The 57,671-nt window shown below is 36.6% G+C and carries 50 protein-coding genes and 1 other RNA gene (1 of these 51 cut by a window edge); 34 read left to right on the top strand and 17 right to left on the bottom strand.

Annotated features, from left to right (window positions below; all coding sequences use genetic code 11):
- From gpmI to B3D98_RS01120, 3 genes are all read left to right on the top strand, one after another.
- Positions 1-426 carry the 3' end of a 2,3-bisphosphoglycerate-independent phosphoglycerate mutase gene (gpmI, locus tag B3D98_RS01130; RefSeq protein ID WP_288579809.1) on the top strand. Its footprint begins 1,116 nt before the window's first position, so the window shows 426 of its 1,542 coding nt (coding positions 1,117-1,542); its start codon lies beyond the left edge, outside the window; the stop codon is at positions 424-426.
- A 2-nt stretch (positions 427-428) separates the two neighbouring features.
- A complete protein-coding gene (gene eno / locus B3D98_RS01125; RefSeq protein WP_288579807.1) occupies positions 429-1,721 on the top strand; it encodes a phosphopyruvate hydratase in 1,293 nt (430 codons plus the stop codon).
- Between the two features lie 310 nt (positions 1,722-2,031).
- Complete coding sequence (locus B3D98_RS01120) at positions 2,032-2,562, top strand: DUF6241 domain-containing protein (protein WP_048390887.1); 531 nt, start codon at positions 2,032-2,034, stop codon at positions 2,560-2,562.
- A gap of 402 nt (positions 2,563-2,964) precedes the next feature.
- Here B3D98_RS01120 and dltD read toward each other — a convergent pair whose 3' ends face one another.
- The 7 genes from dltD to B3D98_RS01085 all read right to left on the bottom strand — a co-directional run bounded on the left by dltD (position 2,965) and on the right by B3D98_RS01085 (position 10,525).
- A complete protein-coding gene (gene dltD, locus B3D98_RS01115; protein ID WP_288579804.1) occupies positions 2,965-4,140 on the bottom strand; it encodes a D-alanyl-lipoteichoic acid biosynthesis protein DltD in 1,176 nt (391 codons plus the stop codon).
- Positions 4,137-4,370: a D-alanine--poly(phosphoribitol) ligase subunit 2 gene (gene dltC, locus B3D98_RS01110; protein ID WP_016994756.1), complete on the bottom strand. Its 234-nt coding sequence runs from the start codon at positions 4,368-4,370 to the stop codon at positions 4,137-4,139. Before dltC ends, dltD begins: the two co-directional genes overlap by 4 nt.
- Before the next feature lie 42 nt (positions 4,371-4,412).
- Positions 4,413-5,576 (bottom strand): D-alanyl-lipoteichoic acid biosynthesis protein DltB, encoded by a 1,164-nt coding sequence (gene dltB / locus B3D98_RS01105; RefSeq protein WP_288579799.1) that lies wholly within the window; start codon positions 5,574-5,576, stop codon positions 4,413-4,415.
- Positions 5,573-7,048, bottom strand: coding sequence for a D-alanine--poly(phosphoribitol) ligase subunit DltA (gene dltA, locus B3D98_RS01100; RefSeq protein WP_288579797.1), 1,476 nt, complete (start codon positions 7,046-7,048; stop codon positions 5,573-5,575). Before dltA ends, dltB begins: the two co-directional genes overlap by 4 nt.
- Positions 7,049-7,065: 17 nt before the next feature.
- Positions 7,066-7,203 (bottom strand): teichoic acid D-Ala incorporation-associated protein DltX, encoded by a 138-nt coding sequence (locus tag B3D98_RS01095; RefSeq protein ID WP_004228095.1) that lies wholly within the window; start codon positions 7,201-7,203, stop codon positions 7,066-7,068.
- 279 nt (positions 7,204-7,482) lie between these two features.
- Complete coding sequence (locus B3D98_RS01090; RefSeq protein WP_259949792.1) at positions 7,483-9,129, bottom strand: alkaline phosphatase; 1,647 nt, start codon at positions 9,127-9,129, stop codon at positions 7,483-7,485.
- Positions 9,130-9,277: 148 nt separating this feature from the next.
- Positions 9,278-10,525, bottom strand: coding sequence for a DUF5050 domain-containing protein (locus B3D98_RS01085; protein ID WP_288579790.1), 1,248 nt, complete (start codon positions 10,523-10,525; stop codon positions 9,278-9,280).
- Positions 10,526-10,730: 205 nt separating this feature from the next.
- On the opposite strand from B3D98_RS01085, the gene secG reads away from it, so the two are divergent.
- The 17 genes from secG to ssrA all read left to right on the top strand — a co-directional run bounded on the left by secG (position 10,731) and on the right by ssrA (position 27,925).
- Positions 10,731-10,958, top strand: a complete 228-nt coding sequence (gene secG / locus B3D98_RS01080; protein ID WP_004228101.1) for a preprotein translocase subunit SecG — start codon at positions 10,731-10,733, stop codon at positions 10,956-10,958.
- Between the two features lie 187 nt (positions 10,959-11,145).
- Positions 11,146-11,892 carry an alpha/beta hydrolase gene (locus B3D98_RS01075; RefSeq protein ID WP_288579786.1) on the top strand — a complete coding sequence of 249 codons (747 nt, stop codon included), beginning with the start codon at positions 11,146-11,148 and terminating at the stop codon, positions 11,890-11,892.
- 37 nt (positions 11,893-11,929) lie between these two features.
- Positions 11,930-14,401 (top strand): ribonuclease R, encoded by a 2,472-nt coding sequence (gene rnr / locus B3D98_RS01070; protein ID WP_048390899.1) that lies wholly within the window; start codon positions 11,930-11,932, stop codon positions 14,399-14,401.
- A gap of 71 nt (positions 14,402-14,472) precedes the next feature.
- Positions 14,473-14,937: an SsrA-binding protein SmpB gene (gene smpB / locus B3D98_RS01065; protein WP_009373233.1), complete on the top strand. Its 465-nt coding sequence runs from the start codon at positions 14,473-14,475 to the stop codon at positions 14,935-14,937.
- A 229-nt stretch (positions 14,938-15,166) separates the two neighbouring features.
- Positions 15,167-16,582, top strand: coding sequence for an FAD-binding oxidoreductase (locus tag B3D98_RS01060; RefSeq protein WP_288579781.1), 1,416 nt, complete (start codon positions 15,167-15,169; stop codon positions 16,580-16,582).
- The gene (locus B3D98_RS01055) at positions 16,569-17,909 is read left to right on the top strand and encodes a (Fe-S)-binding protein (RefSeq protein WP_259949782.1); all 1,341 of its coding nucleotides are present in this window, start codon (positions 16,569-16,571) and stop codon (positions 17,907-17,909) included. The genes B3D98_RS01060 and B3D98_RS01055 overlap by 14 nt, the downstream gene beginning before the upstream one ends.
- A gap of 45 nt (positions 17,910-17,954) precedes the next feature.
- Positions 17,955-19,055: a CdaR family transcriptional regulator gene (locus B3D98_RS01050; RefSeq protein ID WP_054549536.1), complete on the top strand. Its 1,101-nt coding sequence runs from the start codon at positions 17,955-17,957 to the stop codon at positions 19,053-19,055.
- Between the two features lie 163 nt (positions 19,056-19,218).
- On the top strand, positions 19,219-20,244 hold the full coding sequence (locus tag B3D98_RS01045; RefSeq protein WP_066037103.1) for a DctP family TRAP transporter solute-binding subunit: 1,026 nt from the start codon (positions 19,219-19,221) through the stop codon (positions 20,242-20,244).
- Positions 20,245-20,255: 11 nt separating this feature from the next.
- Entirely contained in the window at positions 20,256-20,753 is a 498-nt protein-coding gene (locus tag B3D98_RS01040; protein WP_054549534.1) for a TRAP transporter small permease, read from the top strand.
- Positions 20,750-22,075, top strand: coding sequence for a TRAP transporter large permease (locus B3D98_RS01035; protein ID WP_054549533.1), 1,326 nt, complete (start codon positions 20,750-20,752; stop codon positions 22,073-22,075). Before B3D98_RS01040 ends, B3D98_RS01035 begins: the two co-directional genes overlap by 4 nt.
- A 14-nt stretch (positions 22,076-22,089) precedes the next feature.
- Positions 22,090-22,839, top strand: coding sequence for an SDR family NAD(P)-dependent oxidoreductase (locus tag B3D98_RS01030; RefSeq protein WP_083225322.1), 750 nt, complete (start codon positions 22,090-22,092; stop codon positions 22,837-22,839).
- Positions 22,832-23,308, top strand: a complete 477-nt coding sequence (locus B3D98_RS01025; protein WP_054549532.1) for a PCC domain-containing protein — start codon at positions 22,832-22,834, stop codon at positions 23,306-23,308. Before B3D98_RS01030 ends, B3D98_RS01025 begins: the two co-directional genes overlap by 8 nt.
- A gap of 11 nt (positions 23,309-23,319) precedes the next feature.
- Positions 23,320-24,801: a class I adenylate-forming enzyme family protein gene (locus B3D98_RS01020; RefSeq protein ID WP_054549531.1), complete on the top strand. Its 1,482-nt coding sequence runs from the start codon at positions 23,320-23,322 to the stop codon at positions 24,799-24,801.
- Entirely contained in the window at positions 24,798-25,931 is a 1,134-nt protein-coding gene (locus tag B3D98_RS01015) for a thiolase C-terminal domain-containing protein (protein WP_009373209.1), read from the top strand. The genes B3D98_RS01020 and B3D98_RS01015 overlap by 4 nt, the downstream gene beginning before the upstream one ends.
- Before the next feature lie 3 nt (positions 25,932-25,934).
- A complete protein-coding gene (locus B3D98_RS01010; RefSeq protein WP_054549530.1) occupies positions 25,935-26,243 on the top strand; it encodes a Zn-ribbon domain-containing OB-fold protein in 309 nt (102 codons plus the stop codon).
- A 208-nt stretch (positions 26,244-26,451) separates the two neighbouring features.
- A complete protein-coding gene (locus B3D98_RS01005; protein ID WP_288579775.1) occupies positions 26,452-27,375 on the top strand; it encodes a DMT family transporter in 924 nt (307 codons plus the stop codon).
- A gap of 194 nt (positions 27,376-27,569) precedes the next feature.
- Positions 27,570-27,925: a transfer-messenger RNA gene (gene ssrA, locus B3D98_RS01000) on the top strand.
- Between the two features lie 132 nt (positions 27,926-28,057).
- On the opposite strand, the gene B3D98_RS00995 is transcribed toward ssrA, so the two are convergent.
- The 4 genes from B3D98_RS00995 to B3D98_RS00980 form a co-directional block, all read right to left on the bottom strand.
- Positions 28,058-29,224, bottom strand: a complete 1,167-nt coding sequence (locus B3D98_RS00995) for a site-specific integrase (protein WP_288579774.1) — start codon at positions 29,222-29,224, stop codon at positions 28,058-28,060.
- Positions 29,225-29,327: 103 nt separating this feature from the next.
- Positions 29,328-29,510: a hypothetical protein gene (locus B3D98_RS00990; RefSeq protein WP_288579773.1), complete on the bottom strand. Its 183-nt coding sequence runs from the start codon at positions 29,508-29,510 to the stop codon at positions 29,328-29,330.
- A gap of 18 nt (positions 29,511-29,528) precedes the next feature.
- Positions 29,529-31,001: a DNA primase family protein gene (locus tag B3D98_RS00985; RefSeq protein ID WP_288579772.1), complete on the bottom strand. Its 1,473-nt coding sequence runs from the start codon at positions 30,999-31,001 to the stop codon at positions 29,529-29,531.
- Positions 30,991-31,560, bottom strand: a complete 570-nt coding sequence (locus B3D98_RS00980; protein WP_288579771.1) for a hypothetical protein — start codon at positions 31,558-31,560, stop codon at positions 30,991-30,993. Before B3D98_RS00980 ends, B3D98_RS00985 begins: the two co-directional genes overlap by 11 nt.
- A 317-nt stretch (positions 31,561-31,877) precedes the next feature.
- On the opposite strand from B3D98_RS00980, the gene B3D98_RS00975 reads away from it, so the two are divergent.
- Positions 31,878-33,161 (top strand): hypothetical protein, encoded by a 1,284-nt coding sequence (locus B3D98_RS00975; protein ID WP_288579770.1) that lies wholly within the window; start codon positions 31,878-31,880, stop codon positions 33,159-33,161.
- Between the two features lie 128 nt (positions 33,162-33,289).
- On the opposite strand, the gene radC is transcribed toward B3D98_RS00975, so the two are convergent.
- Together radC and B3D98_RS00965 are read right to left on the bottom strand one after the other, a co-directional pair.
- Positions 33,290-33,748, bottom strand: coding sequence for a RadC family protein (radC, locus tag B3D98_RS00970; protein WP_288579769.1), 459 nt, complete (start codon positions 33,746-33,748; stop codon positions 33,290-33,292).
- A gap of 269 nt (positions 33,749-34,017) precedes the next feature.
- Positions 34,018-35,835, bottom strand: a complete 1,818-nt coding sequence (locus tag B3D98_RS00965; protein ID WP_288579768.1) for a DNA/RNA helicase domain-containing protein — start codon at positions 35,833-35,835, stop codon at positions 34,018-34,020.
- 172 nt (positions 35,836-36,007) lie between these two features.
- On the opposite strand from B3D98_RS00965, the gene B3D98_RS00960 reads away from it, so the two are divergent.
- Both B3D98_RS00960 and B3D98_RS00955 read left to right on the top strand, forming a co-directional pair.
- Positions 36,008-37,120, top strand: a complete 1,113-nt coding sequence (locus tag B3D98_RS00960) for a protein NO VEIN domain-containing protein (protein ID WP_288579767.1) — start codon at positions 36,008-36,010, stop codon at positions 37,118-37,120.
- A 2-nt stretch (positions 37,121-37,122) separates the two neighbouring features.
- Positions 37,123-38,139, top strand: coding sequence for an HNH endonuclease (locus B3D98_RS00955; protein ID WP_288579766.1), 1,017 nt, complete (start codon positions 37,123-37,125; stop codon positions 38,137-38,139).
- A 156-nt stretch (positions 38,140-38,295) separates the two neighbouring features.
- Here B3D98_RS00955 and B3D98_RS00950 read toward each other — a convergent pair whose 3' ends face one another.
- The 3 genes from B3D98_RS00950 to B3D98_RS00940 form a co-directional block, all read right to left on the bottom strand.
- A complete protein-coding gene (locus B3D98_RS00950) occupies positions 38,296-39,849 on the bottom strand; it encodes a hypothetical protein (RefSeq protein WP_288579765.1) in 1,554 nt (517 codons plus the stop codon).
- A 364-nt stretch (positions 39,850-40,213) separates the two neighbouring features.
- A complete protein-coding gene (locus B3D98_RS00945; protein WP_288579764.1) occupies positions 40,214-41,140 on the bottom strand; it encodes a DUF5655 domain-containing protein in 927 nt (308 codons plus the stop codon).
- 37 nt (positions 41,141-41,177) lie between these two features.
- A complete protein-coding gene (locus B3D98_RS00940) occupies positions 41,178-42,065 on the bottom strand; it encodes a helix-turn-helix domain-containing protein (RefSeq protein ID WP_288579763.1) in 888 nt (295 codons plus the stop codon).
- 115 nt (positions 42,066-42,180) lie between these two features.
- Here B3D98_RS00940 and B3D98_RS00935 point away from each other — a divergent pair, with 115 nt between their 5' ends.
- The 10 genes from B3D98_RS00935 (at position 42,181) to B3D98_RS00890 (ending at position 55,177) form a co-directional block, all read left to right on the top strand.
- Positions 42,181-43,701: a type I restriction-modification system subunit M gene (locus tag B3D98_RS00935; protein ID WP_288579762.1), complete on the top strand. Its 1,521-nt coding sequence runs from the start codon at positions 42,181-42,183 to the stop codon at positions 43,699-43,701.
- Positions 43,691-44,941 (top strand): restriction endonuclease subunit S, encoded by a 1,251-nt coding sequence (locus tag B3D98_RS00930; RefSeq protein ID WP_288579761.1) that lies wholly within the window; start codon positions 43,691-43,693, stop codon positions 44,939-44,941. The genes B3D98_RS00935 and B3D98_RS00930 overlap by 11 nt, the downstream gene beginning before the upstream one ends.
- Positions 44,942-48,040: a type I restriction endonuclease subunit R gene (locus B3D98_RS00925; RefSeq protein WP_288579760.1), complete on the top strand. Its 3,099-nt coding sequence runs from the start codon at positions 44,942-44,944 to the stop codon at positions 48,038-48,040.
- 5 nt (positions 48,041-48,045) lie between these two features.
- Complete coding sequence (locus B3D98_RS00920) at positions 48,046-49,422, top strand: PIN domain-containing protein (protein WP_288579759.1); 1,377 nt, start codon at positions 48,046-48,048, stop codon at positions 49,420-49,422.
- 318 nt (positions 49,423-49,740) lie between these two features.
- Positions 49,741-49,890 (top strand): hypothetical protein, encoded by a 150-nt coding sequence (locus B3D98_RS00915; protein ID WP_054549503.1) that lies wholly within the window; start codon positions 49,741-49,743, stop codon positions 49,888-49,890.
- 632 nt (positions 49,891-50,522) lie between these two features.
- Positions 50,523-51,071 carry a helix-turn-helix domain-containing protein gene (locus B3D98_RS00910; protein WP_066037146.1) on the top strand — a complete coding sequence of 183 codons (549 nt, stop codon included), beginning with the start codon at positions 50,523-50,525 and terminating at the stop codon, positions 51,069-51,071.
- 137 nt (positions 51,072-51,208) lie between these two features.
- Positions 51,209-52,465: a hydroxymethylglutaryl-CoA reductase, degradative gene (locus B3D98_RS00905; RefSeq protein WP_288579758.1), complete on the top strand. Its 1,257-nt coding sequence runs from the start codon at positions 51,209-51,211 to the stop codon at positions 52,463-52,465.
- Positions 52,466-52,468: 3 nt separating this feature from the next.
- Complete coding sequence (locus B3D98_RS00900; RefSeq protein WP_288579757.1) at positions 52,469-52,909, top strand: hypothetical protein; 441 nt, start codon at positions 52,469-52,471, stop codon at positions 52,907-52,909.
- The gene (locus B3D98_RS00895; RefSeq protein ID WP_257961982.1) at positions 52,906-54,261 is read left to right on the top strand and encodes a tripartite tricarboxylate transporter permease; all 1,356 of its coding nucleotides are present in this window, start codon (positions 52,906-52,908) and stop codon (positions 54,259-54,261) included. Before B3D98_RS00900 ends, B3D98_RS00895 begins: the two co-directional genes overlap by 4 nt.
- Positions 54,262-54,280: 19 nt before the next feature.
- A complete protein-coding gene (locus tag B3D98_RS00890; RefSeq protein WP_288579756.1) occupies positions 54,281-55,177 on the top strand; it encodes a hydroxymethylglutaryl-CoA lyase in 897 nt (298 codons plus the stop codon).
- 131 nt (positions 55,178-55,308) lie between these two features.
- On the opposite strand, the gene B3D98_RS00885 is transcribed toward B3D98_RS00890, so the two are convergent.
- Entirely contained in the window at positions 55,309-56,040 is a 732-nt protein-coding gene (locus B3D98_RS00885) for a response regulator transcription factor (protein ID WP_288579755.1), read from the bottom strand.
- Positions 56,041-56,170: 130 nt separating this feature from the next.
- Between B3D98_RS00885 and B3D98_RS00880 the strand changes: the two genes are divergently transcribed.
- The gene (locus B3D98_RS00880) at positions 56,171-57,631 is read left to right on the top strand and encodes an amidase (RefSeq protein ID WP_288579754.1); all 1,461 of its coding nucleotides are present in this window, start codon (positions 56,171-56,173) and stop codon (positions 57,629-57,631) included.
- Positions 57,632-57,671: the final 40 nt, after the last annotated feature.

The raw sequence follows: 57,671 nt of genomic DNA, 5'->3' as shown, positions 1-57,671 counted from the left end.
ATGTCTGCCTATGAGGTGACAGAAGCCTTACTTGCAGAAATTGCGGCTGAAAAATTTGATGGCATTATTCTTAACTTTGCCAACCCTGATATGGTTGGTCATAGTGGAATGCTGGAGCCAACAATTAAAGCCATTGAAGCAGTAGATGAATGCTTAGGGAAAGTAGTAGACGCACTCCTTGCAAAAGGTGGCGCAGCTATTATTACAGCTGACCATGGCAACTCTGATGAAGTGTTAACTTTAGCAGGTGAGCCAATGACAGCTCATACAACAAATCCTGTTCCAGTAATTGTGACAAAACCAAATATAATGTTAAGAAATGGTGGTATTTTAGCCGATTTAGCGCCAACCATGTTAGAATTATTAGAGGTGTCACAGCCTACTGAAATGACAGGACAATCATTAATTGAAAAAGAGGAGAATTAATTATGCCATTTATTACACAAGTTTATGCGCGCGAAGTTTTAGACTCACGTGGGAACCCAACAGTAGAGGTTGAAGTATTTACAGAATCAGGCGCATTTGGCCGCGCAATCGTACCATCAGGTGCATCAACAGGTGAATACGAAGCTGTAGAATTACGCGATGGTGACAACTCTCGTTACCTAGGCAAAGGTGTATTAAAAGCAGTTGAAAATGTAAACACAATTATTGCGGAAGAATTAGAAGGTAACTATTCTGTTCTTGATCAAGTAGTCATCGACAAAGCTTTAATCGAGCTAGATGGCACAGAAAACAAAGGCAAGCTTGGTGCCAACGCAATTCTAGGTGTATCCATGGCAGTTGCACATGCTGCGGCAGATTATTTAGATGTACCTCTTTATCAATATCTTGGTGGGTTCAATTCTAAGCAATTACCAGTACCAATGATGAACATCCTAAACGGTGGTGCTCACGCTGATAACAATGTAGACATTCAGGAATTCATGGTTATGCCTGTTGGTGCAGAATCATTCCGTCATGCATTACGTATTGGCGCTGAGATCTTCCATAGCCTAAAAGCTGTTCTAAAAGCAAAAGGCTACAACACAGCAGTAGGTGATGAAGGTGGTTTTGCACCAAACCTAGGCTCTAACGAAGAAGCAATTACAGTGATCTTAGAAGCGATTGAAAAAGCAGGCTACAAACCAGGTGACGAAGTGAAACTTGCAATGGACGTAGCATCCTCTGAACTATTCAATAAAGAAGATGGCAAATACCACTTAGATGGTGAAGGTGTTGTCAAAACTTCTGAGGAAATGGTAGATTGGTACGAAGAGTTAACAAATAAATACCCAATCATTTCAATTGAAGATGGCTTAGACGAAAACGACTGGGCTGGACACAAGCTATTAACAGACCGTATCGGCAATCGCGTACAATTAGTAGGTGATGACCTATTTGTAACAAATACGAAAAAATTATCAGCAGGTATTGAGCAAGGCGTAGGAAATGCCATCCTTATCAAAGTAAACCAAATCGGTACGTTAACTGAAACATTTGAAGCGATCGAAATGGCGAAACGTGCAGGCTACACAGCGGTTATTTCTCACCGTTCTGGTGAATCAGAAGATGCGACAATTGCTGATATCGCTGTTGCAACAAATGCTGGTCAAATTAAAACAGGTGCTCCATCACGTACAGACCGTGTAGCTAAATACAACCAACTTCTTCGCATCGAAGATCAACTTGGTTCAACAGCAGAGTATCTTGGTTTAAATTCATTCTATAACTTAAAATAAGTATTTGATTGAAGAGAAAATACTTTGAATTTAGTAATACACAGCTTTTATATTTGAACCATGTTGTACATTTAGGCTTATGTATTGCTTCAACCTCTGATTTATAAGTGTGATAAACACTTGTAGATTGGGGGTTTTTTAGTTACTTATCTAATTACAGAGTAAGCCTATTCAATTAGAACAACCGAAAGCGGTGGACATTAAGTATCTATTCATTGAAACCTATTACAACATTCTGTTATTATTTAACCTAATTAACTAATATCAACCATATTTACATAATGATAAAAAATTACTGAGGGGTAATAACATGAAGAGAAAAACCAAATCGGTTATTAGTATCATTGTAATATTAATTATTTTCGGTGGAGCATTTGGTTACATCAAATTCACTGAGCATATGAATAAATCTACTCCCGAGGAAGAAAAAACAATCGCTGGATATGTTGAAGTAACTTCTAAGGATGGAACTGTTCTAAAAAAAGAAAATGAATTATATCCAGATGACTTAATAGAACACAAAATGAACGAAACCATTCATAGTATGTCTCATCAGAAGGTTGAAGCGGAAATAAAATGGGGTCACGAGCAAATAACACAAGAAAAGGTTGACCGATTGTTAGCTATAGCCAAAGAAAGCAATTATAAATATAAAGAGCTTTACATTTCAATATTGGAAAGATGGTCGAAGGGTGATTTTTCAAATGCAGTTGACGACCACAATTCCATATGGGAAATGCAAGGCGGCGATGAAGAAGCTTCAGGGAAAGCAATTCGTCTATTAACTCCATCTGAAGAGCAAGCTTATATTCAACACAATTTAGAATATGACTTATATTGAATACCATTTTGCGAAAGCTAAATAGACGAATTTCAAAAAATGCCTCAAAGTTTGAATTAACTTTGAGGCATTTTAACATATAAAAAAGATTAACGTGAAGCGGCATGGCAGGCCAATACGGTGCAGGTTTCAAAGAGGTAAGGAAGCTTTCTAGTGAGACAGCTACAGCAACAGAACAAATTGAAACCTCTCTAAAACGATTACGAGTAATATTCAAGCACTTATGGAAAGCATGGAGCAAATTGAAGTAGCTTCAAATGATCATACAGAGCAGGTTCAACAATTTAGTGAAGCTATTGAAAAACCTAAATGAGATAAGTGAGCAAATGGCGCTTTACATAAAAGGTCTCTTACGATAATAAGAAAAGACAGTCTACTAATATTAGACTGTCCTGACTATTGTTATGGCTGTGACCAATGCTGATCTAGTTCTTGATCGAGATAGACCCAGCCCTTCCAGGCAATATGAATCGTATCCATAATAAAGTAAGGATCATATTCATGATCTGAAAAATCAACATAGGCAACCTTTGCATCCTTTAATACTTGCTCCATTTTATCGTAATACTTTTGACGACGTTCCTCAGGATAGCCATTATAATCATACCAATAGCCATTAACTGGAATGGAGACGAATAGTGGTTTGGCACCTGCATCCTTTAAAACATCGATAACTAGTTGGAAATCCTCATATTCAGGAGAGTTTGTATAATCCTCTTTTTTTCGTATATCTTTAAACTTTGAAAATTTAGCATTTACAAGTCGCTGATAGGCGCGATCTTCAATCATATAGTCGTTGGATACACGCTTCTCCCCATATGCCTCTGCATGCTGCATTTGTTGCTCAAAGCTTTGATTGGCAATCAGCTTGTCATTACTTTTTAATGCATGACCTTTACGTGGGAAAATGGAATAATATAAATCCTTCTTTTCTAGTAACTCCTTGTGGAAACGCCCCGCGACCATGGCCATACGTCCAGTAATTGGTTTTTCCTTGCCGTTAGACATTTGATATTGGTACATGGTCTTTAAGAGGCGATCTCGTTTGACAGTATCAAATTCAAGTAGGCGCTCCATTGCTCTTTTACGAAGGTTGGCATCCATCTCCTGATTAAAGGCTAAATCATAAGCATGTAACATGGAATAATTCGGTGAAAAGTGAAATTCACCCATGCCCTTCTCTGTAAACCACTGAGGGGAGATGATAAAGACCACTTTTTTATCCTTTAAATTCTTTTCTTGTGCTGCGAAATTCAAGAAGTGAGTAATGGACTGCATGCCTCCACGCCCAATCATAAATGTCGAATACGGAGCATCAGTTGCTCGCGTATAATTGTATGGATGGAACGGATCAAAACGGTTTAATTCCGAGGAGCCATAAAGTGGCATGGAATTAGGCTCCTGCAACATTCGCTCCTGTAAATATGTGCCCTGAAATACAAGTGGAGACATGTTCGTTTTGGCTTGCTCCACATCCTCATTGGATATCCATGCTTTAATCCAAGCATTAGGAAAAAAGACAAAGCCAGTAAAAAGAGCAAATGCAATAAATAAAGAAAGAAAGCCTTTTTTGATCATTGTCTTTCAGCTAATTTCCCTGCTATTCGATTAGGCGTATTCCATTCTTCACGATTGAAATCAGTAATAGGGACAGAAATATTAAAACGGTTTTCAATTTCAACTAATAAATTAATTGTCCCAAACGAATCTAGTAAACCTTCTTCAAATAAATCAATATCTGGATTTTCTACAATAATTTCATCTTCACATAACTCGACTAGCATTTCTAAAACTTGTTGTTGATCCATTAATAATTCTCCTTTAGTGAACAGGCTCTTATAGCCCTTTGTTTAAAATAATGTGCCAGAAAAAATATAAAAGCCGAAGCATACAGCATGAAACGTAATGATTACGCCAATAGCATGCGTCCATTTATTTTTTGGCCAACGCTTATGCTTTTTATTCCAGCGTTCAAATTTATCAAAGCTGATAATCAATAGGGCATGATAGAGTCCATAGACCACAAAGTGCCATTCCAGACCATGCCAAATACCCATTAAAAAGAATAGTAAAAAGAAGCCTATATACGAAATAGCAAATTTATTTTTTAGCCATTTTTTCTTTGTCATCCAAAGGACAAAGCGCATATAGACATAATCCCTAAACCAGAAGGAAAGGCTCATATGCCAACGATTCCAAAAATCTTTAATATTGCGGCTGGCGAAAGGGCGATTAAAGTTAATCGGTGTTTGGATACCCATTATCCGGCTCACACCAACAGCAAATGCACTGTAGCCAGCGAAATCAAAGAATAAGTAAAAGCTATACATATACATATACGCTAGCTGTCCCTGAAAGGGTGTCAAATAGTTATACGTATGGTTAGGCAAATAAATAAGCGTGTAGTTGTAAATTAAATAAGCCAAAATAAACTTATATAAAAAGCCGACAAAAATATAGTTAATGCCACTCAATAGCAGCTTTTGGTAATCCTCCGAGGAAGGTACGGTATGAAAATCCTTTGTAAAACGACGCCAACGATCAATAGGTCCCGATGATACGGTAGGAAAGAATAATAAGAAATAGACTAGCTCTACTACCGAAATTTTCTCTTTCATCAAGCCATCACGAGTTTCTAAAATCATTTGCACCGCTTTAAACGTAATGTAGGATACACCTAGGAAGCCAAATACATGATGTAACCCGAGAATCGGCAAAACCTTCACAAGAATCAGGGGTAATATGGATAAAAGCACTGCTATTATAAAAATGGTTCCGCTATTTTGCTGAAGTCGGTAACGCTGATAAGCCACAATAAGTACTACCTGAAAGACAGTAAATAATACGAGCGAGATGGTCCCATTCAATGAATGTCCGAAGATTAATGCTAAGACAATGACCGATATAAAAAGATTATAACGTTTCGAAGATTTGCCTCGTAACCCTAGGAGGATGGTAGGTAGTAATAAAAGTCCGATGATCACAAAAAATGCTATATTTCCATAAGGCGTCATACTGTCTCCATAACCGCCAATCCTTTACGATCTACCTTACCATTTGGATTTAGTGGTAAAGCGTCCATATATTTAAACGTTTTCGGTATCATATAGGCAGGTAAGTACGCCGATAAAAGTGCCTTCAATTGCTTTGTCGTTTTGAAGGCTGCTCCTGTTAATGGCTCACGTAAAACAATATGGGCACTAAGAGAAATGATTTCCTTCTCTTTATAAACAGGTACAACAACACAACTTGAAACAGGTGGCAGGTTATTGATTTGTTTTTCAATCTCTTCAATCTCTAAACGATAGCCGTGTAATTTCACTTGGAAATCCTTACGACCTGAAAAGAACAAATAACCATCCTGCTCATAGCCTATATCACCAGTTTGATAGATGCGATCGCCATCCACGATCGAGAAAGCCTTCGCTGTTAATTCAGGCGCTCCCAAATACCCTGCGCTAACGGTTGGCCCTGAAATAATAATTTCTCCATCTTCTGCTACAGAAACGTTTGGCTCCGTTATAGGGGCAATTGGTAATTGTTCGAAGTGTGCTGCTAGCTCTTTTGTTACTTTTACATAGGATACAGCGACGGTTGTTTCTGTAGGACCATATAAATTATAAATTGTTGCCTGTGGAAAACGAAGCATTAACTCGTTACATACCGCTATCGGTAAAACCTCTCCGCAAAATAAAAAAGTATCCAATGCAGGCATGAGTTTTTGATCCCATTCTTTGTTCATCAAACACATCTTGGCAAAGGAAGGTGTAGAAGTCCATACACGAGTATTTGACATCGCTAATGAATCAAACAATGCTTTTGGATTAGCAATTTCTTGCTGTGTAATCGCATAAAGCGTGTGTCCACCAACAAGAGCTGGGTAGAGATCCATAACAGATAAATCAAAGGAATAAGGTGCTTGATTTAAAAATACGCCGTCTTGCTGTAAAGGGAAGTGTTCCTGCATCCACCTAACAAAGTGTGTTAGATTACTAGCTGTTATTTGTACCCCTTTTGGTTGACCGGTTGAACCAGAAGTGTAAATAATATAATGGATATCCTCATCTCGAACCCATGTTGCGGATGATAGGATCACGTCCTTTGAGGAGGCATCCAGAATATCATGCACTGCCATAACTGGCAGGTTCAACGGCATCTGTAATAGCTCTGTTGTCAATACTAAACCTGCTCCAGAAGCTTCTGTAATGAGCTGTAATCTTTCTGATGGTGTTGACGAATCAACAGGCACATATGGATGGCCAGCTTTTACAGCTCCGATAAACGCAACAATTTGTAGGGGGGACATATGTCCATAAATGACAATAGGCTGTTGTCTCCGCAACTTAAGCTTCATTAAATAATCGGCAAGACGATCCGATAAATGCCAAAGCTCACTATAAGTTAAGGAGGCATTGTGAGTCTGATAAGCAGTTTTTTGTGGCTGCTGGAGGGCCACACGTTCAATAGCTGCCAAAATACTTAACATATTTTAATCTCCTTTATTTAAAATTCCGTATATATAAATGGTCCAGCGTTCATATCATGGAAGCCATGTATAAGAAACAACAGTACCAAAACAATCAAATAAAACAACGTGAAGCCAATAAAGCGTAGATACTCATTATTTTTGATGGATTGCATTTGTCCACCTCCAATGAAAAAAAGTATAGGATTAAACTTTCAAAAAATAGTAATTTACTAGTTAAAAATCCTTACCTTATGTTTTTAACACTGATTTGACGGAATGTGGAGAAAAATGTTGCTGAATTAAGATGAATTCAGTAAATCATAAGATTAATTTAAGGTAAATTTAAGGTTTTGGGGGGATATGTAGAGTTTACAAATTATTGGCTGGTTTACTTATGTAAAAAAAGCACGAACATAAGGGAATAATCTCAACTTATGTTCGCGCTATTATTTTTATTTCACTTCATTAATAACTTTTTTAGATACATAAAATTCAGAGCCATTGTAGACATTGATTGTATCAAATGTATGAGTCTTTGCCGTGTTTGTTGAAGTTTGTTCATAGATCATCGTGTTTTTATTGACTGGAATTTTCACTGTAACATCTGCTTTTTGTGCAATAAATGTTGGGTTTTCTTTATTCGATAAGTCAATTTTTGTTGTAAATCCTTTTTCCGTAAATGCCTTCGTTGCAGGCACATATAAATCATTTGTTAATGTGTTTAAGTCAAAGCCCATAAAGCGTGCCATTGTATGGGCTAAATCAGTGTTTTCTACTAATCCTGTCAATTTAGAAGGACCAAATGAATATAAGAATACATCTTCACCCGTATGGCCACCTGTTGTATAACCAATGTTTGCACGATTGGCTAGCATTTTTACCATTTCATTGCCTAAGTCTTTAGCAGACTGTAATGTTTTAAGCTCGTCCTCCGTTAATGAATCTAAGCCATAAAGAGCAGCGACCTCAACTAAATTCGAGCGATCTTCTTTTAGTTGGCTTAAAGCTCCTTCAATGGTCATTGTAGCTTTTTTTAACGGGTCGATGTACGCAGAGACTGGAATGTTGGAATAGGTACTAGTTGTGTTAGCGTTCCCCATCGTAATGCCACTATTTCCATGATCAGTTACTGCGATGACTAAAGTATTACCATCTTCCTTCGCAAAATCAACCGCTTCTTTCACTGCATCATCGAATGATAAAATATCGCTAATGATACCAATAGTATCGTTGGCATGTGCAGCCCAGTCAACCTTACTACCTTCTACAAAGAGGAAGAAGCCATCCTCATCCTTTTTCAGCGTATTGATTGCTTTATTTGTCATTTCAGCAAGTGTAGGCTCAGATGCTCTTGTTTTAGCACGATCTAAATCATAAGCAAGTGCACTTGGCGCAAAGCTTCCCCAAATTTTTGAGGATTGACTGTTAAATAGCTCATCGCGCGTTTTAACGAGATCATAATTTTTTTCATTCAAAACTTTGATTAAATCCTCGCCATCTTGACGAGCGTTTTTCGATGTGCCTGGTGATAGTGATTCCAGTCCACCACCTAAGACAACATCAATATTTTGATAAACCTGCTGCTCTGCTATATCCCCATATTGACTTCTATTGTTGACATGTGCAGAAAAACCAGCTGGTGTAGCATGTTGAATTTCGGAAGTAGAAATTAATCCAGTAGCCTTACCTTGCTGTTTAGCTCCTTCTAGCACATTGGCTACAGGTCGGAAGGCATCTTCCTTAGCGATTTGCGTTAATCCAGGGGAGTTGATCACAGAGGGCAGCACACCTATATATTTATCGTTCGATTTATGCCCAGTTGCTAATGCTGTCGCAGCAGGCGCGGAATCGGTAATGGCAGATTCCGCAGAATATGTGCGCATAGCACCCGATAAAATTTCATCCATTGCTAGGCTTTCACCTTTATACCAGCGAGAAAGGGTGACAGCATTATTACTGCTACCATCCATCACAAGCATAATGACATTCGTCGGTTTCTTTACTTCGGCTGCATGTACCTCTTGCTGTGGGATACTAACTGCGGATAAAGTCACTGCACCTGCTAAGAACAATGAAGTCCATTTTTTTGCGTATTTCATGATTTTCCTCCTTTAGGTGAATTCAATTGTAAGTGTAAAGGAATGGTGTAAAGCTAGCGTTAAAGGTTTGTTAATGGAATATGGTAATTATGTAAATATTGGGGAAGGAAAGAATCTGTGTAAAAGTCACACAGATTCTTTTGGGGCATTACAAATTTTCCTGATGTTGTGCGCCATCAATTGTTTCATAATATAAAATGTCTTCTTCAATGTACAAGTTGAGGACTTCATCTTCAAATAAGACTTCTTCGGAGCCGTCCTGGACATTAATTTTTGTTAAATAACCGGCATTGTCATAGTCACTGCAATAAATGAAATCATCATAAGTAGCTAAATAATAGCATGCCGTTTCTGTAATTTGATTGTTTTCATTTGTGTCTAAATTATAGGAATAGACCATATTATCATTGATACTATTATAATAAATCACATCATCCACAGTACTGGCATACCACATATCATGCATAAAATCATAATTGTTATTTGTAGCAGTAAAATAATTTTCATTTACCCATAAATGATCTTGGCTTAGTTTTTCATCACTGACTAAAAAGTATTCATAGGAAATCGCATAAGGCTCCGCTGAATCCACATCATTCCACGTTGTATCAAGATGATACCAATTGCCATCGATACTGACTAAATTCCAAGCATGCAGCTGATCCTCACTATAGCCATATACGTATTTAGCTTCTACATTCGATGCTAATAGTAGGCGATAAGCTAGTAGAGCATAGGCTTGACATACCGCAGTTTCCTCGTCTATCAGCTCAAAAACCGTTTGTCCCTCAGTAGAGCCTTGTTCTGTATAAGTGGCTAACTGTACAACCGTATCATTAATGATTTTAGCACGTTCAAAATCTGTCATATCTGTCGTAATATACTGGTCAGCAAAAGCCTCTACATATTGATCGACCTTTTGTTCCTTTTTGGCATCTGTTAAGTAATCAATCGACAACTCTACCAAATAGCCATCCTCGGTTTCCCAAGCCGTCCATTCATAAGTAAGAAAATAACCAGCTGTATAGGGATCAACGAAAGAAAGCAGGCTATTTAAGTCATTCAGCTGCACCTCAAAATCTTCGAAGTTTAGCTTCCCTGTATAAGGGACTTCAAAGTGCTGTTCAAACTTTGCTACTTGTTTTTCGACTTTTTTAGTGAATTGTAGTAAGGCAGGATCATCCTTAAATAATGAGGTTGAAAAAAGATCATTAGGTGAAAAAGAGGCAGATAACGCTTTACTTTCTGGCTTCTTCATATCATTCTCTGTTTCTTCTGCTAAGGTCGTAGTTGTTACATCCTCTTCCTCAAGAAGTAGGTCAATGGCCTTTGAGCATGCAGTAAGAAACGGAATCATGCAGCATAGCACAAGCAGCGCTGCTATTTTTTTATTCATTTTCCCACCCTCCAAAAAAATTCATTTTTGCCATTATAGTTTAAATTATAGGGAGTGACATCCACAAATAGTAGCATAAGTCGACAAGGATGGAAGCCTGAGGCGGAAAATTTCCAGCAAAACATAAAGCGAAGTTTGTCATCGTAACCTTTTTTTGTTATAATGTAGTCTGTTGTGATGTTTCAAAGTTCGGGAGGTGCAGTGAATGCATACAGTAGTATTAGTTTCATTAGTTATCGTATCATTAGCGTTAATCGTTGTGGTATTACTTCAATCTAGTAAAAGTGCAGGCTTATCAGGTGCCATCTCGGGTGGAGCTGAGCAACTATTTGGAAAGCAAAAAGCACGTGGTATGGATTTAATCCTTCACCGTGCAACAATTGTGTTAGCTATAGTGTTCTTTTTATTAGCAATCGCTATTACAAAAATCTAATAGTTGAAGATATATCGCCTAACCGAATTGGTTGGGCGTTTTCTTTTATCATTGTTAAATGGTAAATTCTCTCTCTGGAGTAAAAAATGAATGGTAATGCAATAACCAATGCCATCCGCTGGGCATCATTGGATGACGAGAATGGGTATAGTATGTATAAGTGTTTTAGAATGAAGGAGTGCTTACAGTGAACAAATCATTATCACAGCCATTTTTCTTTCAGGCAGGACCACGTGCTGTTTTATTATTACACGGCTTCACAGGAAGCTCTGCAGACGTACGAATGCTTGGTAGATTTTTAGAGAAAAAAGGGTATACTACATTAGCACCTCACTATAAAGGTCACGGTGTGGAACCAGAAGAACTAATCACAACAGGTCCAGCAGACTGGTGGCAGGATGTTATTGCCGCCTACAAACAGTTACAGGATGCTGGCTATCAGGAAATAGCTGTTGCTGGCCTTTCATTAGGCGGTGTTATGGCATTAAACGTTGCATTAAATAATCCTGTTAAAGGAATTGTGACAATGTGTGCCCCTATGACAATGCGTACAACCGACGTTATGTTTGAGGGTGTCTTGAAATATGCAAGGGACTATAAAAAGTTCCAAGGGAAACAGGAAGAGCAAATTGAAGCTGAAGTTGCAAGCATTGCTGAAAAAGGCATGCCATCTCTACAGCAGCTACGAGAATTTATAGCTCGCACTCGTCAAGAAATTGACATGATATACGCGCCTATTTTCGTCGTACAAGCTACAAATGATGAAGTAATAGAGACAGAATCTGCCAACATTATATATAATCAAACTGAGTCACTTGAAAAGCACATCAAGTGGTATGAAAACTCAAAACATGTTATTACATTAGATCAAGAAAAAGATCAATTACATGAGGACATTTATCGCTTTTTAGAAAGCCTAAATTGGGCACAATAATTATAAATAGGATTTTCTCATGAAGGAGGGAATATGTATGAAAGATCAAAAAGATACACTACAAAGTCGTTTACTCGATTTTTTCAGCAAAGATGATTATAAACCACTAACCGTCGGTGAAATCGAGGATGAATTCGGCTTTGAGGATGCGGAGGAGTTCAAGGAGCTTGTGAAAACACTTGTCCGCATGGAAGGGCAAGGCTTAGTTGTACGCTCTCGCTCCAATCGCTATGGCCTACCAGAGCGTATGAATTTGCTAAGAGGTAAATTTATCGGACATGCGAAGGGCTTTGGCTTCGTGACACCTGATGTCGAGGGCATGGATGATGTGTTCATTCCGCCGCATGAAATTAACGGTGCCATTAACGGAGACATCGTTCTGATTCGTGTTTTAAAGGAATCATTTGGTGATCGACGTGAGGGTACGGTTACAAAGGTCGTCGAGCGTGGGCAAACAAGCTTTGTCGGCACATTTCAGGCTAACCGTGGCTTCGGCTTTGTTGTCCTAGACGATAAAAAGCTACCAATGGATATCTTTATTGCCAAAGGAGATACATTAGGAGCTGTCGATGGACATAAGGTTGTTGTTGAGGTAGCAACATGGCCAGAGGATTTAAAATCCGCTACAGGCTATATTACAAAAATTTTAGGGCATAAAAATGATCCAGGTGTGGACATTTTATCCATTTTATATAAGCATGACATTCCACCTGAATTCCCAGATGAAGTCATTGCTGCTGCACAGCGTGTACCAGATGAAATTACCGAGGCCGATTTAGTAGGTCGTCGTGATTTACGTCATGAAACGATTGTGACAATTGATGGTGCAGATGCAAAGGATTTAGATGATGCTGTAACCGTAACAAAAAATGTAGATGGTACGTATAAGCTTGGCGTACATATTGCAGACGTAAGTTATTATGTAACGCAAGGCTCAGTCATTGACATTGAAGCTTACGATCGTGCGACAAGTGTTTATTTAACAGACCGTGTCATTCCAATGATTCCACATCGTTTATCAAACGGCATTTGTTCATTAAATCCACAGGTTGACCGTTTAACACTATCCTGTGAAATGATTATTGATGCGAATGGTAATGTGGTTGCACACGAAATTTTCCAAAGCGTCATTAAAACTACTGAGCGTATGACGTATAAGGACGTTTACAAGATTTTAGAGGAGCAGGATGAGGCATTAATTGAACGCTATGAGCCACTTGTTCCAATGTTTAAAAACATGGCTGAGCTATCTGGTATTTTACGCCGTAAACGCGAAATGCGAGGAGCTATTGACTTTGACTTCAAAGAATCCAAGGTGATCGTAAACGAAGAAGGATGGCCCGTTGATATTGAATTACGTGAACGAACAGTAGCGGAGAAATTAATTGAAGATTTCATGCTAGCTGCCAATGAAACAGTGGCAGAGCACTTCCACTGGATGAATGTACCGTTTCTATACCGTATTCACGAAGATCCAAAGCCTGAAAAGCTTCAACGCTTCTTTGAATTTGTCACGAATTTCGGGATTTTAATTAAAGGTACTGGTAATACCGTTCATCCTAAGGCATTACAGGATGTTTTGAAGGCAATTGAAGGTATGCCAGAGGAGCCTGTTATCTCAACGATGCTCCTACGTTCAATGCAGCAGGCGAAGTACTACCCAGAAAGTCTTGGACACTTTGGCTTATCAACGGATTTCTATACACACTTCACATCACCAATTCGTCGTTATCCTGACTTAGTTGTACACCGTTTAATTCGTACGTATTTAATTAACAAGGATACATCGAGAGAAACCATTGCACAGTGGAGTATGGCAATGGATGAAATTGCTGACCACACATCTGAGCGTGAACGTCGTGCTGTTGATGCAGAACGTGATACAGACGCACTGAAAAAAGCACAATATATGTCCGACAAAATTGGCGAAGAATTCGAAGGAATTGTTTCATCCATTACAAACTTCGGTATTTTCGTGGAGCTACCAAACACCATCGAAGGACTTGTCCATATTAGTAATATGACTGATGATTACTACCGCTTCGATGATCGTCAAATGATTATGATCGGGGAACGAACGAATCGCCAATTCCGTATTGGGGATGAAGTGACAGTTCGTGTGGCAAATGTCATTATTGAGGAGTCATCCATTGACTTTGAAATCGTTGGAATGGTAACTTCATATGGACGAACACGCAAAGCAGCACCAACTGTTATTCATGCACGTAAAAATTATAGCGATAACAAAGGTGGACGCAGTCGCCGAAGCACACGCAGTGATGAGGAAAAAGGCGGACGTGGTGGCAATCGTAGAGGCGGTCGTCAAGAGGATGACCGTGGAACTCGTAGCTCATCAAAGCAAGGTGAACGACGCGAAAGTGACCGTGATCCACGTGGACGCCGCAAAGATGACTCAAGCCCAGGTCCAAAAAAACGCGTGAAGCAAAAGCAAAAGTTCTATGAGGGCATTGCCAAAAAAGGCAAAAAGAAAAAAACAAAACGTAAATAAGCCTAAGCGAAAGTATCCATTGAAAGGGTGCTTTCGCTTAAGCTCAACCTTTTAAGTAGAGGGTGAAAGATATGGCAAAAGGTTCTGGTAAAGTATTAGCACAAAACAAAAAAGCAGGCCATGATTACTTCATCGAAGAAACAATCGAAGCAGGCATGGTCCTAACAGGTACAGAAATCAAATCAATCCGTGCAGGGAAAGTCCAACTGAAAGACTCCTTTGTCCGCGTCCGTAATGGTGAGGCATGGATCAACAATATGCACGTTAGCGCATTCGAACAAGGCAACCGCTTCAACCACGATCCACTACGCACCCGCAAGCTGCTGCTCCACAAAAAGCAAATCGGCGAGCTAGTCGGTGCCGTAAAACGTGACGGCTACACAATCGTTCCATTGAAAATGTACATCAAGGATGGCTATGCCAAGCTCCTTATTGGCATCGGTAAAGGGAAAAAAGACTACGACAAGCGCAGCGACATGCGCAAAAAAGAAGCCAAACGCGAGATGGAACGTGCCTTCAAGGAACGCCAGCGTTAAAAAGGCTGATGAGAAAGCTGGCAAGTGCCGAACTTTCTCATCTGTTTTTTTCTATATTGAAGCAAATTTGTTAGAAGCTGTTTGGATCTATCCAACAGCTTCTTTTTTTGGTCCTATAACACAAAAAAATTAAAATATAATCCCCTTTTTTATCTTCCAAGACATATGTTTAGAAAATTCAAACAATTAAAATTGTAGTAACTACATAATTCATTTCGAGGTGAGTCTTATGAATAAAACAGTTATCGAAAAAATTACGCACATTGTTGGTGAAAAATACATTAAAAACTCAACTGCACAGCTTTTAGCATATTCCTATGATGCAACGGCAAATTTTCAGCGCTTACCTGATCTTGTCATTTCACCAGGGAATGCAGAGGAAATTGCAGAGGTAATTAAAGTATGTAATGAATATAGAATTTCAATTATTCCGCGAGGTTCTGGAACAAATCTTGCAGCAGGAACGGTGCCTTACGATGGGGGCGTAGTGATTTTATTTAATAGAATGGATCAAATTTTAAATTTCGATAAGGAAAATTTAACGATTACAGTCCAGCCTGGCATTATATCTGAGAATCTTTGTACATTCGTCGAAGCACATGGTTTATTTTACCCTCCTGATCCAAGCTCCATGAGAATTTCTACGATTGGTGGCAATGTTAGTGAAAACTCAGGTGGCTTGCGTGGCTTAAAATATGGTGTAACAAAGGATTATGTCAAAGGTCTACAAGTTGTTTTACCAAACGGGGATATTATAGAAACAGGTGGCAAACTAGCAAAGGACGTAGCGGGCTATGACCTCACATCATTATTTGTTGGAGCAGAGGGAACATTGGGTGTCGTAACAGCGATTACTTTAAAGCTTATTCCGTTGCCACAATATAAAATGACGAGTATCGCATACTTTGAATCCTTAGAGGATGCAGCGAGAACAGTCTCTAGTATTATTGCCAATAAAATCATTCCTGTAACGCTAGAATTTCTTGATAAAAAAACAATTAGCGCCGTCGAGCAATATATGAAAATTGGACTCTCAACAGATGTAGAAGCAATGCTATTACTTGAGCAGGATGGTGAAATGCATCAAGTAGAACAAGATGTCAAAGAAATGGTACGAATCGCTGAAGAAAATGGAGCTCTCTTTACGCAAATTGCAAAAGATGCACAGGAAGCGGAGCAAATTAAAACAGCAAGACGTGTCGCATTATCAGCATTAGCAAAATTAAAACCGACAGTTATTTTAGAGGATGCCACAGTACCACGATCAGAGCTGGCCAAAATGGTGATGAGAATTAATGATATATCCGAAAAGTACAATGTCAATATTGCCACATTTGGTCATGCAGGGGATGGAAATTTGCATCCTACATGTTTAACAGACTTGCGAGATGAAGAGGAGATGCACCGTGTGGAAGCGGCATTTTCGGAAATTTTTGAGGCAGCACTGTCGCTAGGTGGCACGATTACAGGGGAGCACGGTGTAGGTGAAATGAAAGCACCTTATTTAGAATGGAAAATTGGTCCTATCGGTATTAATGTAATGAAAAACATTAAGCAAACTTTCGATCCTAACCATATTATGAATCCTGGCAAAGTCTTTGCTAAAGAAACGAAGAAAAGAGTGGTGGTACATGGTGGTAACTAACGTACAACAGCAAATGCAGCAATCCTTCCAGACACATGTCGATGAAAATCTATTGCTCGACTGTATGAGATGTGGCTTCTGTTTGCCAAGCTGTCCGACCTATCTTCACATGGAGCAGGATGAGGCACAATCACCACGTGGACGCATTGCCTTGATGAAGGCAGTACGTGACGGGATTGTACCTTTCGATGCATCTGTAGAACAATCATTCGATTTATGTTTAGGATGTCGCGCATGTGAGCCGGCATGTCCAGCTGGTGTACAGTATGGTGCTTTAATCGAGCAAACCCGTGAAGCCGTACAAGAAGTGAAGCAATCTTCCTTCGTAGAAAAAACAACAAGAAAAATTGTTTTCAATCATCTTTTCGTCAAGCAAAAAAATATGGAGCATGCAGTTAGTCTAGTGCATCTTTATCAAAAAACAGGTCTACAAAAAGCTGTACGGAAAATTGGCTTTTTAAATTTATTCCCAAAGCATTTAAAAACAATGGAGGCATCTTTACCTCCCGTAGCTAAAAAGGTACAGCCATTAAAGAAGGTAAAAACAGCTTCGATGAAGGTGGCCTTTTTTACAGGCTGTCTAATGGATACACTTTATAAGGAAACAAATGAAAAAACGGTGTCCTTGCTACAATTGCTTGGTGTTGATGTCGTTATTCCAGATAATCAAAGTTGCTGCGGAGCACTCCATGGACATAGTGGTGAACTAAAGCGTGGTAAGCAAAACTTAATTCGTAATGTAGAGTTATTTGATTCAGATGATTATACCTATATTGTTAATAACGCAGGTGGTTGTGGTGCTTTCTTAAAGGAATATGAGAAGCACTTACATAGTGATGAACGCTATCGTGAAAAAGCAGTTCGATTTTCAAAGAAGACAATTGATATTTCAAGTCTGCTTGTCAAAGCTGGGCTACTGGATTATTTAGCAACCTTGCCACAACAAGTAAACAAGACTCTTGTAACCTATCAGGATTCCTGCCATTTACGCAATGTTAATAAAATCTTCAATGAGCCAAGAATGATTTTACAGGCCCTACCGAATGTGCACTTTAAAGAGCTGCCAAATGCCAATACATGTTGTGGTTCAGCAGGAATATATAATTTATTGCAGCCTGCATCAGCAGATAATATTTTAACTACAAAAATGGCTACGATTAAGGCGCTACAGCCTACAGTGATTGTCACAGCCAATCCTGGTTGCTTGCTGCAAATTCAATCTGGTATCCATAAAGAAAATCTAGAAGCAAGCATGCAAGCCGCACATATTGTTGATTTTATCTACAAGAGCATAGAAAACTGTAGTAAAATAGCTAAAATATACTAAATTTTCGGCATAATCAGTATATTAATCTTTATGGGGGGTGGCACAATGTTTGATTTGCAAATAATTGGCACAAAAATTGTAAGAGAGCTTGGTGAGTTGATTGATCAAAATGTTGTTGTAATCGATCATAATGGATTTATTATTGCCAGCACAGACATGTCGAGGATGAATCAATTTCATGAGGGTGCTTTAATAGCCATGAAAAACAAAGAAGTCATGCATATGACGAAGGAACTGTCGGTTCAATTGAAGGGTGTGCGTGAGGGTCTTGTCATGCCATTAGTTATTGAAGATACATCAATCGGAGTAATTGGTGTTACTGGACAACCTGTGGAAATAGAAAAATACGGGAAGCTTGTTCAGAAAATTACACAGTTTTTTGTGGAAGATTTTTTAATGCACCGTAAAAAAGAACGAGAGACTAAAATGTTTGAGCTCTTCCTGCTAGATTTATTAAATGGTCAGGTAAATCAATTGTTGCTAGAGCAACGAGCAGAAATGTTAAATATTGATACAGAGCTCTACAATCGAATTATTATAATTCAATTGAATAGGAGAATCGATGAGAAGGGGGTGGATTATTTGCGTGCAATTCAAATAATCCATCCTCAATTACATATTTTTCAATGGAGCTTTGATAAGCTAGTGCTGCTTGTCCCCAAAATAACGCGTATTCATTTAGAGCAAACACTTCATTCATTTAACCGTAAACTGATAAAGCTATATGATGACGATATATTTATAGGCGTCGGCAACTCACATTCCTTCTTTGAGCTAAATGCATCCTATAATGAAGCAAATATAGCGTTAACAGTTGCTATAGAAAATAGACAAATAGTATTTGAAGAGGATTTGAAATTAGAGTTACTATTGTCCGACCTTGATGAACAAAAGGTTGGCCATTTCATCGGCAGAACAATTGGTTCTTTAATAGAGGAAGAAGAACTAATATACAATCTAGAAATGTGGCTTAAAAGTAAAGGGGGCTTACAGGAAATTGCTGATGCCCTTCATATTCATAAAAATACATTAAAATATCGCTTAAAAAAAATAGAAAAGCTTTTAAAGATTGATATTAATAATAATGAAAACAAACTGGAATTAATGATTGCTATTTTGCTGTTTCGAAAAAGAAAAAGCATCTAATTAAATACTTAAAAATGCTGTTATTTGTATGTTTTTTATTTATTAGAGACAAAAATCACTCAATTATCATGTGACTTTTTATCCCCTAAGAATATATATTTAGATTTTTCGGAATTATAAAATAATTATAGAATCTAATATAAAAAGAGTAGGGGGATATTTTATGAGGAAATTTTTAAAAGGGAGAAATCTTCTCTTGGCTATGCTCTTGATCGTATCAGCAATACTAGCTGCCTGTGGTGGTAGCAGTAGCGGGGATGCTGATGATAAAGAAAAGTCATATAAATTAAAAATGTCTGTCACAGTATCAGATTCATCAACATGGTATGAGGCAGCAAAAAAACTGGCAGATGATATGGATAAAGAAACAGATGGTCGCATTAAAATTGAAGTATTTACGAATGAACAATTATCTGGGGGAGATTCTGGTAAGGCTGTTGAAGGCTTAGCAAAGGGTTCAATTGATTTAACATTTAACTCTACGATTATTTATTCGATTTTAGATCAACGTTTTGGTGTGACAAGTGCACCTTTTTTACTTAAGGATCATTCAGAGGTAGATAAAGTGTTTAATGGAGAAGGGGGAGAAAAGCTTAAAGGACTTTTAGCTGAAAAGGGAGTACAAGCTTTAGGCTATGGAGAAAATGGTTTCCGTCAAATAACGAATAGTAAGCGTGAAATTAAGCTACCAGAAGATTTAAATGGATTAAAGATTCGTATACCTGGTATTACCATGTACACAGATTTATACCGTTCATTAGGAACAGATCCTGCAACAATGACATTCTCAGAAGTGTTTACAGCATTGCAGCAAGGAACGATTGATGGGCAAGAAAATCCTATTGATGTTATTGCTTCGTCAAAGCTAGACGAAGTTCAGGATTACTTAACATTGTGGAACTATTCATATGATCCATTAGTGTTAGGTATGAATAAAAAGCTCTATGATTCTTTAAGTGATGCAGACCGTGAATTATTTGATCGACTAGGTAAAGAGGCAGCTGCATATCAAGTGAAAATTGCACGTGAAAAAGAAGCATCACAAATTGAAGATTTAAAAGCTAAAGGAATGAATGTTTATACGCCAACAGATGCAGAATTGGAAGCGTTTAAAAAAGCTGTTCAGCCTATTTATGATAAATACACAGATATTTGGGGAGAAGATTTACTGAAAGCGTTTACGCCATAAGGGGGAAACATATGAAATTCTTAGACTACTTTGAAGAGATTATATTAAGCGTTACATTTGCAGCGATTACATTTATAACATTTGTAAACATTGTTTCTCGTAATTTAGTCAACTTATCCCTTTCTTTTACAGAAGAAATCACAGTTAATTTGTTAGTATTGCTTACATTTGTTGGGACAGCATTAGGTGTGCGGAGATACGCACACCTTGGTTTTACCTTATTGTTCGATAAAGGGAACAAGCTGACAAAAAAGGCGATTGTCATTATTTCATCAGTAGCGAGTGGTGTATTGTTTGCAGTATTACTTTATTACGGCATTGATATGGTATTGTTCCAAATGCAGATTAATCAAACAACACCAGCCTTAGGGATGCCGCAGTGGATTTTATCTTCGGCATTACCACTAGGTGCATTACTGTGCTTAATTCGTACAGTTCAAGCAATGTTAGAAGAGTATAAAGCAGTGAGTAATGAAGGGAATGGAGCGAAAGGGGATGAGCTCGTATGATAGCATTATTACTTTTTGGCTCCTTTATATTGCTCGTATTTTTAAGGGTACCAATCGCTGCTTCCTTAGCGGTAGCCTCAATGGTAGTCCTATTTACATCACAAGGACTATCTGGTTTTGAGGCATTAACAGATATTATGTATACGAGCGTGGCAAAGTTTACGCTATTAGCGATTCCATTCTTTATTTTAGCTGGTGTCATTATGGACCATATCGGAATTTCTAAGCGTTTAATCGACTTTGCACAAACATTAGTAGGACATCGTAAAGGTGGGATTGTACTTGTAACGGTATTAGTAGCGATTTTCTTCGCTGCTATTTCAGGGTCTGGTCCAGCCACAGTTGCTGCAATTGGAGGTATTCTCATTCCAGCAATGGTGAAAAACGGCTACCGTAAAGAAACTGCTGGTGGATTAGTGGCGAGTGCGGGTGCGATAGGTATTATTATTCCCCCATCGATTGCATTCATTATTTTTGCAGTAGTAGCAGGAGATCAAATCCCAATTACAATTAACCGTCTTTTTATGGCAGGGGTTATACCAGGTATTTTAGTAGGTATCGGTTTATTTATTGCTGGGATGTATGTCCGCAAACGTGATATTCAAAAGGGTATTTTTAATGACTCTGTGGAAGCAACTAAGCAAAAAAGTACAGGAAAAGAACGTTGGGATGCATTTATAAAGGCACTACCAGGATTAATGATTCCTGTCATTATCTTAGGTGGTATCTATGGAGGGTTTTTCACACCAACAGAAGCGGCAGTTATTGCGGTTGTATATGGACTAATTGTCGGACTGTTCATTCATCGAAAAGGCTACATAAAAATGATGTATCGTATTTTTATTGAGTCGGCGTTACAAACAGCTGTTGTAATGATTATCGTAAGTGCCGCCTCTGTCTTTGCCTATATTGTCACAACAGAGCAAATCGCCTCTACTATTTCAAATACGGTTTTAGGTTTAACAGATAATAAAATCATTATTTTACTACTAGTAAATATTATTTTATTAATTGCGGGTGCATTTATTGATGCCATTTCTGCGTTTTATATATTCGTCCCGATATTACTTCCAATTATGTTAATGCTCGATGTAGACCCAGCTGTATTTGGCGTGTTTATGACAATTAACTTAGCAATCGGCTTATTTACACCACCTGTTGGCTTGAATTTATATGTTGCAGCAAGTATGTCAAAGGCTAATATCATTCAAATTTCCAAAGGAGTGGTCCCGTTTATTGTTGCTTCGGTTATCGTTTTATTACTTGTAACCTATATACCTTCTCTATCAACATTTTTACCAGATTTATTAAATATTAAATAGCAAAGGGGAAAACTATGATGACATTAAAAGATGATGTAGCGATTGTTACAGGAGCAGCAAGTGGGATTGGACAAGCAGTTGCGGTCCAGCTTTCAAAGCAAGGGGTACATGTTGTTTTAGTTGACTTAAATTCATGTGAGAAGACAATTGAAAAACTAGCACATGATAGCTATTTAGAATGCTTAGGAGATATTCGTGATGCAGAGTTTGTGAAAGCAACAGTCAATCGCACAGTTGAAAAGTATGGAGAGATTCATATTTTGGTGAACAATGCTGGGACATGTAGTCGCAAAAATATTGAAACAATGACTTTTGAGGAATGGTCGCGTGATCTTGATACGAACTTAAAAGCAACATTTATGTTTACCCAGGCATGTGTGTACCCACATATGAAGGATTCTCAATATGGTCGGATTATTAATATTAGCTCAGTTTCAGGTTTAAACGGTGGTGTTACATCTGGTGAAGATGGTACAGGTCGATCAGGTCCAGCTTATGCTGCATCAAAAGGAGGGGTAATTGCCCTTACGAAATGGGTAGCAAAAGAGCTTGGCCCACTTAATATTACTTGTAACTCCGTGGCACCAGGCGCAACCTTAACAGGTATTACAACAGGGGTTCCATACAATTTAGATCAGCAGGTTATTAAGCGTATCGGCACACCTGATGATATTGCAAGTGCTGTCTTATACTTTGCATCGAGGGAGGCTAGCTATGCAACTGCTCAGGTGTTAAAGGTAGATGGAGGGATTAGTATTGGATAATTCTCGTTGGCAAGCTTTGTATGACCGACCTACGGATAGAATTATCGGAAGATTGAAAGCAGGAACGGATTTATTTACTGGGATGAAAGAGGTTTGCAATCACTTTGGGGTAAAGGGAGGGCAATTTCAATGCATGGGATCCCTAAAGCAGGCTACCTATGTCCAAGTTCAAAGAGGTGAAAAGCAAGGGACCATTGTTTATTCACCAAAACGGCAAACTACCTCTCCGGTCGAACTTATTTCTGGTTTAGGGTTTATTGGGATAGATATGGAGACGAATGATTTAGATATTCATTTCCATGGATCTTTTGTCGATTGTGATCAACATTTTACTGGTGGTCATTTTCTTGAAGGAGAAAATGAAATCGCTATCACAGTCGAATTCATCCTCTATCCATTAAGAGAGGCGATACCGAAAAGACGGAAGGATCAACAATTTGGGGTTCTAATTTTTCATTTTGATGAATAGGGGGAAGATAAATGAGTACAATTGGCCAATTAGCACTGAAATCGGCTCGAGCATATCCAGATAAAATAGCAGTTAAATTCAAAGATCGTGCGATTTCCTATGCCGATTTGATGGAACGGGCCTATGCTCTAACAGCTTATTTTAAAAGCCTTAACTTACAAAAAGGAGAGCGCGTAGGTATTTTAATGTCAAATCGATTAGAGCATATAGAGCTTGATGTAGCTGTTTCTTTATATGGTCTTATTAAAGTCCCACTTAATTACCGCTTGCATCCGAAAGAACATGAGTATCAGGTGAAGGATTCAGGTATGAGTCTGATGATTGGTGAAAAATCATTAATTGATCCGCTACAAATTGACTTTCCTATTCTTTATTGTGGAGAACCGTATGAGCTAGTAGTAAAACAGTTTAAAGGGCAGTCCCATGAAAATGAAGTGGAAGAAAATGATACGATGGCCATTATGTATACTTCAGGAACGACAGGTAATCCGAAAGGTGTTATGCTGTCACATCGCAATATGGTTAGTGGAGCCCTATCCTTAGCAATAGCGTGTGAAGTTGACTATACGGATATGCTCGGTCACGTCGCACCACTGACACACGGGGCAAATTTTTTAAGTCATGTGGCATGGCTCTATGGCTTAACACAAGTTATTTACGATAAATTTGAGCCAGAGCAATTTGTTCATTTATTAGAGCAGGATCGTATTTCAATCATTTTCCTAGTCCCAACGATGGTCAACCTTATGATTCAGCACGATCAGTTCGACCCGCAGAAGCTTCGTACCATTAAATCGATTAATATGGCAGGCTCACCGATCGCTGCTGCTAAGTTGCAAGAGGCACTAGATAAAGTAGGAACAAAATTTGTAGAAACCTATGGTCAAGTAGAGGGACCGATGTGCATTTCGATGATGCCACGCGAGGATTTACCATCCCGCCTTGATTCATGTGGTAGAATTGGACCTTTTGTTGATGTGAAAATCGTGGATGCTGAGGGCAATGAATGTCCAGTAGGAGAAATAGGCGAAATTACAGCAAAGGGCCCGCTTATTATGCAGGGCTATTGGAATAACGAAAAGGCGACAGCAGAAACATTGCGTGATGGCTGGCTTCATACAGGCGATTTAGGCAAGCTAGATGAGCATGGCTACCTATCGATCGTGGACCGTAAAAAGGAGGTCATTATTTCAGGTGGTGTAAATATCTATCCGCGAGAAGTAGAGGAAGTGTTGAACAAGCATGAATTCGTCAAGGAAACATGTGTGATTGGTATTCCAGATGACAAATGGGGCGAATCCATTGTCGCCTATGTCGTGCCAAACGGCCGTGGGGAAATTGAGAAGGCTGCCTTAATCGAGCTTTGCCAGCAACATTTAGCAAGCTTTAAAAAGCCAAAAGAAATTTTCGTAGTTGAAGCCCTACCAAAAAGCTCCTACGGGAAAATATTAAAGCGTGAGCTAGTAAAACAGCATATGGAGGTGACGCAATGACGGTATATGTTCATAGTGTAAGTATGACGAAGTTCGGTAACAATGAAAATGCTTCATTGAAGGATTTAATGCTCACTGCTAGTAAAGAGGCGCTAGATGAGGCAAGAGACTTAAAAATCGATGCGGTTTTTGTTGGTAACTATATGGGAGGTAGCTTAGCCAATCAAGAAATTCTAGGTGCGATCGTAGCAAATGACCTAGGGCTCGGACCCATCCCTACAGCCAAATTAGAGGGTGCCTGTGCATCAGGTGGTATTGCATTACGACAAGGTATTTTAGGTATATTAAGTGGCGAATATGAAAGCGTTTTAGTTGTTGGTGTAGAAAAAATGAAGCATGCCCCAACCGCCACTGTCACGCAATTTATTAACTCTGCAATGGATCAGACGACAAACGAACGTTATGCGGGTCTAACTTTCCCAGGATTTTTTGGCGTAGTCGCAAACCGCTACTTCCATGAGACAGGTGCAAATAAATCCCATTTAGCAAAATTAGCGTTGAAAAACCGTGAAAATGCATTGCAAAATCCATTAGCCCAATTCCAAAAACCAGCAACACTCGAAGAAATAATGAACGCACGCATGATTACAGATCCACTTGGCTTATTCGATTGTTCACCGATTACAGATGGAGCAGCAGCAGTTGTGTTATCTCGTAAGCCATCGGATATTAAAATAGTAGCATCTGCACAGGCTTCAGGACCGACAATGATGCAGGATGCCATTGATTTACTATCATTACCAGCGATCCGCATTTCAGGTCAGCAAGCCTATGAAAAAGCAGGGGTTGGTCCTGAGGATATTGATGTTGTGGAAATTCACGATTGCTTCTCTATGACAGAAATGCTGGCTATTGAAGAGCTTGGTTTTTTCCCGAAATTAGAAGGCTGGCTGGCTATTGAGCAAGGAAAAACGCGCGTGAACGGAGAAAAGCCTGTCAATACAAGCGGAGGGCTTTTATCAAGAGGACATCCTATTGGCGCAACAGGTGTGGCGCAGTTTTACCAATTAGTACTACAATTACGCGGACACGCACCAAACCAGCTAGAAAAACGACCGCGATTAGCACTTGCACAAAATTTAGGTGGCACTGGTTCTTATTCGGTTGTCCACATATTAGAAAGGGTGTAGCAGATGAAGGTTTATGAATGCTGTGGTGTAGAATCAGTAACGAAAAAAGTGTATTGCAGCACCTGCCGCCAAGAAATTAAAAATGAACGAGAAGTCCCAGATGAGGGAACCGTGTACAGCTTTACGGTCATTCATATTGCACCAGCAGAATATGCCCATTTGGCACCGTATACTGTGGCACTAGTACAGCTAAAGGATTCCACAGCCAAGCTAACAGTGCGCATTCAAGAAAATGTCCAAATTGGTGACCCCGTACAGCTTGATGAAATGAAAGATGGAACATACATTTATCAAAAGGTGAGAACTGCTTAAGGATGAGTATGAAGTATGGTAGGCTGTTTGGAAGGCGATGTCTTTCCTGGCGGCCTACTTTCCTATGAATAGTCTACTAGACTTATTATAAAAGCCCCTTTATTGAGGCAAATTTCAATTTGGGTCCTGCTGCAGGTGTTAGCCTGTTGTCTCATAGAACATAGAGAGGCTTCTTATCTTGCGATCGAATAAAACAGGAGGTGATGACTTGGCAAATGCAAAGGTTTATTCCATTTTAGTTTTCGTTATGTTTCTTTGGGGCATGAACGTTACATGGCTAAAAGTGATTGTTTCCAATGGCGATCCATTAACGATACAAACGGCGCGTATTTTTCTTGCAGCTATTACGATTTTTATTATTTTAAAGCTAACGAAGCAGCCGCTTTATACAAAGGGGATGCCATTTAAGTACATATTCATTGGTTGTTTTTTTGGCGTCATTTGTCACCATGTCTTTTTAGCATATGGCATCGTTCAAACAACAGCCATGAAAACAGCCATTATTAGTGGCTTAAGTCCACTTTTTACGGCACTCATTGCCGTACTATTTAAAGACACGGTTATGACAAAATCTAAATTAATTGGCTTTGCCCTTGGTGGAGTTGGCGTGCTATTCGCAGTGGTGGACGACATTACCGAGCTAACGAATTTACAGCTAGGTGATTTTCTCGTCTTTATGTCATTCTTTTTGCAGGCCTTTAGCTTTATTGCCATTCGCCGTGCCACGGAAGTCATCTCTCCCATGCTGATGACAGGCTGGATGCTTCTCATAGGCTCATCACTCTTATTAATTTTCACATTCGCTACAAGCTTCCGAAGCTACGGGGCATTTTTATCATTCAGTCCGTTCATATGGCTCTTATTTTTCATGTCTGCTATTTTAGCTACTTCCATCGGACATACACTATATAATTTATGTATAAAACACATTGGTGCAGCGGAATCCGCTATTTTTGTGAATTTCAATACCATATTCGCACTCATTGGAGCGGCCTTATTTTTGCATGAAATCATTACACTGCAACAATTTATCGGCAGTTTAATTATTATTTCAGGCGTTATAATCGGCACAAGCAATTTAGAGGAAAGACTTCTTCAAAGGAAAAAAAATCGCGATAAACTAGAATGTTAGAAAAGTAGAGATGCTCAACTTTTCCTAGGCTTCTATAAGAACGCTGATCCAACTTATAAAGTGTCTCTACTTGATGTTTTAAGCTATTTATTTTATAATAGTAACACATGCCAGTGAGCATCTACTCATACGATGTTCATTTACAACCTGCACTATGCAGCGTTGTCCGAACGGTTTATAACCGGATTATATCCGGGGACGTTACGGATTCGACAGGGATGGTTCAAGCTTTGGTCGCGCGTCGGAGGGCTCGGCTCCGTCATCAACGACAGTTATATAATAACTGGCAAACAACAAAACTTAGCTTTCGCAGCGTAAGCTCGTAAGCGCTCTGCCTCTCTATCGCCCATGTAGAGAACGTGGGGCCCAACTTTAGTGGGATACGGTCGATGGTGCCACCTGAGTCATCGGCAAGAGATTTCCAGGTTAGCGTACAGGACGCCTGTTTGTCGGCATAATGTTACGTGAATCGTAAATAGGCAAACTACACGCGTAGAAGCTGAAGTATTGGAGTTTCTGGACGCGGGTTCGACTCCCGCCGTCTCCATTTTATGGAATCAAATGATTTCAATGAGTGTCAAAATCCTTGATATATAAGGGTTTTGGCACTTTTTTTATTCATCTGATTTCAATGGATTTCATTAAAATCTAGTCAATTTCTAGTCAAAACTAAGTCGGAAACTTAACCTTCTAAATAGCTTACAAACTTCTGTATAGCGCCTTCTTTCGCCTTTTTTGTGACGTGCGTATAAATGTCTAAAGTAGTTTTTACGTCAGAATGGCCAAGTCGATCCTGTACTTCTTTAATACTTGCACCAGCTTCGAATAAAAGTGAGCAGTGAGTGTGGCGTAAACCATGAGGAGATACTCTTTTTAAAGCGTATTTATTATGAACACTGTACATCCACTTTTGAACTTGTCCAGGTTGTATATATTCATTTTTAGTATTACTAAACATAAGCTGATTTTTCTTTAATGTATTAATACCAAGCTGAATATACTGCTGCTTTTGAAGCTTATTCCATTCTTTCAAGATAGATAAGGTTGTTTCATCTAATTTAACTGTACGTGGCTTACCAGTCTTAGTCGTTTTCAAATAAAGCTGTGTTTGTTTGCCTCGCCCAATCGCTTTATTGATAGTAAGCTCACTTTCTACAAAGTCTACATCATTCCACGATAATGCTAAAGCTTCACTTTTACGCATGCCAGTATATGCGATTAAGCGCAGTAGAGCATATGCTTTATAATTGAGATGCTCTTTTGCCTTCTCTAAGAATGAAACTAACTCATCACGTGTATAAAAGTTTTCAATGGCTTCTTCTGGAGGTTCGGTAAAGGTTTTCTTTACTTTTGTTTCAACATGAGTGAATGGGTTCGTTTGAATAAACCCATGTACAATAGCAAAATCTAATATTTTTTTTGCGTAAGACTTAATTGTACGTGCTTTTTGTACTTTAGCAGCCCATTCATTGTAGTGTTTTTGGCAAATAGCGATCGTAATTTTTTCGATACGGTAACTTCCCATAGAAGGTAGTATATGGTTTTTAAAGTAGCCGACTGTTTTAACAAATGTGCTGTCTTCTACAGTTTTTTCATATTGCGTGATCCAAAGATCGTAAACTTCCTGGTATGTCTCTGCACTTTTTTGTTTGTAGGTGCCTTCAGAAACTTGAAGTTTAATACGTGCTAAAGCAAGTTCCGCTTCTTTTTTCGTTTTAAAGCCTCTACGAGTAGTGCTGCGAGTTTTACCTGTTAACTCATCTACACCTAAATAGACTTGAAACATATATAAGGTTTTATCATCTTTGTTTTGGTAACTTTTGATGGGTGAAGTATTGTTTTTAGTCATAGTGATCCTCCTAATATCGTTGCGGGGGCAAGATAAAAAAGAGAGGACTAATCCTCACAGGTATAATATATAATTTAACCGGGGAAAAATCCTCTCTAAGCAATTAAAAGCTGTATTCTTCTAAAAAGCGATCGATTTCTTTTTTGGAAACTCTTTTAATGCCATCAATTTCGCATACTTTTAAGCCCATATGTCGGAATTTGATAAAAGTGTTGTAGGAAACACTGGCATATTTAGCGGCTTCTTTTAAAGAGATCCATTCTCTTATTTCAATTGTACTGTTCATTTTAATAATCCTCCGTAGTTATAATTTTACTGTAAGTCCGTAATAGCCATTTTTATTTTCACCATGTAATCTAAATCTTTTGCTGCTTACTGGATAATGTAGCTTGATATAATTATGAAGCTCTTTGAATGTACTTGGCATCAGATTTTTAGTATGGATAAATTTAATAAAAGCATTTTCTAATTCGGAATAATGTATTTTATGGCTTGGATCAAAAATACAGCATGAATCTAAAAATAGCTGAATGGAATTTGACTCCGTTATATATTCGCTTTCAATTTGTAAAATTTCAGAAGATGTTGTGAATGTATAATTATTTTGTTGGAGCCTTTTTAAGCCTTCAATTGCCCATAAAGTAATATAATCAGCTTCATTTTTAAGTTTTTCCAACAATGTGATATCTTGTTGATGTTTTTCGATTTTATTAAAAAATGGAACAATTATAAGTCTGTCAACAAAAGCATTACTTTTGTCTAAATTTTTTATATTAGGAAGATCGTTTCCTGCAAATAGTAGAGCAGCACTATTTATAAACTCTACTGGATTTTCAAAAATGCCTCTTACGGTAATTTTGTCTCCACCAGAAAGTTTTTTTAGTGTATCGAGTTTATTTAATGGGATTTCTGGTACTTCTGCACATGTATTGAGTCTTTTCCCGATTATTTTTATTAGATAATCAGGTTTATTGAGTTGATCTAAGCTTAAGTTTGATGTGTTTTCTTCGCCAACTAAGTATTCAACGAGCTTCAAAAATACTGATTTTCCAGAATCTTTAGGCCCTATTAAAAAAGGAATGCATTTTATATTACGAATTTCTGAAATAATATATCCAAGGACTTCCTGGATTCTGTTATAGACATTTTCGTTTCCATCGGTGATGTCTTCCATAAAACGTTCGAAATAATTTAAAGAAACTATTTCATATTCATCAGGAAATTCTACATTTAAAAGTGAAGTGAAATAACTATCAGGGCTATGTTGAATAACATAGTCATTATTAAAATCATAAATCACGTTTTTAAATGCAATCAAGTTTTGGGTGTTTTTAATATTTTCGCAATGTTCAATAGTAGGTGAGGCCTTTACCCACTGAATTATTTCACGAATAGAATGGGAATTAATTTTATTTTTATACTTATTTGGTATTACTCGACGCATGAATCTATCGGAGTACTCTCCTTGAAATAGAACATAATGTTTTTTAATTGTGTCATATATATATAATGCATTACTTAATAAAATAAAATGATCACGTTCAATAAATAATTCAGCAAGTTGAGAATTTGAGAGACTTTTTTCTTTGTCTGATCTATCACCGGATTTTATTACTGGTTCAATGGAATTAACCGTACTTTTTTTATATAGTTGATCATTATTTTCGAAGAGAGCTGTTTTATTATCATTAAAAGGTTGGATGGCATTTAAAATGCCATCCATTTCAACTTCAACTGGTTGATGAAATTTAAAACCCATACGTATATTACTTTTCATGAAGATCACCGGAATCTTGGAATATAGGTTGAAGAATTTCAGAAAATCTATTTGAAATGTTGTTTTCAAGGAGCTTCTCTACAATTAGGCGACTAAAGGCCATTGAAGATTTATTTTTACTTGAAATACATTCGACAATAAATCTATTTGAAGAAATATCAGTGAATCCAATAACAAAAATTGAATTATTGTCGTATTCGAAATATAAGACAATTTTTAAATCTTCATCCAATGTCAAACCGTTACTGAAAATTGCATATGAATCGTCTAAATGTAAATAAAACTCAGTGCTTAAGTTATTTTGACTATTAATAGCAACAGTTAATACATCTTTTGAATAATTTGAATGGGTTTTTCCATTGACTATACAATGGAAAATGGGAAGTTGTTTCCCTCTTTCAACATAGAATAATGCTGTGTCGGGAGTAATTGCAACATTACTAAAGCCATTTAGTATTACATCGTTTTTGTTGAATAAAGCTGAACAAATTCCTGGTTGTCCTTCCTGGCTTAGTAATAAAAGTTTGGCTAATTTTTTTGATGCTTTTTTTGTTTTCATAATTATCCACTCCTAAATTTTATTAGTTCTGCAATAAGAAATTTATCAAATTTGAAGATTAAATTTTAGGGGGTGTCACTTTTATGAAATGGAAAAAGTACAAGTGTTAGTCTATTGACAATATTTGTTTTATTTGGTATTAGATAAAAACGTTATTTTTTTAAGTTTGATTTTTTATAGAATGTGTAGAAACGGGTTTGATTGAGGTTCATGTTGTTCGTTTAGATATATCAACCTTAAATGTATTTAATTGTATAACTTTCTTTTTTAAATTATAATTTTCTTATAATTTTAGATTAAAAAAGGGGATGAACAAGGTGAACAATAAGAACAAAATGAAAAGGGGAAAAAGAAATTTTATATCAAGACAAAAAAAAGAGGAACTTAGTTATTTTGCTTCTGAAGTTTTAGAAAATTATTTCTATGAGTCTGAAAAATTTAAAATAAATTACTTACATAAAAAAATTAAATTAAAGAAGGAAGGATTAATTTTCCTAACGGTACATAATAATCAATTAGAGTGGAAGTTATCAACAAATGCTGAGGAATACATAGACTCAATTCTGATATTTAAAGAAGAAGAGGATAAAAGAAATTTTATAACGGCACTTATCAATGATGTTATCTTAAATAGTTTTAAAAAAACTTACATAAACTTGGTTAATACAGTAGAGGAGAATTCAAGTAGTGATTTTGAAAAATACAAAAGTGAGTTATTTTATTTAGGTTTAGAAGGAATCGGCAAAGTTAGAAATATCATAGAAAATATAGACTTAACTACCTTTGTTAAAATGAATGAGTTTAATGGGAAGCACGAAAAAAACTTTAAATTAAATAAATCAATTTTGCCTATTTATTTATATAAGTTTTTAAAAATGGATGAAAATAAACGTATCTTAAAAGTTATTAATCATCCAAAAGAAGTTGAAAAAGATTTTAAATTGAAATATATAGGAAATCCAAATTATACAAAATCAAAAGTGGATTTTGAAAACAAAATAGAGGAATTTTTAGATTTTCTAGAGTTGTTAAAAGATGAGGGTGAAATTATTAATTTAAATGATCATGCTATTAATCCTTCATTAAATTTAAATATATTTAATGAAACTACTAATATTTATGATTTATATTTTTTAACAAATGCAATTAATAAAAGCAGTGTAACTAAAATATTATCTGAACTGAATGAATTCACAGGAGACAATTTTGATATTTCTGATGAGGCTTTATTATATTATCAGAAATTTGGAGAGTTAGGAATTTCGATGAAAGATTTCTTATTAAATCATCCAGCGTATCTTGTTAGTCTAGAGTATAAAGTAATAAAAAAAATAAATAAACTAACAAAAAAAATCGAAAGTGAAGTTGTGGATAATTTATATCAAGAAATCGATTCGGAGTTAGAGATACCAGATTTAATTAGGAAGGATTATATCGTTTATAGCTATTTAAAAAACTTTAATGTACTTGAGAATCAAATTAAGGTAATAGAAGAAGAGCTGAAAATTTTATTGGATACAAAAGATAATATAGATAAAAAGGTGCTTACTAATTATCTTACAGCCTATAAATCAATATATAAGGTACAAAAACAGAAATGAATTATTACTGCTTGCAATTAAATTGCAAGCAGTAGTTTACTACTTATTTTTGTAGTCATCCTTTAAAACTTCCTTCAAAACCGCTACAACGATCGGTATTAATACTTTAATCACATTTATCATCTCCTTTAATCGAAGTATCCTCGCTCTTTTAAAGATAAAAATGAATCTTCGCAGATTATCAAATGATCGATTAGATCGATTCCTAAAATTGAACCAGATTCTTTTAAACGTTTCGTTACTTCAATGTCTTCTGAGCTTGGAGTTGTTACATTGCTTGGATGATTATGCCCAACAATTATTGAAGCTGAGTTACTTAAGATTGCAGATTTAAACACCTCGCGAGGATGGACTATGCTAGAGTTTAAGCTGCCAATATGAACAGTTTGAATACAAGTTGGTTGATTTTTAGTATCTAAGCAGAGTACTAAAAAATGTTCGCGATCTACTTGGCCTAGAAAAGTGAACAGTAGATCATATGCATCTTGAGGTGAGCGAATTTTTCTGTTTTGATAATTAATCGTTTTTTCGCGAATAAGCTTGATTTGGACGATATTAACGCGTTTTGCACTTTGGATTTTTGACATAAATATTACCTCCATAAGGAAATTAAGAGCAGCCGTTTTAAACTCATCGTTTAAAACGGCTGCTCTATTTGTATAATATATATTTGAAATTATAGTATTTACTTTTTAATGAGATGTAAAATTAATAAAATGCCTTTATAAATTTTGATATTTTAAATAATAGTATTCATTTGTTTCCTCCGGTAGAAGCTCATCCACATTTCTAATTCGTTATATGCTTTTTCTATAGAATCGATTGTGTAGTTTATATTTATTTCCCTTTATAATATTTATAAAATAGGTAAATGTAATTTATTCACAAGTATATCCCAAGTATTTTGTAATGCATGTTTTGGGGGAACATAAATAATCGTCGCATCACGGCCGCGCGTTAGAAGCACACGATAGGCATTGAGTTTCATTTGGTATGGATTTTTTGCGCCTGATTTTGTGTGCTTACATTGCCATCGTCCGTTATGCCAGTATAAATCCTCATCCCAATGTACAATAGCTGTATCTAGCTCAAGCCCTTGTGTTTGAAATTCAGTTGCAGCATAGCGTAAATTTTTACAGTAATAATCGCTATTCTGATAATTAAAATAAGCTGTCGCAGGTTTTGGTAGTACATTACGTCCACCGAATGGAACTACTGGAACATGTTTTGAACGATCTGCACCAGAAGCACATAAGATTCCAAATGTTTTATGATCGCCTGTATATAATTTTCGGAGTTGATCTTTTGCACGCTGCAAGTCGTTAGTAACGAAAATGGGATAACGTTGTTGTTCAAATGGTTGTTTTAAAACGTGTGCCTTCGTAATATCACCATCTAGTAGTGCATTCACAAATTCATAATATTTGAGCGCAGCATGTGAACGTAATGAACAGTTTAAATGTAAGTGTTCATGTTGTTCATAATGTTCAGCATTACAGAATAAACGGTTTTCATGTTTCGCATGAACGGTAATACCTTGATTTTGAATCGCTGTATTCCACAAACTTAATCCGCTTTCCTCACCTAGATGGATTTCTTGTCCATCGCCAATTAATCCAATTACAACACTCCAAGGTTTATTCGCTCTAGCTATTTGAATAATAACATCAGGTTCGCTTAAATGGCCATTCATTTTTTGTGCATCCCAGGCGCGTTGAGCTTCATCGAAAATGATAATTTGCTCATGAGGCGTTTTATCGTGTTGCAAATAATCGCGCTTATAACCATAAAGTGATTGAACAAACGTTTTATTGTTGAGCGTATCTTGTAATACTTCAACTAATGGACCGTTGCCTGAGAGATAAACAGAATTTGGCGTTGCATGTGCGATTTTTAAGCCTAAAAAGGTTTTCCCGGCACCAGGTTCACCCGAAACTAATATAAGATGGTGCGTGTTTGTTTGCTGCGCTTCCTCAATAATAGATTGAATGGTGTTATATACATCATCAAAGTTGCTGCTATCAATTGCTTTAATGCGCGGCAAATCTTCATTGTTTAAAATGGAGCGTGCCGCCTCCAGCATAGAAGGGGAGGGTTGATATGTACCTTCTAAAAATTGATCGGCTGTAATTCTATTGTTCGGGATTTGTTTAATAAGCCCATTGATTAATTTATGGAGGCTATTTTGAGACGCTAAGTATACTTGGAACTCATTTTTGGGTAACAATGTATCACTTGTATGGTTTGTCAGTAATAAAACACCTGTTACCTTTAGCGAATGCTTCTGCACTATGGAATGATAATGTTCGATATCACGAACATAAAGGGAAGTTTGTAAATATTCTGCAGCACTAACGGCGTTATAGCTTTTACACTCAATGACAAGTACGTGGCCAGGAAGTAGCAAAAGTACATCTGGACGACGCCCGCTACCACGTAAAATTGTATATTCGAAAATGAGAGAGCCATCAAGATCATTGTAGTTGGGGAAAATTTGCTGCAGCTTTTCGAAGCAGTCTTTCCACGCTCTTTGTTGCGATTGAATTTTTTCTTGTTCATCATGCCATTGCTGTGAACTGAGTGAACCATATACATAAGAAGTTAATGTTTGAGTAAAGTCGTGTAAAGAAAGTTGTAGGAATTCTATGATTGTTCCTTTCCAACCGTAGTTCATAAGATCCCCTCCTATTATAAATTGATGAGATTGTTGGCTTTAAAGAAATAATGGTTGCTGAAAATATGCTGAGTCTATTTCATTATAATTAATATTTCTAGACTTTACAATTTTTTCATGTTATCTTAAAGGGATAATTTGAAACGTATGATGAAACAAAAAGGATGGTAAAATGAAACGTAAATTTATCGTAATGCAGAATGCTTCACACAAAGAAGAAATCGAAAATGGATATATGTGGTCTCCACAAAAAAATAAAGTGGGGAAGATTAATCACTCATACGAGCGTATGAAAGAAATTAAAGCAGGAGATATAATAATTAGTTGTTTCGGTAAAGCTATTCGAGCTTTTGGAATTGCTACTTCAGATTGCTATGAATCTATGCGCCCAACTGAGTTAAGTAAATTTGGACAATGGGATGAAACAGGTTATAAAGTTGATGTTCAATATACGATATTAGCTAATCCAATTATGGTTGATGATATTTGGAATGAAATGGCTGACTATCGTCCAGTTAAATACTCGGCTTTTCAAGAGAACGGAAAAGGGAATCAGGCATATCTGTTTGAATGTCCGGATGCATGGTATGAAATTTTTGTTCGAGAAGCGGGAATTGATACTCTAGAAGCAGAAGCAGAAGCAGAAGCAGAAGCAGAAGCAGAAGCAGAAGCAGAAGCAGAAGCAGAAGCAGAAGTTGATGGTGAAATTACAGAAGAATGTTACATGACCTCTACTTTTACGGCAGGCGAGCATAAGCTTTCTTCAAGGTTGAATCGTAAAGAAAAACGTAGCAGAGTCGTATCTCCTGAAGATATTCAACGTGACAATATCAATAGAAAAAACATAGGGGATATCGCGGAACAAAAAGTTTTTGAGTATGTAAAAAAGAAAGTATATGAGGTTTTTGGTGATGAATTTGCTGCGAAAGTAAAGCATGTGGCCAAAACAAAAGATGGCCTTGGTTATGATATAGAGGCGTTTGATTATCGCAACCCAACATTCCCACCTAAACCAGTCAAAATTGAAGTAAAAGGTACTACATCAATCGATAGAAATAGCACCTATTTTATTTCTTATCCTGAGTTAGAAAAATTCATTCTACACAAAGATGAATTGTGGGTCGTTCGAGTATTTGGGGTAACAAGGCAAAGTAACTTAGTGATGGAAATCGACGATGAATTTAGTCAATATAATAGCGCGGCCGAATTACTATTAAACAAGTATAACTATCTTCCTCAAATAATAGAGGTATTTGGTACAAAAACTGACTATGAAGGAGAATAATGATGGAATATAAAACTTCGAGTGAAATCCAGGGATTGTTAGGTATTTCCAGAACGACGTTACATCGATTAGAAAAAGAAGGTTTACCTTTCGAGAAGCTAGGACGTTCTAAACGATATGAATTGTCTACTGTTGAGTACTGGCTTAGCAGTAGACAGCACGGAATTGAAAGTCTAGTAGTGGGGAAGCATTATTCAAATGATGAAATAACTAAATATTTTAAAGTGGGCAATATGGGTGGAATGCGTCGCAGCCATACTACGAATGCCCTTGTCATTATTTCTGATCATACTAAAATGTACGACGATCGCTTTGAAGTGAATTCTGAAGGTGAAGAAATTATTCACTATACGGGCATGGGAAAGAAAGGGGACCAAGATTTAAACTTTGCTCAAAACAGAACCTTATATGAATCAAATAAAAATGGAATAAAAGTGTATTTATTCGAAAAGTTTTCGGACGAACTAGGTTTTGTATATAGGGGACAAGTGAGATTAATTGGTGAGCCGTACGAAGAACAGCAATACGGCGAAGATAATATCTTGAGAAAAGTATATATGTTCCCCTTAATGATATTAAATACAAATGTTGTCATCGAAGAAGAAGAAATTAGACAATCTATTGAAGACCAATTTGCGATAGCAGAAAAAGAAGCAAAATTTTTATCTTTAGAAGAATTGGCTGAAAAGTCGCGTCAAAAGCCTGCAAGAAGTAAAAGAAAGACATCTACTATATCTTATTTTAGAAATCCTTATGTAAGTGCCTATGTAAAGAAAAGAGCAAATGGTGTTTGCGAACTGTGTGAACAGCCTGCACATTTTAATGATAAAAATGGTAAACCATATTTAGAATGTCATCATATCGAATTTTTATCTCAAGGTGGCCCGGATACTATTGAAAACTGCGTTGCATTATGTGTTGTGTGTCATAAAAAAGCGCATATTGTAGATGATCCAAAAGATCGCCAAAAGATGATGGAGAAGGCTGGCTTTGATAATCCATTACAAGAAGTTTGGTGATAAAATATATGGACTGTGTATTTTGAAAATTAGAATATAAGCCCTTTATTGTATTCGAGAATATAGATTAGATTCAAAGATAAAAATTAAATTGAGGTATCTATTCCAGTGATAGCAAAATGGAATAGATACCTTTTTAACAGAAGCGCAAGATTATTATCTATCTAAAATATCTACGAAATTTTCAAATAATAATGTATACGCAGCTATGAGTTGGACTATAAATTTTTTTATAATTAAAGCTTCAGTAATGTCATCTACTTTCACGTTTGTCAAAACAGAGTTTTTACGTAACTCATGTATTTCTTTTAAGACTTTAGAATATGAGGACTCATGATTTAATTTTCGGACAACTACATAATCCCAAGAATTTGAATTAATATTTATTGTGTTCTTATAAAATTCAACATATGCATTATAAATTTCGTCAGTCGAGAAGAGATTTTCAGCTAAGTGACTATATAAAGCTTCGTAGCCCTGCATCGTTCGGAAGCTAGGGTCTTCTAAATGATAACCTCTAACTATCATAGTGTAACTTCCAGTTAGAGCGAAAGTTAAGTAACTGAACATATATTCTAATTCTTTTAAAGCATCATAGTTTAAGCCTTCTTTTTCGAAATCTTTAATTACGTTTGCCATTATAAGATATAAACGATCTTTAAAAACTTGTTCAGCTGTATCTACATTCTCAGCCATATTATAGCCATCTTTTGAAATGGTACGCCACATTTTACGAGTACCGATTAATGCATCTATTTTTGATTTTGTAAGATAAAGCTCGTTATTAAAATCATATGTAGATAATAATTTCTTTACTATTTCTAATGTGAATTTTTCAAATAATTTTTGGGTTTCCAAATCCTCTTTTATTAAATTTTGAACTTTTCGAATTACTTTTTCTTTATCAAGTTTATCTAAAAGTATTGATTTTAGTTGATCAGAAAACAATTTTAAGGGTATATCGTCCGTTAAAAATTCTTTAGTTATTTTCTTGTTTCGTGACAGTGAAGGGTACATTATTACGTTATTGTGTAATTTGAAAATTGATGATAGAGATATAAGGGTTTTGTCTTCTATGATATTATTAAAAATTTTTTCATAATCAACAATTGCTGACTTTAATTCTTCTTGTGCTTCATAATATTCAGCATCATCATCAATACGTGAACCATCACGATATAGATATACAACATCGGAGCCCACAAGTAAGTGTTTGATTTTCCTTAAAGAATCGATAAGTTCATTTTCATTTGCATCATCAAGAATTACAAAATATAAATCAACCGGAGGAATATTTACTAAAGAGTTTTCTCCAGATAAGCCGCGAGTGTCTATTAATCTTAAAAAGTTACATTTATCAGGTAAAACTTTTAATGCAAATGGACTAAACTCATCATAAACTGAAATTCCTAGAATTCCATATTTCGCATGAATTACATCAATCTTTCTGGATAATTCTTTTACATTGTCTTTTGTTAAATCGATATCTAAATGTTGATATTTTCCTTCACCCTCCTTATATCTGATAGTTACTTTTGGAGAAACTTTGTTGTCCTCTTTTCGCAAAGAATACTCAACTTTATAATCAGTAGTATCTTTCCCGCTTCTAGAAAAAACCATTTCTAATAATCCACAACTTTTAGCAAACATGCCTGCGAATTTACTTTTTCCAACTTTTGTTCTTCCTACTAAAGCAGCATTTACATACATTAAATCACCTCATAATTTTTTTTAGATAAAAGAAGTTGATTTGAAAACTATATAGCTCAATTTTACATTTAATTATAAAAATTACAATAAGTAGATATTTTGTGTTTTTGATATAAGTAAGGTGCCAGATACTCTCATTTTTAAGCGAAAAGCAGCATATGCAAAAGCAGAAATAAAAGATATGTTATATGGGTAGCCAGATTACTGTTTAGTAAATATAAGAAAACATAGCCGAAGTATTTCTTGAATTTGAGAAATACTATAGTTTTTATATTTTACAAACTGGCAGATGAAAGTAATCATGTTGAATTTAATTTTTTAATCGAGAGCTGATCGTACAAATTATATAATCAGCTCTAACTTTCTAACTCAAATCATAAGATTGCTCAATATAAACTTTAGCTTTTTCTAGTCCTTCATTATCGCTAATACGTACTTCCAAGTCACCAGTTCCGTAGTGCCCAATATTGGTAACGTCTCTTGTAAATCCAGGCTCTAGGGTAATAGTTGATGGATTTACTTTTAAGTAAAGTAAAATTACATTTGATTGCGGATGAATTTCAACACATGCGAAATTTTTAATGCGTTTGAACGCAATATAGTATTTTAATATCTTAACTTGCACATCGTCACCTAAAGCTAACATGAATGCTTTTAAATTTTCGTAGAGATCTGTTAAATTATCGTTCGCTTGTACTAAATAGTCGGAAACAGTTTTCCACTGCTTACCGTGAGTAGATTTTGGAACTTTGATAGGCGAATCATCCTCAATATAAGTCGTTTGTGCAGTCGTCGCATTCACTAAATCGAGCATTAAAAAGCCTTCTTCGTAATGCTTGTATTGGTAAAGCTCAATATTACGATTAATTTGCTGAACAGCATGCTCGTCATATTTAGTAAAACTACCAGCGATACATAATAGTCTCGGACTACTCCAATCTATATTTTCTGCAAAATCTTCCCCATATTGTCTTAAAGTCATCAATTCAAATTCAGCTTTATGGTCAAGCAACCAGTCTAAATAAAATAGCCCTTGGTTAATAACGTTTTCATTCATTGAACGTTTGTACTCGATGATAACAGGTGAATTATTTTCATCAATACCAAGTGTATCTATCCTTCCGCCATGACGCTTCCCTGTTGAGTATTCAGAAGCTAAAAAGCGGATACCTAGAAATGATTCGAGATGCTGCTCAATTAATTTTTGTAACGATTTTTCTAAAGCAACCGATTGCCCATGTAGTTCTTGAATTGTGTTACTATTTATTTTGAAAAATTTAATGTCTCCCATTACGAACTCCTTTAAATTTAATAGAAAAAAGTAAATGTTATTTGTTAAGTCGTACTTTCCAAAGGAAATCACCTTTTACGAGAATAAATGTATTTGAATAAGTTGCATGATATTCTTTATCGTTGGCATCAATAAATACAACTCTATACTCTAATTTTTTATCAGTAACGCCATCTTTATCAAATCCTAATGATATACACTGTGAGGACGAAAAGCCAAACTCGAAGTGATCTACGATTTCATCTTTAGAAGGCACCTTTAATTGATAATCCGCGCCTACAATATTCCCATCTGTACCATACAAACGATGAGAAGTAAGAGGTTGATTGTTTTCGTATATTTCTAAGCAGCCCCATGTAATAGTAATGGGCTTATTAGAATAATTACTAAGCTTACATCTTAATTGAGCACAGCCAGTTGATGGTTTAGTGGCATAAAGCGCTCCATCTAGAATCTTTAATTCAATTAAATCTGTCTCATACATTTTGTCTAGATCCACACGAGTTATAAAATCGTTTGTAGCCCCTCTCCGAATCCTTATAAATCCTTTTTCTAGTCCACTTTTATATTTCTTTTTCATTAGGTATGGTCTATTACTAGGTATGATCTCCAATACATGAAATTTTTTTTCGTTATAAATAACCGCATGTAATTTAACATTTAGAAGCGGGTCTATATTTTCAAAAATTAATTGTTCAATTGAAGATTGATCAATAAATGTTTCAATGCCAAATAGTTCTTTGCCAGTTTCTTTTTCTTTAACACCACAAATAATATATTTACTACCCTTTGCATGACTATTTGCGAAACTAATAAGATCTTTCAATAAATCAGCATAGTTATTTGGGTGATAAAAAGTCGCTTTGAAATCGAGTGTTTCACTTTCAGATAACGATAATAATTGCTTAAATTGTTCATTATTCAATACCTATCACATACCTTCTGATTTTTAGTTAGATATAATATGATTTTCCTCTATAATATTGAGTATAATAAAAATTAATAGTATATGTAAGTATCAGGTAATTAGGAGTGGTTAAATGATAACGGCAAATTTAGGGTTTGAAGAAAATCTTTGGCAAATGGCAGACAAATTACGTGGCTCGATGGATTCAGGGGAGTATAAAAACGTTGTATTAGGTTTACTGTTTTTAAAATATGTTTCCGATGCATTTGAGGAACTATATGAACAATTAAAAGCGGATGAATGGGCGGATGAGGAAGACCGCGACGAATACGCAGCAGAAAATATATTCTTCGTCCCAAAAGAAGCACGCTGGACATTCATTAAAGACAACGCAAAGAAGCCAGAGATTGGGCAGTTAATTGACCAAGCAATGATTGCGATTGAAAAAGAGAATGCTTCATTAACGGGGGTATTACCTAAAAATTTTGCGCGTCCAGAATTAGATAAAACACGCCTAGGTGAAACGATTGATTTATTCTCTTTCAGTGTAGGTCATAAGGAAAGCCGTTCGAAAGATATTTTAGGGCGAGTGTATGAATACTTCTTAACGAAATTCGCAGCATCAGAAGGTAAGAACGGTGGCGAGTTCTATACACCGGCGTCTGTTGTACGTTTAATTGTAGAGATGCTACAGCCTTACAAGGGACGTATTTATGACCCAGCGTGTGGCTCGGGAGGTATGTTTGTTCAAAGCGAGAAGTTTGTTGAGGAGCATCAAGGGAAACTTGGCGATATTTCTGTTTATGGTCAAGAATCAAATCCAACGACATGGAAGCTTTGTAAAATGAACCTAGCAATACGTGGGATTGACGGTAACTTAGGTTCACACAATGCAGATACATTCCATAATGACCTACATAAAGGTTTAAAAGCTGATTACATTATGGCAAATCCACCGTTCAATATTAAACAGTGGGGAGCAAATAGTTTAACAGATGATGTACGTTGGCAATACGGAATGCCACCAGAAGGTAATGCGAATTATGCATGGATTCAACATATAGTATCTAAGCTCGCACCGGCAGGAACAGCAGGCTTCGTATTAGCAAATGGCTCGATGTCATCAAACACGAATAATGAAGGCGAAATTCGTAAAAGCTTAATAGAAGCAGATTTAGTGGAGTGTATTGTTACATTACCGGGGCAACTGTTCTATTCAACACAAATTCCAGTTTGTATTTGGTTTATGTCTAAAGATAAATCAAAAACAGGCAAGCGTGACCGTAAAAATGAAATTCTATTTATTGATGCACGTAAGCTAGGCTTTATGGCTGATAGAACACATAAAGAATTCGCTACAGAGGATATTCAAAAAATTGTACATGCCTTCCATACATGGAGAGGAACAGCAGAAGGGGAATTTACTGATGAGCTAGGTTTCTGTAAAGCCGCAACACTTGAAGAAGTACGTAACAAAGATTATATTTTAACGCCGGGTCGTTATGTAGGATTAGAAGAAGTAGAAGATGATGGTGAACCATTTGAAGAAAAAATGACACGTTTAACAACAGAACTATCGGAGCAATTTGAGAAATCAAAAGAGCTAGAAGACCAAATTCGCCAAGCACTTGGGGGGATTGGGTATGGGTTATAAAATAAAAGATATTGCTGAATTAAATTCAAGTTCACTTAGTGATAAAGAAAAAATAGATGTTATTCAATATTTAGATACAGGAAATATAACTCGTGGTTTTATTGCTGAAATTGCTACATTGATTAAGGGTGCGGATAAAATTCCTAGTCGTGCTAAAAGAAAAGTTAAAGAAGGAGATATAATTTATTCAACTGTTAGACCTAATCAAGAGCATTTTGGTTTTATTGACAAGGATAGCGCGAATTTAATTGTCTCAACTGGATTTACTGTGATTTCTGTAAAAAAAGAGATTGTTAATCCATATTTTCTTTACTGTTATTTAACCCAAAAAAAAATTACTGAATATTTACAGGGGATAGCTGAAAATAGCACAACTACTTATCCTTCAATAAAAGCACAAGATATTGGAGATTTAGATATAGAGTTACCAAGTAGGGAAGTGCAAAATTTTATTGCGCAATTCATCTTGAATATTAACAACAAAATTTCATTGAATATTGATATAATAAATAATTTAGAAGAGACATCTAATTTATTGTTTAAAAACTGGTTCATCGACTTCGAATTCCCAAATGAACAAGGCTTACCATATCGTTCAAGTGGTGGGGGAATGGTTGAAAGTGAATTAGGAGAGGTTCCAATTGGATGGGAATCAGTCCATTTATCATCTATTTCTGAATTCTTAAGTGGTGGAACACCTAAAACAAAAGAAGAATCTTATTGGAATGGTGATATCCCGTTTTTTACGCCAAAAGATGTAGGGAGTTCATTATATTGTAGCGATACTGAAAAACACATTACAGAACTTGGTTTGAATAAATGTAACAGTAGATTATATCCTAAAAACACTATTTTTATTACAGCACGAGGAACTGTAGGGAAAATGGCATTAGCAAATCGTGATATGGCAATGAATCAATCTTGTTTTGCCCTTAAGCATAAACAAGATAAACAATTTTATTTACTTGGAGTTATATCGAAGTTATTGAGAGAAATTGTTCAAGGTGCAAATGGTGCCGTATTTAATGCAATTAATTTAGGGGATTTGAATTGTTTGAAAATAACTAAAGCTCCGGATTCTATTGTAATGAAGTACGAAGAAATAGTATTGCCGTTATTTGAAAAAATGAGTCAACTTGAGTTTGAAAATATTAAACTAACAAAGTTACGCGACACCCTACTCCCAAAACTCCTATCAGGTGAAATCGAAATCCCAGATGAAAGTGTGGTTGAGTCGTAAATGAGTGAATTTAAATATTTAGAATCAGATTTAGAGCAGGCAACACTTGAATGGCTAGCTGAGATGGATTATTCCATCTTGGCTGGACCTGATATTGCATCTGATGGTGATTATCCAGAACGAGAGAGCTACCAGGATGTTGTTCTAACAGAACGCTTACGTGAGGCGCTTATTCGTATTAATAAAGATGTACCTCATGAAGCGATTGATTTAGCGGTGCAGCGTATTGAGGCAAATGAATCGCCAGACATGGTTGTAAACAATCAAAAGTTTCATCAAATGGTGACGGATGGCGTAGATATTCAGCTGCAAGGCAAGGATGGCTACAATCCAACAGTTAAAGTATGGCTTTTTGATTTTGAAAATTTCAAAAATAATGATTTTGCAACTGTAAATCAGTTTACGGTCATTGAAGGAAATCAAAACAAACGTCCTGATGTGCTAGTTTTCGTGAACGGCTTACCTTTAGTTGTGATTGAACTTAAGAATGCTACAAATGAATCGACAGGCATTTCAGAAGGCTATAATCAGCTGCAAACCTACAAACAAACGATTCCAACATTGTTCCGCTACAATGCGTTTTTAGTGACGAGTGATGGTGTGAATGCACGTGTCGGTTCTCTAACTGCTAATGAAGAACGCTTTATGGCATGGCGTACCATTGATGGTACAGAACTAGCACCAACTAATTTATCTCAGCTAGATGTTTTGTTAAAAGGAATGCTGGACCCCCAGCGTATTTTAGATATTTTACGTAACTTTATTTTGTTCCAAACAGATGGAGAGCGTACATATAAAATTCTTGCTGCATATCACCAATATTATGCTGTGAATAAAGCAGTTGAGAAAGCAGAAATTGCTGTCAATGGTGACCATCGAATTGGCGTTGTCTGGCATACGCAAGGTTCAGGAAAAAGCCTTTCAATGGTGTTCTATGCAGCGAAGTTAATTCAAGCCATGAACAACCCGACAATCATTGTATTAACGGACCGAAATGATTTAGATGACCAATTATATACAACATTCACAATGTCTCGCGCTATTCTGCGTCAAACACCTTCGCAAGCTGAGGGGCGAGATGATTTACGTAAATTACTTTCTGTAGAAGCTGGTGGTGTGATTTTCACAACGCTACAAAAATTCGCACCAGATGAAGAGACAGGTATCATGCCATGCTTAACGGGCCGTTCGAATGTCATCGTAATGGCAGACGAAGCTCACCGTTCCCAGTATGGTTTCGATGCGAAAGTAAGCAAGAAGGATGCAGAAACGAAATACGGCTATGCGAAGTACGTTCGAGATGCGTTGCCAAATGCTTCATTTGTTGGCTTCACAGGTACGCCAGTAGAAGCGTCAGATAAAAATACGCCGGCAGTTTTCGGTGATTACATTGATATTTATGATATGACACAAGCTGTAGAAGATGGAGCAACGGTAAAAATCTTCTATGAAAGTCGCATTATCCCACTAGAGCTACCAGAGGGACTTAACATAGATGGTGAATATGAAGAAATCACTGAGGACCAAGAGCAAAATTTAAAGGAAAGCTTGAAGTCGAAATGGTCTCGCTTAGAAGCTGTAGCAGGTGCAAATTCACGTGTGAAACGACTTGCGGCAGATATTGTAAAGCACTACGAGGAACGTCAGGAAGCAGTATTTGGTAAGTCTATGGCTGTTGTCATGTCTCGCCGTATTGCAATTGATTTATATAAAGAAATTGTAGCGCTTCGTCCAGAGTGGCATTCAGATGCTGACGATAAAGGAGTTATTAAAATTGTTATGACCGGTTCTTCAAGTGATCCAGCCGAATGGCAGCCGTTCATCGGGAACAAGCGTCGTCGTGAATACTTAGCCAAGCGTATGAAGGATAATAATGACCCACTTCAAATTGTTATTGTCCGTGATATGTGGCTAACAGGCTTTGATGTGCCTGCTATGAACACAATGTATATTGATAAGCCGATGAAGGGGCATAACTTAATGCAAGCAATCGCTCGAGTAAACCGCGTTTTCCGTGATAAACCAGGTGGATTAATCGTTGATTATATTGGCATTGCAGAAAGCTTGAAAGAGGCACTTCATCAGTATACAGAGAGCGATAAACGTACCGCTGGTATAGATACGAACGTCGCGGTAGATATTATGTTAGAGAAGCACGAAATCATTACAGAAATGCTATACGAGCACGATTATAGTAACTTCAAATCGGAAAAATCAACAGAACGTATGACTGCGATTATTGCAACAATGGATTTCATTCTTGGTCTTGGTGACGATGAAAAACGTCGCTTCTTAAATACAGTGACTGAGTTAGCGAAAGCATTTGCCTTATGTGCTACAACGGAAGAAGCGCAGGAACTGAACGCTGAGATTGGTTTCTTTAAGGCTGTAAAGGCGAGCCTAATGAAAAGTATTGTGGATGGCAGCAAACGTAGAACACCAGCACAGATGGAAGCACAGCTAAATCAATTGATTTCGAAATCGGTTATTTCAGAAGAAATCGTGGATATTTATAAAACATTGGGTATTGAGAACCCTGATATTTCAATTCTTTCGGACAAGTTCCTAGAGGATGTGAAAGCAATGCCACATAAGAACCTTGCTGTCGAGCTACTAAATCGTTTGCTAAATGGTAAGGTAAAGGCTGTTCAACGAACAAATCTTATTCAAGCTCGTAAGTTCTCGGAGATGCTGGAGAATGCTCTAAACAAATACAACAAACGTGCAATAGAGACATCGAAGGTTATTGAAGAACTGATTGAATTAGCAAAAGAAATGGATGCCGCGCATAAACGTGGTGAAGCGGCTGGTTTATTTAAAGAGGAAGTTGCTTTCTATGATGCCTTAGCGTCGCATGAAACAGCAGAGCAGGTTCTTGGTGATGAGACACTTAAACTGATTGCACACGAGCTTACGAAATCGATTAAAGAAAACATGTCGATTGATTGGAACCTTCGTGAATCTGCACGTGCAAAAATGCGTGTTACTGTTAAAAGGCTGTTAAAGAAATACGGATATCCGCCTGATGTACAAAAAGAAGCTGTTGATACAGTTATTAAGCAGGCAGAACTAATGGCACAAAATAATGGAAATAGGTGAGGATATTGAAAACTTATATTATCTTTGATACCAATATATTATTTAATAGATTTTATGAAGATTTTTCTCGGTTTACAATAAATTCTTTTTATGATGAAATTCAAGGCAAAATAGAGAGACAGGATGTAATTGATAGATTTGAACTCTTAATTCCGGAAATTACTATTAAGGAACTTTTTAAACAACAAATATCTGCATTTAATGAAGATCTTGAGCAAATAATTAATTCGAAATCCAAATTTGATAATATTTATGAAATAGATATTAATATAGATGAAACATTGGATTATGAAATTTATTTAAACGAAAAACAAGATCAATATATTGCTAGTAAGGGAATACAGTTGATCGCTACATGTAGTGATAATCAATTTTCTAATATAGTGGATAGAGCGTTAAATAAAAAAGCTCCGTTTGAAGGAAAAGATAAAAAATCTGATAAAGGCTTTAAAGATGTTCTAATATGGGAATCCATATTAGAACATGCCGAAAATAATGATGGGGAATATATTTTTTTTACTGCAGATAAAGGGTTTAAAGATGAATTAGCTGATGAGTTTGAAGTAAGGACTGGAAAGAAGATTGAAATATTTGGAAGGGACGATAGAAATAAATTAGATAGATTGATCGAAAAATATTCGGACGAAAAGAACTTGAGAGACCTATTTGACTTTATACAGAGCTCTATTTCAGAAGTAGTTGATGTTTTAATTGATGATTTAAACTATTGTTTAAAAAAAGATTTTATAAAAATAAATGGTATGAAATGTAAGGTTAATGGTTTAAGTCTAGAAGATAAAATAGTTGACTTAAATGAAATTGGAGATACAACATACAAATTTGGTATAAAAGGCATTTTAGATGCTGGTAAAAAAGGTATTTCATACGATTTGAAGATCTCAATGTACTTCGTTGTTGAGATAGTTGATTTGAAAAATTTACATATTGAAAAAATTGTTCTAGATAGTATTGAAGCCCTTACATTTGATGATGATGCAGTCAGTATAGAAAAAATTAAGTATTCTTTCTTAATAAAGGAAGAAGAGGTAGAGGAAGAAGAAGAAGAAGAAGAGGGAGCGGCAGAAGAGGAAGCAAAACATAACTCAATTGAAATACCTATAGATGAAATAAAAATAGAATTAAAAAGGTCTTTCTTAGGAACGCATTATGAAAATGATGAAAATATGTTAAATGAGTTATGTAGAGTTATAGTTGAAAATTACACTCTTGATTGGTATAAATTCGACAGCAAGAAAGCTAAATTAAGGCTAGCAATAAAAAAGTTTCTTAAATTGAAAAAAATCACAGGAGATGAGATGGAGTTAATTCAAAGTACTTTTGAAATATTTATAGGGAATTTTCATGTGAGCTATCAGGAATGAATGTAGTCAAAACCATAGTCAATAAAATGACTTACCCCCGCAGCCATTGATTTAACAACATTTTGAGACGGTTGGTTCGACTCCCGCCGTCTCTATACATCAAAGTGAGCAATAATTGGTGGTAAAGATAAAGCATTGTCATCTGAAAAGAGGATACAGATATTTTAAATACATTTGTCAAAGTTATTTACTAAGCTTTTACTGAATTTAAAGTTAAGCAGTACACCAATATAGGAAAAAGGTTTACATCAGCAAAATAAGGTATACTATATTTGTTGAATAGATTTCTTTAAAGGCAGGAAAAGTAGGTGAACCAAAGTGGGGAAATATCAATTAGATACTAAAGGTAAGGTGGCTGTGGCCAAGTATCATGAAAAACACAAGCCAGCCCAATTTGATAAAAAGCAGCAACTTGAGAAAATACGTGCGGCGTATTTAAAAAAGAAGCAAGAACAAACAGATCAATAATTTGAATGAAAACATAGGAAGACTAAAATCTCCCTATGTTTTTCTTTAAAATAAAATTGTGGTATATTTTATTATTCTCCTAAATGGCAGATTCGATGACAGAAAACTTATTATCAGATATCCATTCCTCTTAACATTTCATGTACCGTACCACCCTAGAATTTTTATTTGTTCATACTCCGTGCATTTGTTGTCATAGGGAACACACTCTCTTTTGAAAAACAAATGAAATCGTTGAGAGTTACAGAGAATTTATCCATTTCATTTTCATTTTTTTGAACGCTTTTATGACAAGGTCGGAAATGTCACCGATTCTATCAAGAACTTTTGAATTAGTGTTCTTTCTTCAGTTCAACTTAAGCTAATTTTGGCCTCTCAAAGTATTTATTGTGGAGCATAATGCAACAATTCCAAAAAAATACGATTCGCGGGATTCAGCCTAAGAAGATGTGAATGTCATCACTATAATGTTTAAGGGTGTGCTAAAAGTCGAGAAACTTTCAGCACACCCTTTTGAATTTAATTGAACAGAGGAAAATGAAGAGTATTATACCTCCGTATTTTTCTATCCATCATTTAAAAATATAGTATAGTTATTGTAAAAACCGAAATGATCGAGGGGACTGGAATAGATGAACTTACTAGAAGTTGGAGTAAAAATAAAGCAGATGCGGAAGAAAAATAAAATGTCTCAGGATGATTTAGCTTCGCAGATTAATTTAACGAAAAGTCATATTTCAAAAATAGAAAATGGCAAAGCGACACCGAGTCTGGTGACATTGTCCAAGATTGCGGAAATATTTGATGTGCCAATGGCTTGGTTTGTTATTCAGGATCAATTTGATGGCATTTCGATTGTTTCGAAAAAAGAACGCAATGAGACTGTTGAGACGAATGAACTTGGCTATCAATATGAGCTGTTAGCGAATAAGAGCTATATGAGCAATATCAATCCTTCTATTGTTACTGTACATAATGGGGCGGAAAATTTAGCTCCTTATACACACGATAATGATGAATTTATTTATGTCATTTCTGGTAGTATCGTCTTGAAATACGATCATAAATTTTACCATTTAGAAGAGGGGGACTCTGCGTATTTTTCTGGGAAAAAGGAACATATCTTTATTAATAATTCTGCAGAAAACTCAAAGGTATTAACGATTTATGTTGAGGATTAAATCTTTCTTTTAAACGTAAATATTATCGAAAATACAAATTTCTTGTTTACAATACTATTCAGACAATTTACAATTGGTGTAATGTTATTCAACTAAGTTGAATTATATTACACTTTTTTAATTTTGGGGGTATGGGGATGACTTCACGTATTAAGGGATTTTATTTACTTTCAGTAGAAGAGCGAATTAAGTTAATCGCTGAAAAATCAAATTTAACCAACGAGGAAGTTGAAGCTTTAAAAAGTGGAATTTCATTAGAGCTTGCTGATGCAATGGTTGAAAATGTTATTGGACATATTTCAGTGCCTCTAGGGGTAGCGGCCAACTTTAAGGTGAATGGCAAAGAGGTATTTATTCCGATGGCTACTGAAGAGCCGTCAGTAATTGCTGCGGCTAGTAATGCTGCCCGTGCAGCATATGAGTTAGGGGGTATTTTTACTTCCAGCTCGGGAACAGTTATGCGCGGACAGATTCAGGTATTAAATATTGAGGACCCTCATGCAGCGAGGGCGAAAATTTTTGAACATAAAAATGAGATCATCGAGCATTGTAATGAAAAGGATCCAACGTTAGTCAAGTTAGGCGGTGGAGTGAAGGATATAGAAGTGCACTTAATCGACACAGCAAAAGAAACAATGGTTGTCGTTCATTTAATCGTAGATACGAAGGATGCAATGGGGGCAAACGCAGTCAATACGATGGCGGAATCTGTGTCACCATTAATCGAACGTATTACAAATGGACGAGTTGTGCTACGGATTATTTCAAATTTAGCAGATAAGCGTATTGTTCGTGCGCGTGGAGAATTCTCGACAGAAATGCTCGGGGGGATAGAGATTGCGAAAAATATTGTAAGTGCTTACGAATTTGCAGATGCTGATCCGTATCGGGCTGCCACACATAATAAAGGGGTTATGAATGGTATTACTGCTGCAGTATTAGCATCGGGTAATGATACACGTGCTGTTGAGGCTGGTGCTCATGCCTATGCTGCTCGTTCTGGTAGATATCGTTCTTTAACAACGTGGGAGCTGAATAAAGCAGGCAATCTTGTTGGGACGTTGGAATTGCCATTAGCTGTTGGTATTGTGGGAGGGGCTACGAAGACTCATCCTGTTGCAAAAGCAGCGCTAAAAATTATGGATGTGCAATCTGCAGAGGAGCTAGCTAGCTACATTGTAGCAGTAGGATTAGTAGAAAATCTAGCAAGCTTACGCGCACTTTCAGCAGAGGGTATTCAATCTGGTCATATGCGTCTGCATGCGAAAAACTTGGCTGTAATGGCTGGGGCAACAGGCGATATTATTGATCGTGTTGTGCAGCAGGCGGTAGAAGAGAAGGATTTCCGTTATGATCGTGTTTTAGAGATTACAAACTCTCTGCGAGGTGAATAATACATGGCGAATACTCCATACAATGAGCAAAAAAATGTAGAGGAAAAGAAGTTTATTGAAATTTTAGGAGACACGGTTTCTGGCAATCAGTTAATTATTTCAATTATTTTAAGCGTTGCCGCAAGCTTTTTAGGCTATCAGTTTGGTCAGTGGGTTTTTCCGAAGTTTGTAGACCCTCAGATGATTAACTCTTATTCACTGTTAACAGGAATCACGGGTATTCTGATTGTTGTTGCTATTAATACGATTCTTTTTAAACCAAAGCGTATTTTAGTAGAAGATGAAGCATCTAGTCATTCTTTAAAGGAAGCATTTGAGGATTTACAAATTGATATAGACGAGGAAATACGCTTAATCGAGGAAGATCCGGTGACAAAAAAAGAGCTTGAGGATTTTGGCATTCTTTCTAGCTTACAAGGCTTGAAAGGAGCGGATAAAAAATGAGTATTTATTTAATAGCTCTTTTATTTGCACTTCTTGGTGCAGCAATCTTTACTATAATTGGACTTATTTCAGGTACAGATGAAACAGCAATTATGGTACCAATTACATTGTTAGTTATTTTGCTGGGAGCGCCTCCTGAAGGGGTATTCGCCTTTTTCATGGCGGGCGTGTTAGCTAAGCATTTAACACATGCTGTCCCAACTGCGTTATTAGGCATTCCAGGGGATACAACGGCTGTACCGTTAATCGATCATGCCAATACATTACGCCGTTTAGGCATGCCGCACGTTGCACTACGTAAAATGATTTCTGGCGGTGTTATCGGTGCATTTATCGCCCTACCAACCGCTGTATTGTTAGGTCAGTTTTTAGGTCAATTTGCCGACTTTTTTAAATCTTCATCAGGCATCATTTTTACACTTGCCGCAATTTTAATCGCATTCTTTTCAAAAGGAAAATGGGCAAGTATTTTAATCATTGTTCCATTTGCATTTTTCATTAAAGCTTTAGATAGCGTTAGCTTTGCGATGCTGGATAAACATTTAAGTATTACATTCTTTTTAGGAATTGCGATTGGACCGATGTTTTGTAATATTTTAATGGCGGCTTCTTCTGTTGCTAAAAATGATCTAGCACGCAGTAAGCCAAATCAATATAATCTTGCTCCCGAAACGAAATCATGGAAAGGCTATTTCCCGAATCCATTTAAAATTTTATCGAAAAGGCAGACCATTTTTACGAGTATTACAACGTTTCTTTCCTCCCTTACATTTGTCTTCAGTCCTGTTGGGATGACGTCATTGATGGGAGAAATTGTAGGCTCTCGTACAAAAGGTGCCTATAAAAAATCAACAACGAGTCTTACTGTTATGAATGGTGTAACGGAATCGACATATATTGCTGAAGCGATTATTCCATTAATTGCATTCGGTATTCCGTTAAGTCCAGTAGCACTTGGACCAGCATCACCTTTATTTAATGCACCACCGATTTTTACAGTAGATCCAGTTAACAACTTACACACGCTAATGTCTTCATGGGACTTTTTCATTTTTGGGTTAATCGGTATTAGTGTAGCCGCTTTAATTGCTTATCCATTTGCGATGAATTATGCACGTAAAGCATCTGTATTAGTATTGAAATATATTAGCCAGGAAGCAATCGTAGCGATGTTCATCGGTTTAGCATTTTTGCTTGCCTATAACGAGGCACAATTGCTAGGAGTAGTGTTAACATTTACAGTCGCAACTGTTGGTGGTTTATTAAATCGTATTTTAGGTGTAGGGGCCGGTGTGCAATTCATGGTATTCTACGCATCAAGCTGGATTATGCTACAGCTGTTCGGCATTTAATTAAAGGAAGTGTATCTTTATGACTTTACCAAAACAAGTGGAAATAAGAGAAGTTGGTCCTCGTGACGGCTTACAAAATGAGAAAATTTTTATTCCAACTGATTTGAAAGTGCAATGGATTAATTTAATAAGTGAAACAGGTGTCCGTCATATCGAAGTATCCTCTTTTGTTAGTCCCAAGTGGATACCAGCTTTAGCCGATCATCATGAAGTGTTTGAGCAAATCGCACGTGATGAAAAAATAACGTATGCAGCGCTTGTGCCTAATTTGAAAGGGGTAGAAGGAGCCATTCAACAAAAGGTTGATGAAATTGCGTTATTTATCTCCGCCTCTGAGGAGCATAATCAAAGTAATGTAAACGCTTCAATTAACCAATCTTTACAGAACTTAAAAGCTGTAGCTGAAGCAGCAAATCGTGAAGGTATATCGTTAAGAGGCTATATTTCAACTGTATTTGGCAGTCCGTTTGGTGATGAAGTAAAGCTTCAAACAGTGAAGGATATCATTGATGCCTATCTAGCAATGGGCGTTTCTGAAATTTCACTAGGTGATACAATTGGGGTAGCGGATCCTGTACAAGTAAAGGCTATTTTATCAGAGCTACTCACTCAATACGATAGTGATTTGTTTGCCCTTCATTTTCATGATACGTATGGCCGTGCTTTAGCCAATATCTTTGCAGCACTTGAGCTGGGGATTACAAAATACGACAGTGCTATTGGAGGTTTAGGGGGTTGCCCCTATGCCCCTGGTGCAAGCGGCAATGTGTCAACGAATGATTTAGTTAATTTCCTGCATCGTTTAGGCGTCCAAACGAATATTGATGAAGAAAAACTATTTACCGCCACACGATTTTTACAGCAGGGAATAAATAGACAGCTTGATAGTAAAGTGTATAAAGTGCAAAGTAATTAAGTAAAAGAGCACCTCTATAGTTAGAATTAAAATTAGAAATGTCCCACCCAATTGGTGGGACATTTTTTACTGAGGGAAAATAGTTTTATGCCAATTAATCATACTACCTTTGAATTCAATAGATGACCCTCCTAAATATGATCAATATACTTCAAACACTTTGCCAGCAGTTGGGTACGATTGGTTACTTGAAACCTTCTATATAGGTTTTGAAGGTGTTTTTTGATTGTATTTTCACTGACAAATAATCGCTGGGCGATATCTAGGTTTTTCAAGCCTTTGAATACAAACTTTAAAACTTCTCGTTCTCGATCTGTCATTTCCAACACGATGGAGGGCTGTGAAAAGTGATGTAAGGAATACATGTTTTCGATATTTCTTTTCAAATACACTAACTTTAAAATATCTTTTTCATTAAATAGCTTCTCTCCGGTTTTCCTTAAAAAGCCAATAACGGCTACGAGCCTATTGTCTATTCTTAAATACATGGCCATTTCATCTTCATAGCGATTTTCTTTCAAAAATACTTCTTTATAGTGGGTTTGTTTTTGCAGGCACATAACTTCATTCCTACTCATTAGCTGAATGGAAGGCTGTGTATTTATATTTTGGGGGTGCAATGGATCAAAGTTTTTATATCTTTGTAAATAGTCATTAATCGTGTGACTCTCTATATTAAAAAGCACAGGGGCGGTTAGCTCATTATTTGCTATTTCCCAAAATAACATATGGTGATAGCCGAGATGCTGACTAATTGTTTGCAATAGTTCATGTTTAAAACATTCATTGCTTTGTTTCACATTCATATTTGAAATATGATAGCTTGCTTTAAGAATGTTTTCTAAATCATTTTCTAAAAACATGAAAACACCTCATTTCTCTATTATGCATTTATATTCTACTTAAAACAGAATTATCCTTTCGGGTAATATCTTAAATTTAGAATATTCAGTACATTATAGTTGCAAGATTACTACTATACGAGGTGATAATATGAATTTACAAGAGTATGCATCCTATGACGGTATTGGGTTGGCAGAGCTAGTAAAATCAAAGGAGGTAACACCACAGGAGTTAAAGGAGCTAGCGTTAGAAGGAATAAAAAAAGTCAATCCATCCATTAATGCAGTTGTTAGTGTGTTAGAAGAGCAGGCTGATAAAGCCATTGAGAAGGTTGATGAAAATGCGCCGTTTGCAGGTGTTCCGTTTTTAATTAAGGAGCTTGTGTTACATGCAGAGGGTGTTCCGCATAGTATGGGGAGTCGTATTGGAGAAAATACTGTTATAGCTGTCGATAGTGAATTAATGGCGCGTTTTAGGAAGGCAGGCCTGATTTTAGCAGGTACTACGACAACACCAGAGTTTGGCTATAATGCAGCTACTGAAGCGGTTATTTATGGTGCAACGCGCAATCCGTGGAATTTGACTCATAGTCCAGGCGGTTCGAGTGGTGGGTCAGCAGCGGCTGTTGCAAGTGGTATTGTGCCAATCGCTCATGCCAATGATGGTGGAGGTTCTATTCGTATCCCCGCTTCCTGTAGTGGGTTAGTGGGATTAAAACCAACACGTGGAAGAGTTCCAGCTGGTCCATTCAATAGCGAGCCTTTAAATGGTATTGCCATTGAGTTCGCTGTGACTCGTACAATTCGTGATACAGCTGTTTTATTGGATCAAGTAGCAGGCCCTGACTTAGGGAGCTATTCCAAATTAGAAGTAACACATGCACCGTATGGACAACTTATCCAGGAAACAGTGCGCCCACTAAAAATTGCTTGGACAACTGAAACAAATTCTGGGGCATTTGTCGATCCGGAATGTATAGAAGCAGTTCATAAAACAGTTCAAGTTTTAAAGGAGCTAGGACACGTGATAGTGGAGGCGCGTCCGAAATATGAACAAGCATCATTTACAAAGGCGACGGTCGATATTTGGACAGCGAATATTTATCAAATGATTAAGGGGGCAGCAGCGGGAACTAGTAAAGCAGTTTCTCCAGAAAATATTGAAGCAGCCATTTGGAAATGCTATGAATATGGTGGTCAATTAAAGGCGGCTGATTTATTGGAAGCTATTCATACAAATGCTGTCGTTTCACGTCAAGTAGCAGGCTTCTTTGAAGACTATGATATTTTATTGAGTCCAACTATTGGCACACTTCCTGCTAAAATTGGTGAATTAAATGCCAACAATCCTAACATTTCGGCTGTTGAATGGACAGAGCAAATTTTCACGTATGCACCGTTTACAAATTTATTCAATGCTACAGGCCAGCCTTCCATATCATTGCCTTTAGCCGAAAGTAAATCAGGCCTACCAATTGGTCTACAAATGACGGGTAAATTTGCAGATGAATTGACGTTATTACAGCTAGGTAGACAGCTAGAGGAAGCCATGCCTTGGAAAGACCGTCAACCAGCAGTACATGTCAGTGAACAGCCTCAGCCAGCAGTATAATCTAGCATGAACGCACTTAGTAAAGACTAGGTGCGTTTTT

The sequence above is a fragment of the Lysinibacillus sp. UBA5994 genome, from assembly GCF_002429725.1.
GTDB lineage: Bacteria > Bacillota > Bacilli > Bacillales_A > Planococcaceae > Lysinibacillus > Lysinibacillus capsici.
Note: the sequence above shows the minus strand (reverse complement) of the source record. Positions and strands in the feature narration are given on the sequence as shown.

Bases quoted from the DNA above. Each gene is read 5' to 3' on its own strand.
- eno (WP_288579807.1), top strand. From the start codon at position 429: ATGCCATTTATTACACAAGTTTATGCGCGCGAAGTTTTAGACTCACGT.
- B3D98_RS01120 (WP_048390887.1), top strand. From the start codon at position 2,032: ATGAAGAGAAAAACCAAATCGGTTATTAGTATCATTGTAATATTAATT.
- dltD (WP_288579804.1), bottom strand. From the start codon at position 4,140: ATGATCAAAAAAGGCTTTCTTTCTTTATTTATTGCATTTGCTCTTTTT.
- dltC (WP_016994756.1), bottom strand. From the start codon at position 4,370: ATGGATCAACAACAAGTTTTAGAAATGCTAGTCGAGTTATGTGAAGAT.
- dltB (WP_288579799.1), bottom strand. From the start codon at position 5,576: ATGACGCCTTATGGAAATATAGCATTTTTTGTGATCATCGGACTTTTA.
- dltA (WP_288579797.1), bottom strand. From the start codon at position 7,048: ATGTTAAGTATTTTGGCAGCTATTGAACGTGTGGCCCTCCAGCAGCCA.
- B3D98_RS01095 (WP_004228095.1), bottom strand. From the start codon at position 7,203: ATGCAATCCATCAAAAATAATGAGTATCTACGCTTTATTGGCTTCACG.
- B3D98_RS01090 (WP_259949792.1), bottom strand. From the start codon at position 9,129: ATGAAATACGCAAAAAAATGGACTTCATTGTTCTTAGCAGGTGCAGTG.
- B3D98_RS01085 (WP_288579790.1), bottom strand. From the start codon at position 10,525: ATGAATAAAAAAATAGCAGCGCTGCTTGTGCTATGCTGCATGATTCCG.
- secG (WP_004228101.1), top strand. From the start codon at position 10,731: ATGCATACAGTAGTATTAGTTTCATTAGTTATCGTATCATTAGCGTTA.
- rnr (WP_048390899.1), top strand. From the start codon at position 11,930: ATGAAAGATCAAAAAGATACACTACAAAGTCGTTTACTCGATTTTTTC.
- smpB (WP_009373233.1), top strand. From the start codon at position 14,473: ATGGCAAAAGGTTCTGGTAAAGTATTAGCACAAAACAAAAAAGCAGGC.
- B3D98_RS01060 (WP_288579781.1), top strand. From the start codon at position 15,167: ATGAATAAAACAGTTATCGAAAAAATTACGCACATTGTTGGTGAAAAA.
- B3D98_RS01055 (WP_259949782.1), top strand. From the start codon at position 16,569: ATGGTGGTAACTAACGTACAACAGCAAATGCAGCAATCCTTCCAGACA.
- B3D98_RS01050 (WP_054549536.1), top strand. From the start codon at position 17,955: ATGTTTGATTTGCAAATAATTGGCACAAAAATTGTAAGAGAGCTTGGT.
- B3D98_RS01045 (WP_066037103.1), top strand. From the start codon at position 19,219: ATGAGGAAATTTTTAAAAGGGAGAAATCTTCTCTTGGCTATGCTCTTG.
- B3D98_RS01040 (WP_054549534.1), top strand. From the start codon at position 20,256: ATGAAATTCTTAGACTACTTTGAAGAGATTATATTAAGCGTTACATTT.
- B3D98_RS01035 (WP_054549533.1), top strand. From the start codon at position 20,750: ATGATAGCATTATTACTTTTTGGCTCCTTTATATTGCTCGTATTTTTA.
- B3D98_RS01030 (WP_083225322.1), top strand. From the start codon at position 22,090: ATGATGACATTAAAAGATGATGTAGCGATTGTTACAGGAGCAGCAAGT.
- B3D98_RS01020 (WP_054549531.1), top strand. From the start codon at position 23,320: ATGAGTACAATTGGCCAATTAGCACTGAAATCGGCTCGAGCATATCCA.
- B3D98_RS01015 (WP_009373209.1), top strand. From the start codon at position 24,798: ATGACGGTATATGTTCATAGTGTAAGTATGACGAAGTTCGGTAACAAT.
- B3D98_RS01010 (WP_054549530.1), top strand. From the start codon at position 25,935: ATGAAGGTTTATGAATGCTGTGGTGTAGAATCAGTAACGAAAAAAGTG.
- B3D98_RS00995 (WP_288579774.1), bottom strand. From the start codon at position 29,224: ATGACTAAAAACAATACTTCACCCATCAAAAGTTACCAAAACAAAGAT.
- B3D98_RS00990 (WP_288579773.1), bottom strand. From the start codon at position 29,510: ATGAACAGTACAATTGAAATAAGAGAATGGATCTCTTTAAAAGAAGCC.
- B3D98_RS00985 (WP_288579772.1), bottom strand. From the start codon at position 31,001: ATGAAAAGTAATATACGTATGGGTTTTAAATTTCATCAACCAGTTGAA.
- B3D98_RS00980 (WP_288579771.1), bottom strand. From the start codon at position 31,560: ATGAAAACAAAAAAAGCATCAAAAAAATTAGCCAAACTTTTATTACTA.
- radC (WP_288579769.1), bottom strand. From the start codon at position 33,748: ATGTCAAAAATCCAAAGTGCAAAACGCGTTAATATCGTCCAAATCAAG.
- B3D98_RS00965 (WP_288579768.1), bottom strand. From the start codon at position 35,835: ATGAACTACGGTTGGAAAGGAACAATCATAGAATTCCTACAACTTTCT.
- B3D98_RS00960 (WP_288579767.1), top strand. From the start codon at position 36,008: ATGAAACGTAAATTTATCGTAATGCAGAATGCTTCACACAAAGAAGAA.
- B3D98_RS00955 (WP_288579766.1), top strand. From the start codon at position 37,123: ATGGAATATAAAACTTCGAGTGAAATCCAGGGATTGTTAGGTATTTCC.
- B3D98_RS00950 (WP_288579765.1), bottom strand. From the start codon at position 39,849: ATGTATGTAAATGCTGCTTTAGTAGGAAGAACAAAAGTTGGAAAAAGT.
- B3D98_RS00945 (WP_288579764.1), bottom strand. From the start codon at position 41,140: ATGGGAGACATTAAATTTTTCAAAATAAATAGTAACACAATTCAAGAA.
- B3D98_RS00935 (WP_288579762.1), top strand. From the start codon at position 42,181: ATGATAACGGCAAATTTAGGGTTTGAAGAAAATCTTTGGCAAATGGCA.
- B3D98_RS00930 (WP_288579761.1), top strand. From the start codon at position 43,691: ATGGGTTATAAAATAAAAGATATTGCTGAATTAAATTCAAGTTCACTT.
- B3D98_RS00925 (WP_288579760.1), top strand. From the start codon at position 44,942: ATGAGTGAATTTAAATATTTAGAATCAGATTTAGAGCAGGCAACACTT.
- B3D98_RS00910 (WP_066037146.1), top strand. From the start codon at position 50,523: ATGAACTTACTAGAAGTTGGAGTAAAAATAAAGCAGATGCGGAAGAAA.
- B3D98_RS00905 (WP_288579758.1), top strand. From the start codon at position 51,209: ATGACTTCACGTATTAAGGGATTTTATTTACTTTCAGTAGAAGAGCGA.
- B3D98_RS00900 (WP_288579757.1), top strand. From the start codon at position 52,469: ATGGCGAATACTCCATACAATGAGCAAAAAAATGTAGAGGAAAAGAAG.
- B3D98_RS00895 (WP_257961982.1), top strand. From the start codon at position 52,906: ATGAGTATTTATTTAATAGCTCTTTTATTTGCACTTCTTGGTGCAGCA.
- B3D98_RS00890 (WP_288579756.1), top strand. From the start codon at position 54,281: ATGACTTTACCAAAACAAGTGGAAATAAGAGAAGTTGGTCCTCGTGAC.
- B3D98_RS00885 (WP_288579755.1), bottom strand. From the start codon at position 56,040: ATGTTTTTAGAAAATGATTTAGAAAACATTCTTAAAGCAAGCTATCAT.
- B3D98_RS00880 (WP_288579754.1), top strand. From the start codon at position 56,171: ATGAATTTACAAGAGTATGCATCCTATGACGGTATTGGGTTGGCAGAG.